Below are 57,671 nucleotides of genomic sequence, written 5' to 3'. Positions count from 1 at the left end.
GGGGAGAAAGACGCAACAGATCGATGTCATTAAAACGCATGCGATCGGCGGTCACCCGCCAGTTATCGGAGGTGACACCGCAGATAGCTTTGGCTATCAGGCTCTTCCCGGAGCCGGACTCACCGACCAGGCCGCGGATCTCGCCTTCTGTCAGGGTCAGATTAATACGGTCGACCGCTTTCACCGGGCCTTCGGACGAGAAGAACTCAATGGTCAGATTACGGATATCCAGTAATGGCATTATTTTACCCCAGCCTCAATGGCACGGCGGACGCCATCCCCGAATAAATTAATAATCAGCACCGCAAGCATCAGCATCAGCCCGGGCAGCATGACCGTCCAGGGAGCCACATAAATCAGCTCCAGCGAATCCCCCAGCATGGCTCCCCACTCCGGTGAGGGTAACTGTGCACCGAGGCCTAAAAAACCCAGAGCTGCAATATCAAGAATGGCCATCGACAGCGCCCGGGTCAGCTCACTGATCACGGAGGGCAGTACATTCGGAAAAATGGTATCACGCAGCAGAATAAAAGGGCTGGCACCATCCAGTCTGGCCGCGATGACATATTCCTTATCCATCTGTTCGTGGATGGCGATATAAATAGCGCGGATAAGCCGCGGCATCAACGCCAGCCAGACCGCTACCAGGGCATGGAACAGGCCGGGACCGGCGAAGGCTACCACAATAATCGCCAGCAGCATGGAAGGGATCGACAATAAGGTATCGAGAATATGGTTCAGTAAGGCGGAGCGAAGACCGTGGGTCAGCCCGGCAAGAATACCGGGCAGCAGCGCGCAGACCCCGGAAAACAGGGTGACCAGCAGCGCACTGCCGACGGTGGGCGTGATACCGCTCAGTAAACGGCTCAGTACATCCCGGCCAAGATCATCGGTACCGAGGAAGAAAGAGACGTCGCCGTACCGCGACCAGGAAGGCGGCAGTAACTGGTATCCCATAAATTGCTGATCGACACCGTAAGGGGCCAGCAGGCCGCCAAACAGGCAAAGAAAGATCAATGCGGCAAAGCCATACAGCCCGACCATGGCCGACGTGTCATGGTAAAACTTCCCCCAGGCTTGACGGAAGGCGCCAGGCAGTCGTTTTTCCTGATAGACATTATCAATGGGCATAAATACCTGCTTTGCTTCTTCTTAACATATGTAATATCGCTTTAAATTATCAGCGCGTTACGCTGGCTCATAGCTTAATAACTTTTTATTTTGATTCAATACTGCCGGCAGCGGATCTGCCGGCCCGGGGCGTTAGCCTCCGCCGGCCTGCAATGCGTGACAGTGACCGGTGAGCTGCCGGTCAGTGCCGTGCCGGGGAGGGCGGGATTATCCGTTGAATTCACAATATTATGCAAGGCCCGCCCGGGCGCTCATCATTGCATCCTGCGCATAACCGGTTTTTGTGCGCACCGTGTAAGCGATGTTGTGAAAACCCGTGTAATTGTAACAGGCTGCAGCGTTGTTCTTTTACTGCCTTTCATTTCCCATTAAGATTGAAAACACATTTGTCAGGGAGGCAGCACCATGAATAAGAAAGCAGGTCTGGTATTACTGGTCGGGGTACTCCTGTCCGGCTGCAGTATGTCCGGCCATCCTGAGTCTGCGGCAGTGACTGCCATCAAGGGCGTCTACACAGACAATAGCAATCAGTATGGATACATCAAATCTTTCCCCCTGTCGGCAGGCAGCCCTCTGAGCACGGAGAAACTCAGACAGTGTGTACTGGCCACCCACGCCGCACAGAGTCTCGTCCCGGCCGCTGACGGCTACAGCGGTCAGACAACGTACACCGTCAACCGGATGGGTTCACCGGTGCCGTTTGTGGTGAATTTTACCCTGCAGGTGTCAGAGACAGCGTCACAACGTCATTATGTTTTCAGCCGGATTACTCAGACCCCTGAAGATGATAAATCAGCCACATCCGGTGCCTGGGTAACGGCAAACCCGGCACAGGTCGTCGGGACATTCAATAATGTCAGTGCTGATCTCAATCGTTGTCTCAGCAACCCGGAATAACCCTGTGACGGGAACATTTTATTCCCTGACCGCCGGAAAGGCCGTGCCCGGGAAGAGTGACCGGGCATAGCCCGGTTTACTTTATCTTTTTATTAACTCTCTTTTTTATTCAGCGAATCGCCACCAGGTAGCCCGCCAGAGGACGATGCTGCATACAATAAGCAACGCATTATCCACAAAATCTCCCGCATCGCGTTCGCATGATAAACCCGCCGCTTTTTCCGGATATCGATCTGACCTTGAGTTGCAGGTTCAGATGGCCGTAGCAGAAGGAATGTCAGAGCAAAAATAGCAGAACCGGTAAAGATCGTAACCCTCCCGGGAGACGTCTTGCTGCCGGTCATAACCCCCTCAATTGTGCCGCAGGAGGTAAGACCACTCCGCCGTTTCACTTGTCGCATGGAGAGCAATACCTGACGCTTTTTCCCGTCATACGTCGTCCGCCACACTCCGTGTTAACGCAGTGCGTACCATTCCTTGTGTTTCAGCGGGTTCAGTGCCGCGCCGAGAATATCGGACAGCACATTGACCAGCATCACCATGGTGCCGATCACCATGACGCCGGCAGAAATCGCCGCATAATCCTGCTGACGAATTGCCCCGATCAGCCAGTGACCCAGACCCGGCCAGTTAAACACCACCTCAGTGATCATCGTCAGTGTCAGCATGGTAGAAAACTGCAGACCCAGGTGAGGGATCACCGGTGGCAACGCATTGTGCAGGACATGCCGGCGGATCACCGTCACCCGTGACAGACCGCGGGTCACTGCGGCTTTTACGTAGTTCTTATCCAGCACCTCCAGGGTACTGTTACGGATAAGCCGGATCACTTCTGTCATCGGCGCTACCGCCAGGGTCACTACCGGTAAAATCAGGTGGCAGAGAATATTCAGCAACATTTCATGCCGCCAGGGGGAATCCGACAGCCAGGCATCGATCAGCACAAAGCCGGTGACATGCTGCAGAGGATAGAGCAGATCCAGCCGTCCCGATACCGGCAGCCAGCCGAGGGTCAGTGAGAAGAACAGGGTCAGCAACAGGGCCAGCCAGAACACAGGCACAGAAAATCCCACTAAGGCGAGGGCACTGATCAGTTTATCCTGCCACTTATTACGCATTACCGCCGCGGTGATGCCGAGCGGGATCCCCAGCAGCAGTGCCAGCAGAAAAGCCAGTACGCAGAGTTCAAGGGTGGCCGGAACCACTTCTTTAAGCTGGTCAGTGATAGGCTGACTGTTGACGCTGGATACGCCAAAATCCAGTTGCAGCATGCTCCTGAACCAGAACCACCAGGCATCGCCCGGGGAAGCGCCTTCCAGAGGCGCGTGCGGGGTAAAATAACTCAGGCTGAAAGCGACCAGTGACAGCAGAAACAGCGTGATCACCAGCAGGACCAGGCGGCGCAGAATAAAAATAATCATGGAGCGTTATCCTCAGCGTCATCGCGATAGACGCCGGCGAAGGAGGTATTACCAAACGGACTGAGGACCAGCCCTTTAATATCATAACGGTAGGCCTGTAACCGCAGGGAAGAGGCCAGCGGCAGTACCGGGAGCTGTGCGGTCAGCATCTGTTGTGCCTGCGCATAACTGTCGATCCGCTCCGACAATTGCTGTGATGTTAATGCCTGATGGAGGAGCGTATCAAAGGCCGGGTCACACCAGTGGGCATAATTGGTGGCAGAGCTTATCGCCGCACAACTGAGTAGCGGGCGGAAAAAACTGTCCGGGTCATTACTGTCGGTGGACCAGCCTGCCAGTGTCAGATCGTGGTTAAGCGACATTAACTGCGCCTCCTGAAAGCGTCCCTCTACCGGAACGATGCTGACCGTCACTCCGATACGCCCCAAATCGGCCTGGATGAGTTCCGCTGTCTTCAGCGGGCTGGGGTTCCAGGGCTGGGAGGCGGTCGGCACCATTAATCTCAGGTGCAGATCGTGCACGTTCAGTTGCTTCAGGGCCTGCATCGCTTTAGCCGGATTATAATCGGAGACGACAGACTGGCTGTCATAAGCCCAGGAGGCCCGGGGAAGAATAGAGGCTGCGGTCTCTGCAGTACCGTAATAAACCGAAGACATCAGCCGGTCATTATTAATGGCCAGCGCCAGTGCCTTTCTGACGTCGGGATTATCCAGCGGCGGTTTACGGGTATTGAACGCCAGATAAGCGATATTCATCCCGGGACGTAGTGTCATCCGCAGGCGCGGGTCATCCCGCAGAATGGTCAGCTGACTGGCGGCAGGATAAGCCAGAACATCACATTCACCGGTCAGCAGTTTGGATAAACGCCCCGTACCCCCCGCACCGATATCGATCACCACCTGCTGCATGCGGGGAATGCCCTTCCAGTAATCCGGGTTACGGGCCAGGCGAATAAATTGTCCGGAATGATATTCACTCAGCTGGAAAGGCCCGGTGCCTACCGGCTGACGATCCATTTGTTCTTCGTGACCGCTGGCCGTGAGCTGGTCGGCATATTCTTTGGACAGTACCGGGGCGTAATGGGTGGCGATATGCCAGAGGAAAGACGCATCCGGCTGTGCCAGCTGTATTTCAACGGTATAATTATCCAGTTTTCTGATACTGCGGACGTTATCCGGAAACTTCAGGCTGTCAAAATAGGGATAACTGCCACCGCCAATATCATGCCAGGGGCTGCTGCGGTCAAACATCCGTGAGAAGCTGAACACAACATCATCCGCATCCATTGCCCGGTGGGGGGTGAACCAGGCCGTTTTCTGGAAGCTGACGTGGTGACGCAGATGGAAAATATAGGTCGCGCCGTTATCCTTTACTTCCCATCCGGAAGCCAGTTCCGGCGTCAGACGGTAGGTATAGGGATCCACCCCCAGCAAACTGTCATATAACTGGGCCGCCAGAGTATCGACGGTCAGCCCGCTACTGGCTAATTGCGGGTTAAAGGTATTCAGTACCCCGTTTACACAGTAAACGAAGCCATTCTGCCGGATATCAGATGCCACTGACGCAGAGGCAGTGTTACTGAACAGAGCAACGGCAAGACACAACGCGGAATATAATTTCAGCATAGTACTCAAAGATTATTTACAGATTATCTGAAGTGTACCGTAAACCCGGCAGGGACCCCAACTTTAGTGTTGACTGCAGGGGAGTCCTGCCGCCTGATACCGCGCAGTGATCACCCGGGAGCTGCCTCACAACGGTCTCGGGTGCCTGGCCGTTGACTGAGGCGTTCTCTGTCCCGGACGCGATAAACGCAGACAGTCTCCGGTGTCAGGCCGGGGCCGGTGACATCAGCGGAACGAGGTCGTGACCGGCAGGTCGCAGCGGTGTGGTATCAGCATCCGCAACGCAGGGGCGGAAGGAGCAGAGGTCAGACGTATCCTGCCGCGGTGGCGCTGACATTCCTGACGGCAACCGGCCTTCAGGCGGTGTGCTGCCCGGCGAAGTCTCAGGAAACCCGGAACCGGACGGGGAAAACGGGTCTTTCCCGCCTCAGCGACTGACCGCTATCTGATGTTTTTTTATCAAGGCGCGCAGCTGGTGGTACGTCAGGCCAAGGGCTTCGGCAGCTTTACGCTGATGAAAGTGATGTGTTCGCAGGCTGTATTCGACCAGCGCACATTCCTGTTGGTGCTGCCATCCCCTGAGATCAAGCGGCAATTCAGGTTCGGCGCTGAACGGCGGCGGGCTTTCCGGAACACTTTTCTGCTCATCGCCCGGAGAGAAGTCGGGGCGGAACGGATTGAAAATAATCCGGTCAAGCATCTCATCACTGGAATGGTGGCGGTAGACGGAGCGCTCAATCACATTTTTCAGTTCACGCACATTGCCCGGCCAGTGCCAGTCCAGCAACTGCTGACGGGCGTTCGCGGTAAACCCCGGGAACAGAGGCAACCCAAGCTCCCGACACATCTGGATAGCAAATTGCTCACCGAGCAGCAGAATATCGGACTGCCGCTGACGAAGCGGGGGAATATTCACCACATCGAAGGCCAGACGGTCCAGCAGATCGGCACGGAACTGACCGCGGGCGGCACGGGCCGGCAGATCCTCGTTGGTTGCGCAAATCAGTCTGACATTGACCTGTAATGGCTGACTGCCGCCGACGCGTTCCAGCTGGCCGTATTCAATCACCCTCAGCAATTTTTCCTGTACCAGCATCGGTGCGGTGGCGAGTTCATCCAGGAACAGGGTGCCCCCATCAGCCCGCTCAAACCGGCCCAGATGGCGGGTGCGGGCACCGGTAAAAGCCCCGGCCTCATGGCCAAACAGTTCCGAGTCCAGCAGGTTTTCGTTGAGTGCCGCGCAGTTAAGAGAAATAAAAGGGCCATCCCAGCGCGGAGACAGGTAATGAAGACGGCTGGCAATCAGCTCCTTCCCGGTCCCACGCTCGCCTATGACCAGCACCGGTTTATTCAATGCCGCCAGCGCAGAAACCTGCTCAAGCATAGCGAGAAAATTATTCGCTTCTCCCAGCAAAGGATCCCGTTGTTCCATGATGAATTTAACCAATTAGTGATGAATAACACCATTCTACAGGCCAGGACACGCAGGGCAATAAAAATAAAGTATTTAAAAACAACACATTAAAAACTGGCACGCCACTTGCTTTGTCTTTTTGTGTAAACCATTTGTGTAAACCATTTGTGTAAACCATTATCGCCGGGAACCCCGGCAGCTTCAGGAGGATCTTTATGGGTATTTTTTCACGCTTTACCGACATCGTGAATGCCAACATCAATTCGTTACTGGAACGGGCCGAAGACCCGCAGAAAATGGTACGTTTGATGATCCAGGAAATGGAAGACACTCTGATTGAGGTCCGTACCACCTCCGCGCGGTCGCTGGCAGAGAAAAAGCAGCTGAGTCGCCGCATTGAGCAGGCCACGCTTCAGTCACAGGAGTGGCAGGAAAAAGCAGAACTGGCTATCCGTAAAGACAAAGAAGAACTGGCCCGTGCCGCTCTGCAGGAAAAGCAAAAGCTCAGCGGCGTCATTGAGGCGTTGCAGCAGGAAATCGCACAGACGGAAGAAAGCCTGAGCCGGATGAAATCCGAGATCACCGAACTTGAGAATAAACTGACCGAAACCCGTGCCCGTCAGCAGGCGCTGACATTACGTCATCAGGCGGCTTCAGCCTCCCGGGATGTGCGTCGCCAGCTGGATAACGGTAAAATGGATCAGGCAATGGCACGCTTTGAATCGTTTGAGCGCAAAATTGACCATATGGAAGCCGAAGCCGAAAGTCAGCGTTTCGGAAAACCCCAATCGCTGGAAAGCCAGTTTGCCAGCCTGAAAACGGATGATGAGATAAGCCAACAACTCGCGGCACTGAAAGAAAAAATGCAGCGCACTGACGGGCAGTAATGCCAGGTCATGGTCTTCTGTCTTAATGCGACTCAGTAAGGAGAACTCATGAGCGCCGTCATTCTTTTTATGGTTCCACTCACCATCTTTGTACTTTTTGTGGCCCCGGTCTGGTTATGGCTGCATTACAACAACCGGGGCAATCAACTCTCCTCACAGGAGATGGATCGTTTGCAACAGGCTACGCAGGATGTCCGGCGTATGCGTGAGCGTATTGATGCGCTGGAAGCGATCCTGGATGCGGAAAATCCGCAGTGGAGGCAGCCGCGATGAACCCGAGTGTGTCAGCACGTAAATTATGGCGCGACCCGCAGCGGGGTAAACTGATGGGGGTCTGTGCCGGGCTGAGTGAATACCTGAATGTTCCGGTGACACTGATCCGCATCATGGTCATCATTTCTTTATTTATCGGCCTGTTCATGATCACGGTTGTGGTCTATTTTTCGCTGGGGTACTTCCTGGAAAAAAGGCCACCTTCGGCCGACGGGGAGAATGCCGCAGCAGCGGATGTTTCGGCTTTGCTGGAGGCGCTGGAAAGCGAAGCCGGCAGCAACGAACGGCGTTTACGTGATATAGAGCGTTATGTCACCTCGGAAACCTTTTCAGTGCGCAGCCGTTTCAGACAACTGTAAAAGGGACACCGTAAACAGTTAAGAGGTTAATGATGAAAGATAACGGACAGCGGAAAACATGGCACCGGAGGGTGCCTGTACTTAAGTCGGCTGTGAAATTTATCCTGATCACCGCTATCAGTCGTACCCCTGCCGGCCTCAGTGCCCGGGTGCTGAATCGCGTGGCCCGTAAGCCGGTACGTATCGTCCTGGCGATGGTGCTGGAACCGGCATTGTCTGCAATAATGAAGAAAATGTCGGCTCGTCTATTCAGGGAAAAGCATGAAGAGACTGCAAAATGAGATTGCATCACTGGTACAGCGCGGGGCGGATAAGCACCTGCGGCTGGCCGTTACCGGCCTGAGCCGTAGCGGAAAAACCGCCTTTATCACCTCTCTGGTGAATCAGTTAATTAATGTTCATAACGGTGCGGCATTGCCGCTTTTCTCCGTGGTCCGGGATGAACGGCTGCTGGGAGTCAGGCGTGTCCCTCAACGCGATATGGGAATTGCCCGTTTCAGTTATGACCGGGGGCTGGCACAGCTATTCGATTCCCCGCCGGCCTGGCCAACCCCGACCCGCGGGATCGGTGAAATGCGGCTTGCCCTGCGTTACCGCTCACAGGATTCGTTGCTGCGTTACCTGAAAGAGACCTCCACGCTGTATCTCGAAATTATCGACTACCCCGGTGAGTGGCTGCTGGATTTACCGATGCTGGCACAGGACTATTTTAGCTGGTCAGAACAGATGACCGGATTGCTGCACGGAGAACGCGCAGTGCTGGCGGCCAAATGGCGAGAACTGACGGCGTCGCTGGATCCTTTTGCCCCGGCCGATGAGAACCAGCTTGCGGATATTTCTCACGCCTGGACGTCGTATCTTCACGACTGCAAACACCACGGGTTACATTTTATTCAGCCGGGACGCTGTGTGATGCCGGGAGAGATGGCCGGCGCACCGGCACTACAGTTCTTTCCCTGGCCGGTCCGTGCGGAGGATGACAGGGCGGCCCTGAGCAGGGCCGATAAAAGCAGCAATTACGGCATGCTGCAGGCACGGTATCACTATTACTGTCAGCATGTGGTTAAACGGTTTTATAAAGAACATTTTGTCAGATTCGATCGTCAGATAGTGCTGGTGGATTGTCTGCAGCCGCTGAACAGCGGCCCCGAAGCCTTCAGTGATATGCGTCTGGCCCTGACACAACTGATGCAAAGTTTTCACTATGGTCAACGCACACTGCTGCGTCGTCTGTTTTCTCCCGTCATCGATAAACTGTTGTTTGCCGCCACCAAAGCGGATCATATCACCACCGATCAGCATGCCAGTCTGGTCTCCCTGCTACGGCAGATGGTGCAGGAGGCGTGGCAGCAGGCCGCCTTTGAAGGCATTAAAATGGACTGTGTGGCATTGTCGTCAGTAAGAGCCACCGGCGCGGGGACCATGATACATAACCAGCAGAACTATCCGGCGCTGCGGGGGCATCGTCTTTCTGATGGCAGCCCGCTGACATTCTATCCGGGTGATGTCCCGTCCCGTTTTCCGTCGGAGGCTTTCTGGCAGAAGGGCGGTTTCCGGTTTGAAGCCTTCCGGCCGCCGGTGATGGACAGTGACCGGCCCCTCCCGCACATCCGTATGGATAGTGCGCTGGAATTTTTACTCGGAGACAAATTACGATGAGTGGCGAAACTCCGCTTAAACCAAGGATCGATTTCCCTCCGGAGGATACCGGCACGGCGGAACCGCTGCGCGAGGCGCGGTATTTTGCCCCGGATGAGGGCGAATTTACGGCCTCACCGGAGCCGGCAGAAGAAGAGGCGGGGGTGAATGAAGAGGTTATCCTGAACGCTGCCTTACGCCCGCGCAGATCGTTACGCGGGCGGCTTTTAATGCTTGGCCTGCTGATCTTTTTTATTACGGTCATCGCCCGGACCGGACAATGGCTGATGACAGCCTGGCATCAGCATGACTGGATAGCACTCGGCGCAACCGTCTCGCTCGGGCTGGTACTGTTTGCCGGTGCAGCGAGTCTGGTCAGCGAGGGCTACCGCCTGTACCGGCTGAGACACCGTGCGCAGGAACGTGATGAGGCCTGCGAACTTCTTAACAGCCACGGGACCGGCAAGGCCAGACCTTTCTGCGAACAACTGGCGGCACGCAGCGGCATCGGTGAGACTCACCCGTCTTTTCGTCGCTGGCAGGATGCCCTGCAGGAGACGCACAGTGACCGGGAAATCCTGACGCTCTATGCCGCATGGGTACAGCCCATTGCCGATAAACAAGCCCGCGAAAAGATAGGTCGTTATGCGGCGGAATCTGCGGTGATCATCGCCGTCAGCCCGCTGGCGATGGCCGACATGTTTTTTATTGCCTGGCGTAACATCCGCATGATCAACCAGATAGCCCGCATCTACGGGATTGAACTGGGCTATTTCAGCCGGGTCCGTCTGTTTCGCGGGGTATTATTTAATATTGCCTTTGCCGGTGCCAGTGAACTGGTGCGTGAAGTGGGAGTGGACTGGATGTCGCAGGATCTTATGGGCAGGCTCTCGGCGAGGGCGGCTCAGGGGGTCGGTGCCGGTCTGCTGACGGCACGGCTGGGCATTAAAGCGATGGAGCTCTGCCGCCCGTTGCCCTGGCTGGAAGGGGATAAACCCGGGCTCGGGGATTTCAGGGCAGAACTGCTCAGTCAGCTTCGCGATACCCTGAAGAAGAAGTCTCCTGAGCCCTCCGGGAAGCGTACCGCCGGATAATCCTGTCCGCATCGTTTTCCGCCGGTTTGCCTGTTCTTTGCCGGGGCCGCCGTTACGGTCGCCCCGGACTGTCAACTTTTCCTGCCACAGCTCTTCAGCTCGCCTGGCTGACGCGGTATGATGCCTGATTATTATGATGGTCAGGAATATATTGATGCGCCTGGAAATTTTCTGTAAAGACAGACAGGGGCTGGTCCGCGAATTGCTGGATCTGCTGGTCGCGCGGAATATCGATTTACACGGTATTGAAATCGTCGCGCTGGAGCGTCTGTATCTGCGTTTCAGTGCAATAGCCTTCGAAGAATTCAGCTCGCTGATGGCCGAAATACGCCGGACGCCGGGCGTAACAGATGTACGTACCGTGACGGATATGCCTTCGGAGCGCGAACGCAGAGTTCTTACCTCTTTACTGGAAGCGATGCCTGAGCCGGTGCTTTCCATCGACCTGAAAGGACGTATTGAGCTGGCCAATCCGGCGGCGCAGACCTTGTTTGGTCTGGACGAACAGAGGATATACCATTCGCCGATAGGCTATCTGATTGAAGACAGAGAACTTTCCCACTGGGCTGAAAGTGACATTGTCACTTCTGTCGCCCGGCATGTGGTCATCCAGGGACGCGATTTCCTGATGGAAATCCTGCCTATCTACCTCCCTGGTGAACAGGAACAGCAGCTCCTGCCGGTCGGGGCCATGATCATGCTGAAATCGACGGCCAGAATGGGCCACCAGCTTCAGCGTATTAACACCACCGATAACTGCGGTTTTGAGCATATTGTGGCGGCCAGCCCGAAGATGCGTCAGTTGCTGAATCAGGCCAGAAAACTGGCGGTTCATGACGCGCCTTTACTGATCACCGGCGAGACCGGCACCGGTAAAGATATGCTCGCCAGAGCCTGTCATCAGCGAAGCCATCGCCATCTGCAGCCTTTCCTGGCACTGAATTGTGCCTCGCTGCCGGATGATGTGGCTGAGAGTGAATTATTTGGTCATGCGGCGGGGGCTTACCCGAATGCCCTGGAGAATAAAAAAGGATTTTTCGAACAGGCCAACGGCGGCTCGGTATTACTCGACGAAATCGGTGAGATGTCCCCGCGTATGCAAACCAAGCTGCTGCGGTTTCTGAATGACGGAACCTTCCGCCGGGTCGGTGAGGAGCACGAGGTACACGTGGATGTCAGGGTCATTTGCGCCACACAAAAAAACCTGCAGGAACTGGTCAGTCGTGGGGAATTTCGCGAGGATCTTTTCTACCGCCTGAATGTGCTGACACTCAGCATTCCGCCATTGCGCGAGCATTCCCGCGATATTCAGCCATTAACCGAAATGTTTGTCTCCCGGTATGCGGATGAGCGGGGGATCACCACGCCGGCGATTTCGCCGCAACTGGCCGCTTATCTGACCCGTTACAACTGGCCCGGCAATGTACGCCAACTGAAAAATACGCTCTACCGGGCCATGGCCCAGCTGGAGGGGGATGAACTCCGTCCGAAGGATATTATCCTGCCGGAGCAGGCGGAACATGAGTTACCGGTGGATGATAATCTGGAAGGGTCTCTGGACGATATCACCGGGCGTTATGAACGCGCGGTACTGGTCCGTTTATACAGCCATTATCCAAGCACCCGTAAGCTGGCGAAACGGCTGGGGGTGTCACATACGGCTATCGCCAATAAACTGCGGGAATACGGGCTGAATAAAAAAGGGGCCGGTGAAGACGAGGCCGGATAACCCCGTTTTACCGGTCATACCCCGGGACCGTCCGATCATGGCCGGGCCCGGGTCAGGAGCTTACTTCAGCACCGCCAGGGCGGCATCGTAGTCAGGTTCCTCGGCGATCTCACCCACCAGTTCCGCGTGAAGTACCGTATTATTTTCGTCAAGCACGACCACTGCCCGTGCACTCAGTGCCTTCAGCGGCCCTTCCAGGATCTCTACGCCGTAATCCTTTTTAAAATCACTGCCACGGAAAGCTGACAGTGTAACCACATTATCCAGCCCGTCTGCACCGCAGAAACGGCTCTGAGCAAACGGCAGGTCAGCAGAGATGCACAGCACGACAGTATTGGTAATATCAGAAGCCAGCTGATTGAATTTACGTACCGAGGTCGCACAGGTGCTGGTGTCGATACTCGGGAAAATGTTCAGTACCTTACGTTTCCCTGTATAGTCTCCCAGCGATACATCGCTCAGGTCTTTCGTCACCAGGGTGAAGTCAGGTGCGGCACTGCCTTTAGCAGGAAACTGACCGGCGATAGCAATTGGCTGCCCTTTGAAATTGATAGTCTGAGACATCAGCGATTCCTTATCATCATTTGTGAGTGACTGCGACGCAGTTCAACCGCGTACAGTGCAAGTGAACCTCTAATTTATCCCATATTTTGCACCCTTTTACGAGCAGGGACGGTATATTGCGGTAGAAATATCATCTCTGTCCGGCCGTATCAGGGGCTATCTCACTGACGGCAGGCCACAGTATCGCAAAGGAAGAGGGAGCACATATGGTTAACTGGTACAGGCTTTCCGCCCTGGCGCTGGCAATGATGCCCGCAGCCATGGGGCTGGCCGCGACACTGCCGCCGGGAGCGCATTTAGCCGCCCGGCAGGAAATCGTCCGGCAAATAAAAGATGAGCCAGCCTCACTCGACCCGGCTCAGGCGGTGGGATTGCCGGAAATGCAGGTGATCCGTGATCTGTTTGAGGGCCTGACGAATCAGGACAGTGTCGGGAACATTGTGCCGGGCGTCGCGGAACGCTGGCAGAGTAATGACAATAAAACCTGGATATTTACTCTGCGCCGCGATGCCCGCTGGTCGGACGGTAAACCCGTCACTGCCGACGATTTTGTTTATAGCTGGCAGCGGCTGGTGGACCCCGCCCAACGCTCACCTTTTGCCTGGTTTGCGGCGCTGGCGGGGATTGAAAATGCCGCCGCGATCACCCGGGGAGAAAAGCCACCGTCAGCGCTGGGGGTCACGGCGATTGATGCCTGGCATCTTAAAGTGACGCTGGACCATCCCGTCGCCTGGTTCCCGTCGCTGGTCGCCAATGTCTGCCTGTTTCCGGTGCCCCGCGACGTTATCCGCACGGCCCGGAATCAGTGGACACAGCCCGGACAGCTGGTGGGTAACGGGGCTTACCGGTTACAGCAGCGGGTGGTTAATGAAAAAATCGTGCTGGTCAGGGATCAGAACTACTGGGATAACGCCCATACGGTGCTGAATAAAGTGACCTTTGTTCCGGTAAATGAAGAATCGGCAGCCACCCAGCGCTACCGGGCGGGGAACATCGATATCACCGAATCCTTCCCGAAAAATATGTATCACCTGCTGAAGAAAGAATTACCGGGCCAGGTCTATACCCCGATGCAGCTCGGTACGTATTACTATGCGTTTAATACCCGGAAAGGCCCGACGGCCGATGTCCGGGTCAGACGGGCTCTGTCGTGGAGTATCGACCGGCAGGTGATCGCTGATAAGGTACTGGGGACCGGCGAAAAACCGGCCTGGGGTTTCACCCCTTACGGAACTCAGGGGTTTCATCCGCAACCGCTCTATATTCAGCAGCACACCCAGCAGGAACTGAATGCTCAGGCTAAATCACTGCTGGCCTCTGCCGGCTACGGGCCGGGGCGGCCGCTGCATCTGACGCTGTTATATAATACGGCCGAAGTTCATCAGAAAATTGCGATTGCCATCGCCTCGATGTGGAAGAAAAATCTGGGGGTGGATGTGACTCTGCAGAATCAGGAATGGAAAACCTATCTCGATAGCCGCAATCAGGGGAATTTTGATGTTATCCGCGCCTCGTGGGTGGCTGACTATAACGAGCCTTCTACTTTCCTGGCGCTGCTGACCCGGGGGAACAGCGGTAATATTTCAGGATTCAGCAATCCGCAATACGATGCGCTGCTGGCCCGCGCGGCCCGTGAACGCTCTGCCGCTGCCCGCAACAGCGACTATAACCAGGCCGAGCAGATGATTGCCGACGATGTGCCGATTGCTCCTATCTATCAGTACACCAATGCACGTCTGATCAGCCCGCGGGTCAAAGGTTATCCTATCAATAATCCTGAAGATGTGGCTTACAGTCGTGAAATGTGGATTGAACAGCTGCCGGAGAAATCCGGGCATTAACTTTCTATCAGACTGATTTTCCGGCTATTATTATCAAACGGGGCAGCCATTGTGTAATGCCCCTTTACGTTTTAAATGCAAAATATGGTAATCAATACACTACAATGCAGGTTTTGATTTACCGGAACAGGATTAAGGGGAATGTGTGAGCATCATTGACGGTAAAGAACTGCAGATATCCGATGCGATTATTTCATGTCAGTTAGACGGGCAGGGAGGAATGCTGCCTATCAGTGAGACTGACGTGGTGAATTGCGAGCGTCCCTGCTGGCTGCACCTGAATTATGCCCAGGAAAACAGCGCCGGATGGCTGCAGAAAACCCCGTTATTGCCGGATTCCGTAAGGGATGCTTTAGCCGGTGAGAGTATGCGTCCCAGAGTGAGCCGTCTGGCAGACGGTTTTTTTATCGTTCTGCGCAGTATCAATTTTAACCAGGACGCCCGTCCGGACGAACTGGTAGCGGTCAGGATTTTTATCAGTGATAAATTAATCATCTCTACCCGCAAACGAAAAGTGGCGGCGGTAGAAGATGTGTGGGCAGAACTTCAGCAGGGGAACGGGCCAGAAAGCGCCGGCGACTGGCTGGTGGAATTTTGTGACTTCCTGACGGATCATATCAGTGAATTTATCGAGGATTTGCACGATAAAATTATCGATATGGAAGACGGGTTGCTGGAAGGCCAGGCACCGGCGCGGGGCGAAATGGCGCTGCTGCGTAAGCAACTGATTGTCATGCGTCGATATATGGCACCTCAGCGGGATGTGCTGGCGCGGATTGCCAGTGAGAAATTCACCTGGATGGATGAGGCACAACGTCGTCTGATGCAGGATATTTCAGACCGGCTGGGCAGGGGACTGGAAGATCTGGATGCGGGTATCGCGCGGACCGCCGTACTGACCGATGAAATCGATGCCCTGCTGACCGAGTCCATGAACCGCAGAACCTATATTATGTCTCTGCTGGCGATGGTGTTTCTGCCGGCGACCTTCCTTACCGGACTGTTCGGCGTCAACCTCGGGGGGATCCCCGGTGGGCAGTGGCACTATGGCTTTGCGGTGTTCTGCGTGGTGCTGGTGCTGATTGCACTGGGGGTAACCTGGTTTCTTAAGCAACGTAAGTGGTTATAAATCATAGGATTGGATTAATAATCATAAATATGATCTGAATCAAAACATGCCGGGCGGAAATCGCAGATACTCTCTCCCGCAGGTGAATGCAACGTCAAGCGATGGGCGTTGTGCTCCACATTGTCTTACTTTTGAATTACTGCATAGCACATTTAATTCTTATGACCCCGGCGTTAGTGACGCCGGTTTTTTTTTGCCGCTTTTCGGCCGTAGTTCTCCGTTTCTGACCGTGTTCCCCCGCTGCTGCATCTTTGCTCTGTTCCGCGATATCTTTTGAAAGGTGATTTCCCCCCTGCGTAAAAGTCCGTATAATCCGCGCCCATGCATGCGGGCTTTTAACCAGGAAATCAACGACCGGACTCCCCGGTGGTGAAAAGAATTTATGAATCAGACCGATACCAGAAAAGACACACTCGAATTCAACAAACTCCAGAAACGTCTGCGGAGAAATGTTGGCAATGCGATCACCGATTACCAGATGATAGAAGACAACGATGTGGTAATGGCCTGCATGAGTGGTGGTAAGGACTCTTTTGCCATGCTGGATATCCTGCTGAGCCTGCAAAAAGTGGCTCCTGTCAGATTTGAAGTGATTGCGGTTAACCTCGACCAGAAACAGCCAGGCTTTCCGGAACATATCCTGCCTGACTATTTCGAGCAGCTGAATATCCCTTACTATATCGTCGATAAAGATACTTATTCGGTGGTAAGAGAGAAAATCCCGGAAGGGAAGACGACCTGCGGTCTGTGTTCGCGTCTGCGTCGCGGTACGCTCTACTCATTTGCCGAAAAAATCGGCGCCACCAAGATTGCGCTTGGCCACCACATGGATGATATTGTGGAGACACTGTTTCTGAATATGTTCCATGGGGCGCGAATGAAGGCCATGCCACCGAAATTGCGCTCAGACGATGGCCGTAATGTGGTGATCCGCCCGCTGACCTATTGTCGTGAAAAGGATCTTATCCGTTTTGCTGACCACAAAGCCTTCCCGATCATTCCCTGCAACCTCTGTGGTTCTCAGGAAAATCTGCAGCGGCAGGCGATTAAAGGGATGCTGAGCGAGTGGGATAAAAAGGATGCGGGCCGTGTGGAAAGCGTGTTTAAGTCCTTGCAGAACGTCAGCCCGAGTCAGTTAGCGGATCGCGAACTGTTCGATTTCGAAAACCTGCCGTTAGATCGTGAAGGCGAACGTGAAGCCTATGGTTTTACCGAGGCCACCGTATCTTCGACCAATATTGACCATTCACTGTATATTGATGTCACGAATCTCTGAGATCCGTGAGTATCAGACCGCTGCGAGCCGGTATCAGACCCGGCTTATTAATCCGCAGGTCTGATCCTTTGTCCGCCTGAACCAGAGCAGGGCGGACAAATGGCCGTTTCAGAACAGGCTGAGGGCGGTTCCGAGCAGCCAGAGTCCTGTCAGCACGCTGAGAGCTCTGATCCCACGTCTGAAGTAACGCCATTCCTGACGTTCTTTCGCGTCTGCCACTGCGATAGCCGGGCAGGCACTCTCCTTATTTCTGCGGAGCTTCAGATCCGGATAGAACGAAGCCACCGCAGCTATAACAGCAACACCTTTTAGTAAAAAATGACCATCCATTACGACGAATCCTTATTCCTGAAGAAAACACGGCGAGCCACGATCCGCCGCGTCTGGCTGATATCTGCGGCAGTTTTTCTGTCCGGCAGTCGTGGTGGTGACCTGATATTCAGGGACCGTACACGCCGGTAATTTAAACACCCTAAACGTTCGGGCTGTCCGGATAAATATATACACATCGCTGACTGTAAGGTTAACGAAAGAAATGTTTCAGGGTGTTTCTTCCTCCCGCCAGATCCCGGGACAGGGGCCGGGAGGGGCCGGGTTTCAGTCCGACGGACCCCCGGTATCAGCGACGACAGGACTCTTCCCGCAATAGCTTAAATTACCGGTGTGTCGTTTCTAAACCGGCGATAACAAAATTACCCGTGCGTTGGATCAGCTATGTTCGCTTTCATCAGGCATGTTAACGGTTTACTCCCGGTGTAGCGACGACAGGACTCTTCCCGCAATAGCTTAAATTACCGGTGGGTCGTTTCTAAACCGGCGATAACAAAATTACCCGTGCGTTGGATCAGCTATGTTCGCTTTCATCAGGCATGTTAACGGTTTACTCCCGGTGTAGCGACGACAGGACTCTTCCCGCAATAGCTTAAGTTACCGGTGGGTCGTTTCTAAACCGGCGATAACAAAATTACCCGTGCGTTGGATCAGCTATGTTCGCTTTCATCAGGCGTGTTAACGGTTTACTCACGGTGTGAAATGCAGAAAGCGCTACATTCCGCTGGCCGTATTCTCCTGACGACCGATCAGCGAATGGCGTCAGAAACCTCAGTGTGCCGCGCGACGGGATCCTGCGTAGTAACCAGCCCGTCAATTCCGGTCGGTTTAGTCGTCTCAGGGGGGGATATTCGCGGGGAGGCTATGAAGGCCATGTACATCGCGGGGATCAATCGAAGAAGCAGGCGGCCCGGATAACAGCCCCGTGACAAGGCTTATGTCACTCTGTATTACGGGGCTGAAAAGTGCCGGAGCGCTGTGGTGTCAGGCGGTATCCTGCCCGTGGAGAGACTGCCCCGGGGGAACCGCCAGCTTTCCGCTATTTATTCCACCGCAGTGAGGCATGGGCTACCCGCTCACCTAAAATTTTTGCAGTTTCTTTATCTGACTGAGTAATCCCTTCAATACCTTTATCGGCATCTGCCTGCGCCATCGCGCCTAAAAAAGAGCCGAGGCGGTTCAGATCATCTTCAGAACCTTTCGAATTGTTATTGCCGGGCATCAGTCCCAGGCTGACCCAGATCATCTGATGCTGCGCAGCAAAAATACTCAGTTGCTGCAGCGTTGCCAGTTTGTCACCACTGTGGGACGCGGAGCAGGTAAATCCGGCGGCCAGTTTATCGCGCCATTTTCCCCAGTATTTTGAACTGGCATCCATAAAGGCTTTGAACGGGGCAGAGGCGCTACCCATATAGGTAGGGGAGCCGAAGATGATCGCATCGGCTTCGTCTTCAAGATACTGCCAGTACGACCCGACATCGCCAGCCGGAATCAGTCGGGTGGTTACCCCGGCGACAGAGGCCGCCCCGGACTCCACCGATTTGGCGATTTCTTCGGTATGTCCGTAGCCGCTATGATAAATGATCGCAATATTAGTCATAAATACCTCAGAAATTATATTGTTTGCCGGTTAAAGGTTATTGCTGCCCCGATTATCCTAATGCGCCTCTGGTGGATATACAAAAAATTCCCCTGTCATCAGCACATTCCGGTAATTTGCACCCCCTGCAGGGCTGACAATGGCAGGATGCGTTACTGCCTGTGCCCGGCATTCAGTGGATCGCAGTCTGCGGGAGGGCCCGGAACTTACACGATGACGGCGGGGCATTGGGCCGGAGGCTACTGCGGAGTATTGCGGGAGGGAAGGTCATAAAATGCCCTGACGATCAGGCGACAGGAGGGGTGCCGGCCAGCGGAAACCCCCGGTGCTGGAACCTTGCCGTCCCCCCCGTCAGCCTCGTGTTTTTGCGGGGGTGGATAGCGAGGTTGCCACTTAGCCGGGAATTATTTGGTAAAAAAAAGTAACAGATATCGACCCGCCGCCGTCGCTGGCATATTCTGGACAACCCACAGTCATACGCCCGGAGCCTGATTAATGAAAATAGCCGCCCTAATGCTGGTGAGTGCCACCGTTTTACTCTCTGCCTGCAGTAGCCATAACGATGATAATGAACCCCCGCAGCAGGCAACGGCTGCGCACATCCAGCCCGTGGTGATGTCTTCTCTGGCAGAGTCTGACTGCGCCGGTGCAGGCGGTATTCTGGCCTATTCACGGCAGCTTGACGGTAGCCGGATCGGCATGTGTGAGTTAAGCAATGGCAAACGTTGCAGCGAAGTGGCGCTGATCAATGGTAACTGCGCCCGTTAACCACACGGCCCCCTGACCGGCAGGGGACCTTTTTTCTCTGCCACCGCGGACAGGTTTATTGTCCGGCACAGACCCGGTGAGTACAGGTCTGACCGAGAGACAGTTCCTGCAGATTACTCAGGGTGGTTTCGGCAATCGTGGCCAGCGCTTCATTGGTCAGGAAGGCCTGATGCCCGGTAAACAGGACATTATGGCAGGAGGAGAGTCTGCGGAAGATATCGTCCTGGATAACATCATTCGAGTTGTCTTCGAAGAAAAGATCCCGTTCATTTTCATACACGTCCATCCCCAGCGCGCCGATTTTTTGTTGTCTCAGCGCTTCCACGGCGGCCTGTGAATCAATCAGTCCGCCGCGGCTGGTATTGATGATCATCACTCCGTCTTTCATTTTGCTGAACGCTGCCGCATTCAGCAGGTGATGGTTTTGCGGTGTCATCGGGCAATACAGGGAGATGATATCGGACTCCCGTAACAGGGTGGTAAAGTCGGTATATTCTGCGCCCAGCGCCAGGGCCTCATCGGACGGATAAGGATCAAATGCCAGTAAACGCATCCCGAACCCTTTCAGAATACGCAGTGCCGCCAGACCAATCTTCCCTGTTCCGACGACACCGGCGGTTTTCCCCTGCATCGTAAAGCCGGTCAGCCCCTCCAGCGAAAAGTTAGCATCCCGGGTACGCAGCCAGGCGCGGTGAATATGGCGGTTAAGGGCCAGCATCAGCCCGACCGAGTGCTCTGCAACCGCTTCCGGGGAGTACGCCGGGACCCGGACCACCTGAATCCCCCGTTGATCTGCGGCCGCCAGGTCCACATTATCGAACCCGGCACACCGCAGGGCGATAAAACGTACCCCGCCGGCGGCCAGTTCTTCAATGACCTCAGCAGAACAGAGGTCATTGACAAAGAGACAGACGGCGTCAAAACCTTGTGCAGTTTTGGCGGTGTGCAGGTCGAGTTTGAAATCATAGAAAGTGAATGAAAAACCGAAGGCCTGATTGGCTTTTTCTAAAGAGAGCTGATCATAGTGTTTCGTACTATAGACGGCGATATTCATGACGGTTCTCCGGAGTAACTTTGCAGGGAATGCCGGTGTTATTAGCGTTTTGTTATAATCTTACATACTATAGATCGCATACGTGTAACACGCTGATTTTAGTATAGGCCGGAGCATGACGAAAACGGAATCATTACTGAGTTTCCTCGCTGAGGGTACCGGGAGAATACGGTGAATTATCTATGACAGACAAGCGGCGGGTAGCACTGGCGATCATCGTGCCGGGGCTGCTGATCACCGGTCTGGCAGTGTCTGCCATCGATGTCTGGCTGCCACCCCTGGTACAACACTGGTTGCCGGAAGGAACGCGGTTGTCGCTCAGCGGTCACATCCGTCCGCACGCCGGAAGACTCAGTCTGCCCGGCATCGCGTTACAGGCGGGGAACTGTCAGGCGCTCTCGGTAAGCGGTCTTTCTGTGGGGTATCGCGATCACCTGTGGCAATGGCATGCCTCCGATGTACAGCTTGATACCGACTGTCTGGCGACGATCCCTTCCTCATCCTCCACTACGCCGGAGAAAACACTGGCAGAATGGCAGGCACTGCTGCCGGCCGGTCACTGGCAAGCCGATAAGCTTGAAATTCTGCCCCGGGGGCAGTATGCAGGAAGTATGTCACTGACGAACCAGCATCAGCGGCAGTCACTGACCTATAACAGCCGTGATATTCAGCTGAGCGCAGTGCTCGATGGACGGACACTGAACCTTGAGCGGCTGCAATTCACACCGCCGGGTGGCGCGCCACCGCTCACGCTGCAGGGCAGCGTCGGGCTGGCGCCAGAGATCGGGCAATGGCCTGAACAGGGCCGGTTGCACGGACAACTGTCTCTGACCGGTATGCCGCTAACCTTGAATCTGCACTGGCAACAGCAGCAGGGGATGCTGACTGTCCTGACCCCGGAGAGTACGGCACCCTTGTTGCAGTTACCCTGGACCGCCACGCCGCAACAGCTTGAAATTCAGCAAGGGAAATGGCAGTGGCCTTTTGCCTCCCAGCCACTGCAGGGGGGGATTGCGCTGCAGGTTACTCACTGGCGGGAAGGGCCCGAGAAGAGCGTCATTTCCGGACGGCTTAATGCGTTAACCTCCGGACACGGCGGTAAAGGGAACGTGGTACTCAGCGTGGGGCCGGGCAAACTCAGTCTGACCGACAGCGCACTGCCATTACGTCTTACCGGTACGGCGAACAGCCCGGACCTGCAGTTTTTTGCCGGACTGCCGGCGCAGCTCACCGGGCCGCTGACCGGACCGGAAATCCGCTTTCTGAGCGGGTCGTTGCTCAGAATGCGCGGTCAGTTGCTGAATACCTTCCAGGTGGATGAAGCCCGCTGGCCGCTGGCCGGCGTCCGCTTGTCTGTTGCAGGGATCAACGGGCCATTACAGGCCATATTGCAGGTACACAACCGGAACTCCGGACGTTATCGTCTGCAACTGGCCGGTCAGGCGCGGGATTTCTGGCCGGACCAGGGGCAATGGCAGTGGCGTTACTGGGGGAGCGGAGATCTGTTCCCGCTGAAGGCCGCCTGGGATCTGCAGGGTACCGGTGACTGGCAGGGCCAGCAGATCACCCTGAAAACATTGTCGACCGGTTTTAATCAGCTCCGCTACGGCGGAGTGCGGGTCGTCTCTCCGCGTCTGAGACTGACCTCGCCACTGGTCTGGGCCCGGCAGGCCGACGCCCCGAAACTGACAGCGGCATTCGCCTTAACGGCCGGCAACACACTTTTCAGTTATGGCGGCAGGCTGCCGGCACTGCATCTGCCGTTTTCGGTTTCCGGCACCTCTCCCCGGGATTTCCTCTACCAGGCCCGCCTGAGTGCCGGAAAGCTGGGACCGCTGGCCCTGCGTGGCCGCTGGGATGGCGAGCGTTTACGGGGTGAGGCCTGGTGGGCGACTCAGCCACTGTCTGTGGTCGAACCATTACTGCCTCCGGACATGAAAATGAAAATTACCGGTGGGAACATGCGGGCGCAGGTGGCGTTTTCTGCCTCGGCGGCCAGTGGTTTCCGGGCGGGCGGTCACTGGGTGATCACCGACGGCAGCGCCTGGATGCCGGACAATCAGATTCAGGGAGCCGCCTTCTCTTTACCGTTCCGTTATCAGCAACAGCGCTGGCAGTTAGGTTATCGCCAGCCTGTCCGTCTGACCATCGGCCGCATTGTCAATCAAATCGGTCTGTCCGGGGTCACCGCCAGTCTGCAGGGGTTCTATCCCTGGAGCCAGAAAAAACCGTTGCGGTTATCCGATGTCAGTCTGTCAGTCTCGGGCGGCAGACTGAGCCTGGCGGAGTTGCGGCTTCCGCAGCGGCAGGCCGCACTGCTGAAAGCCGATAAAATTAACCTGAGCCGCTTAATTACCGCATTACACCCCGGCAAGATAGCGATGTCGGGGCTGGTCAGTGGTGAGCTGCCGTTATGGGTCAGTGATCCGCACTTTATCATCCGTGACGGTTGGGTCAGTAACGACGGGCCGCTGACCCTGCGGGTGGATAAAGATATGATTGACTCTATTACCAGTAATAATATGGCGGCCGGTGTGGCCATTGACTGGTTACGGTATATGGAGATTGGTCGCGCGCAGGCGACGTTACAGTTGAGCAGTGACGGTGAACTTATGATGAAATCGACCGTTCAGGGCACCAGCCGCTTCAGTAACCATGATCAGCGGGTGAATCTGAATTATACTCACCAGGAAAATATTTTCAGGCTCTGGGAGAGTCTGAATTTCGGCAGTAATCTGGAGTCGCTGTTATCGCAGCAACTGAAATATCCGCGAGCGGAGGGAAACAACAATGAAAAGCGGTAACCTGCTTATCTGCCTGATGTCAGGCCTGATCCTGAGCGGGTGTACACCGCGCATTGAGGTCGCAGCGCCAAAAGAACCGATTACGATCAATATGAATGTCAAAATTGATCATCAGATTACGGTTAAAGCAGATAAAGATATTAATACTCTGTTGAAAAACCCCCAATAGCTGCCCGTCATTCCGGCTCAGGCCGGAAGATCGCTGCGACCCGCTCATAATAACGCCGGCAGAGGTGATCAGCCCCGGGCGCGCAAACGGAACGATGAATCCTTCTTTATCCGTCGGCCTGCTACCTGCCGGTAACGGGCGCCTGACTGCGCAGAGAGCATCCGTCCGGTGGAATGAATTTCAGCGACTGATAAACGCAGATACAGAGATGCGCAGACAAAGGCAGATTTCCTGTGACAGAGCGACCCGTATCCGTCACCGGTTGCCGGGAAGGTGCTATGCGGATGTTGCAAGAGTCAGCGGGGGCGGGAGGGCTGTCAGCCCTGAGGCTTGCTGAATATTTTAGCTGGCAAAGAGCAGATGCAGGAGGTAAGGAAGGCAGATTTCCTGTGGCAGCACACCCCGTATCCGTCACCGCTTGCCGGGAAGGCGCTATGCGGATGTTGTTAGAGTCAGCGGGGGCGGCAGGTCTGTCAGCCCTGAGGCTATTGCAGCGCTGTGCCAGACAACCCACAGAGGCAGGACGCCAGCAAGACGTTGCCGGCCTGCAGAGACCGGCAGCAGAACATCAGGCAGCGATAACCGACTCGATAGCCGCTTTCGCATCGGTCGTGGCTTTGGCGCCCACTTCCGGGCCATAACCATAGCCTTCCGCGAACACAAAATTCACATCCGTGATGCCGATAAAGCCAAGGAATAATTTCAGGTAAGGGGTCAGCAGATCCGCCGGTGTATCTTTATGCACACCACCGCGGCTGGAAATGATCACCGCACGCTTACCGGTCACCAGTCCTTCCGGGCCGTTTTCCGTATAACGGAAGGTCACACCGGCGCGGGCGATGAGGTCGAAATAGGTTTTCAGCTGGGTCGGGATATTAAAGTTATACATCGGCGCGGCAATGACAATCACATCATGGGCCTGTAATTCGGCGATCAGTTCATCAGACAGTGCCAGCGCTTCCTGCTGACGTGGGTTCAGCGGGGTGTCTGACGGGCGCAGGGCGCCGACCAGTTCGCCATCCAGTACCGGCACCGGCTGTGCTGCCAGGTCACGAACAGTGACAGTGTCACCTTTGGCGGTAGCTTGTTCGGCATAAAAGTCGGCTAACTGCCCTGACTGTGAATAGCCGGCCAGAATACTGGATTTCAGAATGAGTACTTTGCTCATGGTTGTTTTTCCTGTCATTTAGGGCGGAATCTTCCGCGACGTGACCTCACTGTACGGGGATAAACCGGCAGATAAAAGTTGATAATTTCGAGGGCTATATTCGAAAAAATTGAATGAGTCAGCGGTTGCGAAAACCTGTCCGGCAATAACAGCGCGTCAGTGAGTATGTTACAATCAGGCGCAATCGCAGACAGACGGACATTTCCTGCCCGCTGATGCAGGGTGCCGGTCAAATTGTCATATAAAATCAAGGTAACACATTATTATGTCATCTCAGGATTTCTCACCGCTTTCATCGCTGTTCAGCAGAACGGAACCGCTTATGCTGCGGGACCGTCAGAAAATCAGGCGTCGTCTGACCGGTGCGGAAAAGGTGAAGAACCCGCAGGCGCGTGCTGAAATAACCAGTAAGATTGAACAGGATATTGCTGAAGCGGAAACGCGCCTGGCCCTGCGGCAGGCATCTGCCCCGAAGACCATCGAATTCCCGGATAACCTGCCGGTCAGCCAGAAGCAACAGGACATCGCTGCGGCGATCAGTCAGCATCAGGTGGTGATCATTGCCGGTGAAACCGGCTCCGGTAAAACCACTCAGATCCCGAAAATCTGTCTGGCGCTCGGCCGGGGTAACCGTGGCCTGATTGGTCATACCCAGCCACGCCGTCTGGCGGCGCGAACGGTCGCTGCCCGTATTGCTGAAGAGATGAAAAGTCCGCTGGGCGATGTGGTCGGTTATAAAGTCAGGTTTAATGACCAGGTCAGTGACAACAGCCGGATCAAACTGATGACCGACGGGATACTGCTGGCAGAGATCCAGCAGGACCGTCTGCTGATGCAATATGACACCCTGATCATCGACGAAGCCCATGAACGCAGCCTGAATATTGACTTCCTGCTCGGCTATCTCCGTGAGTTACTGCCCCGCAGGCCGGACCTGAAAGTGATCATCACCTCGGCGACCATCGATCCGCAGCGCTTCTCACGTCACTTTCATCATGCACCGGTAATTGAAGTTTCCGGGCGTACCTATCCGGTAGAAGTCCGTTACCGGCCGGTCAGTGAAGATAGCAGTGACGGTGATCGCGATCAGTTACAGGCTGTGTTTGACGCGGTCGACGAACTGATGCGCGAACCTGCCGGGGATATCCTGATTTTTATGAGCGGTGAACGGGAAATCCGCGATACAGCCGATGCCCTTAATCGCAGAGAATTACGTCATACGGAAGTGCTGCCGCTGTATGCCCGCTTGTCCAATACCGAACAGAACCGTGTGTTCCAGTCGCACAGCGGGCGCCGTATTGTGCTGGCGACTAACGTTGCAGAAACTTCACTCACGGTGCCCGGCATTAAATACGTGATCGACCCCGGCACGGCCAGGATCAGCCGCTACAGCTACCGCACGAAAGTACAGCGCCTGCCGATTGAACCGATATCTCAGGCCTCTGCCAATCAGCGAAAAGGCCGTTGTGGCAGGGTCTCGGAGGGGATCTGTATCCGGCTCTATTCCGAAGACGATTTTCTGAATCGTCCGGAGTTTACGGACCCGGAAATCCTGCGTACCAATCTGGCATCGGTCATTCTGCAGATGACCGCGCTCGGCCTGGGGGATATTTCGGCGTTTCCTTTTGTGGAAGCCCCGGATAAGCGTCATATCCAGGACGGCGTTCGTTTACTGGAAGAGCTGGGCGGGATCCTGCCGGCTGAGGGCGGAAAGGTGAAACTGACGGATCTGGGCCGGGACCTGGCCCGGTTGCCGGTCGATCCACGGCTTGCCCGCATGGTGCTTGCCGCACAACAGTTTGGCTGTGTTCGTGAAGTGATGATTATCACTGCCGCCTTATCCATCCAGGACCCGCGGGAACGTCCGTCTGACAGGCAGCAGGCATCGGATGAAAAACACCGGCGCTTTGCGGATAAAGAATCCGACTTCCTGGTCTGGGTTAACCTGTGGAATTATCTACAGGAACAGCAGCAACAGCTCTCCGGCAATCAGTTCCGCCGTCAGTGTAAAACCGACTATCTGAATTATCTGCGGGTACGTGAATGGCAGGATATCTATACCCAGTTACGGCAGGTAGTGAAAGAGTTGCGCCTGCCGGTTAACAGTGAACCGGCGCCGTACCGGGAAGTTCACAGTGCACTGTTGTGCGGGTTACTTTCCCATATCGGCCAGAAAGATGTGGAAAAACAGGAATTCACCGGCGCCCGCAATGCGCGGTTCTCCCTGTTCCCGGGCTCCGGTTTATTTAAAAAGCCGCCGAAGTGGGTGATCGTCGCCGAACTGGTGGAAACCAGCCGGCTCTGGGGGCGGGTTGCGGCGAAAATTGATCCGGAATGGATCGAACCGCTGGCAAAACATCTGCTGAAATATCATTACAGTGAACCGCACTGGGAGAAGTCTCAGGGGGCGGTGATGGCAACGGAAAAAGTCACGCTCTACGGACTGCCGGTAATTGCCGGACGTAAAGTCAATTACGGTAAGATAGACCCGCAGGTCTCTCGTGAACTCTTTATCCGGCATGCGCTGGTGGAAGGCGACTGGCAGAGCCGGCATGCGTTTTTACGTAATAACCGCAAGCTGCTGAATGAAGTGGAAGATCTGGAGCATAAATCACGTCGCCGGGACATTCTGGTCGATGATGAGACCCTGTTCGCCTTCTATGATCAGCGTATCGGTCATGATGTTGTTTCGGCACGCCATTTTGATCAGTGGTGGAAGCAGGCCGGCCGCGAGCAGCCGGAGCTGCTCAGCTTTGATAAGCAGATGCTGATCAGGGAAGGAGCAGGCCAGGTCAGTCAGCTGGATTACCCGAATTTCTGGCATCAGGATAACCTGAAACTGCGTCTCAGTTACCAGTTTGAACCCGGGGCAGATGCCGACGGGGTCACGGTGTATGTTCCTTTACCGTTACTGAATCAGGTCAGTGACCGCGGCTTTGAGTGGCAGATCCCGGGCATTCGTCGTGAGCTGGTGATCGCATTAATCAAATCGCTGGCCAAGCCGTTACGCCGTAACTTTGTCCCTGCGCCGAATTATGCGGATGCGTTCCTGCAGCGGGTCACCGACAGCGGACAACCGCTGACAGATGCACTGGAACGCGAGTTCAGACGAATGACCGGGGTCACGGTCAGCCGCGAAGACTGGCAATGGGATGCGGTGCCCGATCATCTGAAAATCACGTTCCGTATTGTGGATGAACACAATAAGAAACTGGCGGAAGGAAAAGATCTGACCGCCCTGAAGGCCTCGCTGAAGGAGAAAGTGCAGGAAACGCTCTCGGACGTGGCTGATGACGGGGTGGAACAGCAGGGACTGCATGTGTGGAGCTTCGGCGACCTGCCGCAAAGCTATCAGCAAAAGCGGGGAACTTATCAGTTACAGGCCTGGCCGGCGCTGGTGGATGAAAAAGACAGTGTGGCGATACGGCTGTTTGACAGCCAGGCTGAACAGCAGAAAAGCATGTGGCGGGGTCAGCGTCGTCTGTTGTGGCTGAATATTCCGTCACCGGTCAAATACCTGCATGAGAAGTTACCGAATAAATCGAAGCTGGGACTCTATTTTAATCCCTATGGGAAAGTGCCGGAACTGATCGATGACTGCATCTCCTGCGGTATCGATAAGCTGATGGCTGAACATGGTGGCCCGGCCTGGACTGAGCAGGACTTTTTCCGTCTGAAAGAGATTATCCGTGCCGGACTGAATGAGACCGTGGTAGCCATCGCGATTCAGGTTGAACAGATACTGACCGCGGTGTTCCGGATCAATAAACGGCTGAAAGGCAAGGTGGATATGAGCCAGGCGCTGGCACTGTCTGATATCAAAGCGCAGATGAGTGGTCTGATCTACCGTGGCTTCGTAACCGGCAATGGCTGGCAGCGGCTGGCGGATACGCTGCGCTATCTGCAGGCCATCGAGCGGCGGCTGGACAAGTTGCCGGTCGACCCGCACAGTGACCGGGCGCGGATGCTGAAGGTTCAGAACATCGGACAGAGCTGGGAGCAATGGCGCGCTAAGCTGCCGCCGAAACACCGTGACGATGAAGATGTGATGGCGATACGCTGGATGCTGGAAGAACTCAGAGTCAGTCTGTTTGCCCAGCAGCTGGGTACCCCGTATCCGGTTTCGGAAAAACGCATACAGCAGGCGATGGAACAGAAAGAACTCTGAAGGCCAGAGGGCAGCGGTAACCTTTACCGCTGCCCTGCGGTATTTACGGGATTTGAGGGCTAATCGTGTAAAAAAACCACGATAATTATATAACATCCTGTTTTATATGTTAAAAACCACCTACATAATGGTTTTAATGATCCAACTTTGCCCGGGGGTTTTGTGTATACTTGCTGCTGAGAGATAAATAGGTGTTATGGTAAATCAGGTCACCGTCATTAATACGGGACGGGATACTCAGGATGAGTAAGCGATCAGAAATTATTGATGGTGCTCAGGCACCTTATGGAAACAGAGGTATTGTTTATACGGAAGTTTTGGGATGGGTGGATTTGGGGCATGCTCAGGGCCCGGATATCCGGGAGCTTTTGAGATTAATAGCTCAAGGTGAATCATCAGGGAAGGAATTTTATGATGTCAGGTATGCACAGGGAATGACTGGTCTAAGGGGCAACTTCGGTCAGGAAAAGTGATGACCTGGCGGATACGGCACGGCAGACCTCACTGGGAACAGAAGAGCATTGCCCTGGCGATGATGATGACGATGGCCCGCAAATTTGAAGCGTTTCAGGGATCGTTTCCCCATAATTTAGTGACGGACAGCGGTTTCAGCGGTGAGGATTTGGTCTCCGATTTGCCGGGCTTTTATCGGGTAGTATCGATTCAGAATCCTTTTCCTCAGCTCCTGCCTGTTAGCAAGGATGAAGCCCTAAAAAGCCGGGACTACTACGGCAAAATCGGTAGCTGGAAGAATGAAACATTTCAGCCGCTACTGTTCCCCGATCCTGAAAAATTCCCGTATTCCCGCCCTCGTAAAGGGATGCTGCCGCCTTTTATGCGAACGGTCGTTCCCTATAACGATTTTCTGTCTGGAAACGTCATTCTGCCTCAGCACGATAAGACTTTTTTGGTCTCAGGCTCTGGTAACAACAGGATGAGGTTATGAGACGAAATATAATTATTCTGCTCAGTGTTGCTGTCATTAGTGTTTTTGCACTGGCCGTCGTATGGCCGCATATACAGATGGGGTTTGCCAGTACAGTGTTGCTGCCATTAGTATTTTTGCACTGGCTGTCGTATGGCCGCATATACAGATGGGGTTTGCCAGTAGCGCCCATTATACCCGGATGGATACCCGGGAGTACGAGTATTACACGCCTGATTTATTGAAAAGAATGCCTCGTATCTCTGACAATTACGAGTTCAGTTATAGCAATATCAGTGGACCACAAGCTTTTGTCTATGGCATTCAGTTCAATGGCACGACCGATACCAGTAAAATTCGTGAATACCTGATAGCCGAAGGATATAAACAGCAAAAACAATGTCAAACAGAAGCTGAATGTTGGCGATCTCCACGGAGTAAAGATGTTGTGTCGTTTTACCGATTGTCTGAATTAGATTTGGTGAGTGTTGAAATTTATCGACGTGAGCATGCTGATTAAATTGATATATCTCCGGGATAGAAAGGATCTTACTGAGATCTTTTTTTGTGCGCGTAATCTTTTGCCCTGTAAACAAAAAAACACCGCTACCAACGGTGGTTCGTTTGCCGGGTTTAAGAGCGACTCACTCTGAAATTTTCTTAACGTGGTTTTTTACACGATTGGACCTCAAACCCCGTTTAAAACTCAGGTTCACGCGTCGATGACGCGCAACAGTTTTAACGCTGCACCCGCCTGAGTTCTTAACCCCTGTTCCCACGACTGAACGAGAGAAGAGCGAACCCCGGTCAGAGGGGGCGAGGGCCAACCGTACAGGTTTCTGTATATCAACCAGTGAGTTCACAAACGTGGTTTTTTACATCATTGACCCTCAAACCCTTTTACTGACTCAATGCCTGAATCTTGTCATAGAATGAAGTGACGGCGATAGCCCGGTTGTCGGCGCGATAACGATCTCTGGCCGCCGGAGCTGAGCTCTGTACCGCGATAATCTGCCAGCCATTATCGGTCTTCAGCAGTAGCGGGGATCCACTGTCGCCCGGCAGTGTATCGCAACGATGGGACAGTACGGCTTTCTGCGACCAGCCGGTGACCTGACAATCCTGATGCGCATAGAGATTGTCCAGATGATCTGCCGGGTATCCTGCCTGCGTTACCTGATTACCGGTGGTCTTTAATGCGGCAATCAGGTCTGAACGGCTTCCGGAAAACAGCGGGATCGGGGTAATGACCGACGGCGGATTACGGATAATGATAATGCCGTAATCGTAAGGCGCGGCAGAGGGTGGCACAATCCAGCCATCACCATCCGCCTTCAGTTTTCCGGCCAGCGAGGGTTCCACACGAGCATCGATATCATGAATTTCATAGCGCCAGCCGCCGGAAAACGCCATAAAACGGATAGCGACCGGCGGGTCGAACTTACCTGGCGGTGTCAGCAGGCAGTGGCCGGCGGTCAGGGCGATGTGCGGTGAAATCAGGGTGGCCGTACATAAATTACCGCTGTCGGTTTCTACCTGGCCAATGGCATCCCACGGGGCAGCAGTGACATCGGTGATCTCTTTACGGTGATCTTTACCAAAAAATAAGGTTTTTATTTCGCTGGCAGTGGGGGTGTCATCATCATCGTCAGCGTGAACCTGCACACTGAAACAAAAAGTACTTAAAATTATTACAGTCAGCAGGCGCATAATTCTCTCAATGGCAGGAGTCTGTAGAGTAAACGTTGGGGTACAGAATGAGTAATATAGTCGGTACAGCAGAAAAAAGGGAGAGATATTGAGTATTTACCGGAAGATACTAGATAAAAAAGCTGGCAGCGATAATGCCGCAAATGATTACGCTGATCAGAATGATTTCGAAGCGATAACGACGTACCATGCGGGTTACTCCGGTAAAAAACACCCGGATAACCGGGTGTTTTAATCACTTTGACGCGTGTTCAGGAGAGTCCTGACGTGTCAGGTACTGATTGTCAATTAGTGAGCAGCTTTCTTAGCTACTTTTTTGTGATGATGCTTTTTAGCAGCCTGTGCTTTCTGAGCAACAGCTTTTTTAGCTACTTTTTTGTGGTGATGTTTTTTAGCAGCCTGAGCTTTCTGTGCAGCAGCTTTCTTAGCTACTTTTTTGTGGTGGTGCTTTTTAGCAGCCTGAGCTTTCTGCTCTGCAGCTTTTTTAGCAGCAGATTTTTTGTGGTGCTTACGATGTTTATGTTTGTGAGCAACATGCTTAGCAGGAGCTTCAGTTTTTGCCGGAGCAGCAGTGGTTGCAGCTGCAGGTGCAGGAGCAGTCGTGGTGTCTGCAGCGAAAGCTACTGAAGACAGACCCATAGCAGCGGCAACTACCAGTGCAAATAATTTTTTCATTGCAAATTCCTCGAATTCATTTTCATTTATTAGCCCACTGCGGGGCCGGTGAAATCACTATATGAGAATAAATCGGGGCCGTCCGTTGGTGAATGGTATCGTTGTGTAACCGATTGTACAGTCGCGCTAAGCACGCGGAAGAAAACGCCGGCGGCCGGAAAAAACAACCGCCGGACAGGGGGTTAGCGGTAGTAGCGTTGTTCGAGGTGCTGACGGAAAAAGGCCGGATTCAGGGGCTCACCGGTCGCTTTTATCAGCAGTTCGTCTGTTGTCAGTACACTTCCGTGCTGCCAGATATTGTCGTTCAGCCAGCCGGAAATAGTTTGCAGATTTCCGTGGGCGATATCCCCGGACATGCCCGGCAGTTGTTGTTGCGCCGCCGCAAATAACTGAGCTGCATACAGGGCGCCCAGAGTATAGGTCGGGAAATACCCGAAGGCACCGTCCGTCCAGTGAATATCCTGCATACACCCTTGACGGTAATTACCGCGGGTATCGAGCCCCAGGTAGTGGTGCATCTTTTCATCCCACAGGGCCGGGATATCTTCCACCTCGATCTCACCTTCAATCAGCGCTTTTTCGATATCGTATCGCAGCATAACGTGTGCAGGGTAACTCACCTCATCGGCATCAACACGGATAAAGCCAGGTTTTACCTGTTGTGCCAATGCCACAAAGTTGTCTTTTTCCAGCGCTGGTTGAGGCCCGAAGATGGCCGCCGCCTGAGGCTGAATAAACTGCAGGAATTCGCGGCTGCGGCCCAGCTGCATTTCCATAAACAGACTCTGTGACTCATGGATAGCGGTGGAGCGGGCAAGGCCGGCAGGTTGTCCGGCCCACTGTGCCGGCAGATTCTGCTCATAACGCGCATGTCCGGTTTCATGGATCACCCCCATCAGAGCACTCAGCATGTGTTGCTCATCATAACGCGTGGTGATCCTGACATCTTCAGGTACGCCGCCGCAGAAAGGATGGGCACTGATATCCAGCCTGCCATGGTTAAAGTCGAAGCCCAGCGTCTGCATCACCTGCAGGCCGAGCTGCTTCTGCAGAGGAACCGGGAAGGGGCCGCTCGGAGGCAGTGGTGGATTGGCGGACTGTTTTTCCACCACGCGGGCTAATAATTCCGGTAGCCACTGTTTCAGGTAATCAAAGACAGAGTCCAGCTGCTGGCAATCCATCCCGGGCTCGTAAAGATCCAGCAGGGCATCATAACGCGATGTGCCATTGGCTGTTGCACGGATATCGGCTTCCTGACGCGACAGACGCACGACCTCACGCAGGTTTTGTGAAAATCCCTGCCAGTCATTGGCCTGACGCTGGGTTCGCCAGGCATGCTCACAACGCATTCCGGCGATCGATTTAGCTTCCACCAGTTCTGCCGGCAGCAGTGCGGCCTGTTGCCACTGACGGGTCATCTCCCGCAGGTTGGCACGCTCATCCGGTGTCAGGGAAAGATCGGCGGCAGCCTGTAACAGTTCGGCGGTTTCTTTACCGGTCAGTATCTGATGCTGTAATAAGCTCAGTTCCGCCAGGGCTTCGCCACGGGCTTCACTTCCGCCCGCAGGCATCATGGTCTGCATATCCCAGCCAGCGATCGCCGACAGGTGACTGAAACGGGAGAGGCGGCGAAAGCGCTGACACAATCGGGTATAGGCGTTATTCATTTGAGCTTCCTTTTAAAAGTGCCGGGGGGAACGTCCGGGGGGCTTGTGTGACCGGCCAGCAGAAGCGTACCGACGCGCCACCCAGCGGGCTGCTGTCGATGGTTACCGTTCCGCGGAATGCCTGGGCAATCGAATAAACAATGGCCAGGCCCAGTCCGCATCCGCCGGTGGCCCTGTCTCTGCTCGGATCCAGCCGGACAAAAGGTTCAAATACATGTTCACGTTCTTCCGGCGGAATACCCGGACCATCATCTTCGACCTGCATCATCCCCATCGAGCCATCAAACCACAGGCTGATACGCAGCCTGCGCACCGAATACCGTAGCCCGTTGTTAACCAGATTATCCAGCACCCGCTCCATCAGGCGTAAATCGGCGTATCCCTGATTCTCCTGTTGCGGTATATCGAGCTCGATGCTGTGTTCCGGGTGCAGAGAGCGGACATCATCGATGCGCCCGGTCAGCCAATGGGCCAGGTCGATATGTTGTATCTTCAGATCGACTTTAGGGCGATCCAGCCGGGCGTAGGTCAGCAGTTCTTCTATTAATCCTTCCAGCTGGCTGATATCCCGGTTCAGTGCGGCTGCTTCGTTTTCTGTCAGGTTATCACTCATCTCCAGCCGGTAGCGCAGGCGTACCAGCGGGGTTCTTAATTCATGAGCGATACCGTCAATCAGCTGTTTTTTGCTGGCGACCAGCAGCTTGATATTCTCAGCCATCTGGTTAAAGGCAATCCCTAACCGGTAAAGACTGGAGGTGTTATCGAAGTGAGTACGTGAGTCGAGATCCCCCTGACCAAAACGCTGTGCTGCACGTTCCAGTTTCTGCATCTCTTTCCAGTGTGGCCGCATCCAGATAAACACCGGCAGTGCCAGCGACATGCCGATAAACGCCAGCAACGCAATATCCAGCAACCGCATCTGGTGCAGATAGAAAAGATAAGGGATCGGGCCGACAGACAGCACATAATGGCTGCGCGGAATATGCTGCAGGAAGGTGTACTGGTCATCCAGCGCCACAATCTCTCCGGCACGAAGCCTGCGCATATTCTCCGGCGTCAGGGTGTAGCGGCTCATCGGCTCAATATGCAGCTTAAACGACAGGTTAAGATCCAGATTATCAATGGTCTTATTCCAGTCATGGGGCGGGATTTCCCGCAGCTCAGTACGCATTAAATAAAGAGAGCTGGCCATCAGGTCATTCATCGACTGGCGACCGGCCCGCTCTGCGGTCATTTTATAGACCAGCCCGACCAGCAATGTCATGACAAGAAAGCAGGCAAACAACAGAAGATAAAACTGGATAAACAATTTCTTCATTCTGAGTGGGTATCCCAGGCCTGAGGAGCGAACAGGTATCCTTTATTACGGATGGTCTTGATGCGGAAAGGCTCGGTCGCGTTATCATGCAGTTTTTTACGTAACCGCGAGATAGCGACATCGATACTGCGGTCCATTCCGTCATAACTGACACCGCGTAAGGTTTTCAGCAGTGCATCACGGTTAAGGATTTTACCGGCATGGCTGGCAAGTTCCCAGAGCAGATCAAAATCGGCCGTGGACAGGGGAATTTGTTCATCCGCCAGCGTCACTTCACGGTTCAGCATATCGATGGTTAGTGTCCCGAAACGGATAAGCCTGGCGGGGGCAGTTCCGCTGGAATGTTCCTCCACGGAATGATTCTGCTGGGACTGCCGTAAATGCAGACGCAACCTGGCCAGCAGCACGGCAGGCGGAGTGGTCTTCAGGATATAGTCATTGGCACCCATTTCCAGCGCAAGAATATGGTTCATATCGCTGTCCAGCGATGTCAGCAGCACAATCGGTCCGTTCCAGCTGGTACGGAGATCCCGGCATAAGGTCATACCGTCTTTTCCGGGCAGCATAATGTCCAGCATCACCAGGTCTGGTTGTTCTGAAATAATAGTTTGTTCGGCGCGGTCGCCGCGGGTCTCGACAACCACGTCAAAATCATGTTTTCCCAGGTAAGCGGCGATCAATTCGCCTACTTCCGGTTCATCTTCTACGTAAACTATTTTATTCATAATTAACAATAATTATTTATATTTAACACGTAAATAACCTGCCTCAATAATATCTGATACGTTAGCACGAAAAAGGTATCTGTTGCTGGTGCATTCCCTACATAATATGCCATTATTATTTTCGGATATGTGAGTCACCGAAGGAACGCTTCTACAAGGGGGTTGAGTGTCTGATGATAAATTAGCCTCGGGCATACATAATCAATGCATCTGTTTTAATTACAGCGATTATCTCTCTTCATCCTGTAAAAAACAGTGGAGCTTTGTTGATGCAATCTATGGCGTGTTACCGGTTTTCGGAATAGTGACACGCAAAACATTGCGTAACGATCCTCAGGTTACGGATGCCGAGCTCTTTAAAGAGATGGCCCTGCAGATTATTTCAACTCAGGTCAGTGATGAAATCAATATCGCACGGCTGATTGCGCTCGCGGAACAACAGAAAATTGTGAGTTTTGATATTCAGCTGCCTTACCCGCTCTCTGAAGGGCAATTAGCCGGGATTTATGAAGAGTATCGCAAACCGCTGATACTCAGACAAGCCGGAGATTGTCTGAGTATCGTGCTTACCTGAGCCTTAACGGTTGCCGGCCTTTCAGGCCCGCAGTTGCAGGATGCCGGTGCCCAGGGCAGCAAGCAGCAGCAGGGTGATCAGCAACTTATCCCTGCGCGTCAGCGCAATGCTCTGCGGGGCGGTATAACGGGCATAGATAAACAGAAACAGTCCCGGCGCGTACAGCATCAGCGACATCACCAGGTTGACCGGCCCGGAAGCATACAGCAGCCAGAATCCATAGACCGACGCGCCGATGCCGGTCAGTAGTGCCGCGGACATTCTGCGCCCGGCGGTCTTAATCAGAAACAGCCCCACCAGCAGATACGGAACCAGCACCATCTCAGAGGCAATATTCAGCAGGTTATTATAATCCGCATGGGTCAGCCCGATAATCAGCAGACAGACCTGAACGCTGCCGTTAGTCAGCCAGAGAGAGGCGGACGGGGCATCATGCCGGTTCTGACGGGAGATAATACGCGGGAAGGAATCTGTGCGTGCTGCCAGGAAAGGGATCTCTGCGGCCATAATGGTCCAGCTCAGATAGGCCCCCGACACAGAGAGTACCAGTCCGGTCACAATAATGACCGTGCCCCAGTGGCCGATCATCGCGGACAGCAGCCCGGCCATCGACGGGTTATGCATCTCAGCCAGCTGCGTACGCGGCACAATTCCCAGCGATAATAATGTTACCAGCAGATACACCAGCAGAGCCGCCAGCACAGCCCACAGCGTTGCCCGGCCGACATCACGCCGGTGACTGGCGCGGGCTGAGATCACCACCGCACCTTCCACCCCGATAAATACCCACAGGGTGATCAGCATCGTCTGTTTGATTTGCGACCAGAGGGGGACGCCCAGGCTCAGTCCGCGGAAATCATGGACAAAGTTGTTAAAGCGGAACGCAAATATCGCCAGTACGACAAACAGAAACAGCGGGATCAGTTTCCCGAGGGTAGCCAGCAGGTTGATACTGGCGGCGGTCTGAACGCCCCGCAGCACCAGGAAATGGACCAGCCACAGCAATAATGAGGCACCCGTAATGGCAGGCCAGGTATTTCCCTCACCGAAGATAATGTGTCCCGGACTGTCGGTAAAGAAACTGAGGGCCGAAAAGACGATCACCAGGTAAGACACATTGGCGATGACGGCACACAGCCAGTAGCCCCATGCCGAACAGAAACCGACGACCTCGCCAAAACCAGCCCGCGCATAGGTATAGATGCCGCCATCCAGGTCGGGGCGCATCCGGCTGAGTAACAGCATCGCCAGTGCAAGAAAGATGATACCGGCTCCGGTGATCAGCCACCCGCAGAGTAACGCGGCGGGGCCGGCGACGGCGGCCATATTTTGTGGCAGGCTGAAGACACCGGCCCCCAGCATCGAACTCAGTACCAGGGCTGTTAATGCGCCAAACCCTAATTTTTTCTCTGACATGACATTCCTGATTAAAATAGTACCTGTTACGCCGTTTCACGCGATAAGCAGAAGAAGCTGCTGGCGAATGAAATTCAGATGAAATTTATCACCGGATACGGCCGGGCGGTGATTCTACGGAGTGGGGCAAGGGAACGCAATGCGAAAAAGGATCAAAGCGGGGGAACAGCGGCCTCCGCGGGTAAATAATATTCCCCGCGGAGGCGGATAAGGCATTATTTAAACAGTTCTGCCGTCACGGTCAGGTTACCACCGCTCTGGTTCTGCCACTGACGGGTGATGTGGTAGAACTTAGCGCCTGTCTCTGCGGCGCGACGCCCGATGGCATCCGAGACTTCTGTCGGTGTTCCGAAGTGTCCGGTGATGGTCACCGTATCAAACGGTGTCATCTGTGCCGCCGTCAGCGCGCTGAGATCCTGGACGGTACGGCCATCCGGGAGCGTGACAGTGTAACGTTTACCGGTCGAGGACTGGGTCTCAAAGAAGCGGCCGATACTTCTGTCCGGGGTATCGGAAGAGGCAACCCCCGGGATTTCGACATTCTTCGCAGCACTGCCACCTGCCGCTAATGCGGCTTTACCGGCTTCAGAATTTGCAGGAATGGCATCCGGGCTCTGAACCTGGCGGGTTTTGGCATCGGCTTTATAGATATAGGCGGTGATATACTGGTTGCCGCCATTGTTGGCATCTATCTGGCGTACGATAAAAAACGAGGCTGCGCCCTTCGCTTTAGCGGCACGGGTAATGGCATCGACCACATCCGGCTGACTCGGGAAATAGCCGCTGACCGTCACGGTATCAAAAGGCACCAGCCGGTAAGCCTCCATTTTAGGTAACTGCTGAACACCGTTAATGGTACGGAAACCGGTTTTTTTAGGGGCCGGAGCCGCATTGCTGTGATACAGCGCGGCAGTCACACGCCAGTTACCACTGTTGCCGGTGGCATCATTCACACCTTCCACATAGAATGCCGCCGCACCTAATTCATCCGCCCGTCGGGAAACCGCATCACTGGCATCTCCCAGTGAATTAAAGTGACCGGTGATAGTGATGCGGGTGAAAGGTTCCAGCTGAGCGGCTTTTTCCGGGGTCAGTACCTGAGCTGCGAAAGCATTTACCGTGGTTACGGAGAAAAGCGCCGCAACTAAAAAAGTTTTCTTTAGATTCATAAACAAATAATCCTTTCCCTTACGCCTGAATGAGTCGAAACGATGCCGGATATTAATAAATAGCCTGTTTGCCGACGATTATTGCATGTAATAAATGTGCTGTCTCAGTCAATTTAATCATTACGCCGGGCAGAGATGAAAATGTCCCTGCCCCAGGGCCAGCACAGCTGACAATGATGGCTGAACAGAATACTACGGCAGGATGATCATCTGATGAACGGCTTCCCTGCGGGCGCAGGGAAGCCGGGAGGGGAATTATTGATTTTCTGGCTGAGGGTCGTTTTTCGTTTCAGGGGCGACGAAGTCATCAGGTTTAATGACCAGCAGGTCACAGCGCAGATGATCGATCACCTGTTCGGCGGTATTTCCCAGGAAGGCCGCGGAGAGTCCGGTACGGCCAAGGGAACCGAGAACCACGACCCCGGCATCCAGTTGCGTCGCGGTCGCCGTAATCACTTCTTCAGGATCGCCTTTTTCCACATGGGTGAATTCATCACTTACAGAAAACAGCTGACGCAGGGCCTTCATCGCAATCAGGTGCTGACCCCGGATGGCTTCATTGTAGGTTTCAGGATCAAAGTCAGGCAGTTCAATCGCAATATTGACCGGTGTCAGCGGATAAGCCCCGACCAGATGTACTTCGGTGTGGTTGACCATCTCCGCCAGTCGCTGACTTTCCCGGACCAGTTTCTGGTTCAGAGCATCGTGGTGGGGTTCATCGCTGGAAAGGTTCACCGCCACCAGAGCTTTACCGCCCTCCGGCCACGGCTGATCTTTGACCATCCAGACCGGGCTTGGGCACTTGCGCAGTAAATGCCAGTCTGTGGGGGTGAAGATCACCGATTCCAGCCGATCATGCTGATGCGCCATCTTCAGAACCAGATCATGCCGGTATTCCACCACTTCATCGATGATGGCTTCATGAGGGCGGTTGTGCCAGACCACTTTGATTTCGATGTTGACCCCGGCATCGAGATAAGCTTTCGCCTGCTGCCGGATCCATTCACTCCGCTGATTAATGACTCCCTGCCGCATACTGGTGCGCTCATCCGGCGAGAGCAGGGTGGTCATTTCATAGGAAAAGTCATAGATAGGCAGAAAGGCTTTAATTGTTCCGCCGATACGCTGATTAAGATAGACCGCACGCCGTAACGCCGGTTGATCGTCCTGCTCCGGGTCAATAGCGACCAGCACATTCTGATAGATGGACATCTCTGACATCTCCACGGAAAACCTCTGATTGACTAAAGATAGCCTAAGTTATTCGCAGGGAGAAGAAAAGTTATTACAGGGCATGGCCATTCCGGGCCACGCCTGTCATCCGGAAGGAACGCGCCTGCAGCGGTTAGCTGCAGGGGGCAGTCTGACCCGCCAGCTCGGTCAGCATGGCATGGTTCTCAATCGTGATATATTTTCCTTTCACGGCGAGCATACCGCTCTTCTGGAAACGTCCCAGCAAACGGCTGATGGTCTCAACGGTCAGCCCGAGGTAATTACCGATATCTCCACGAGTCATCGTTAAACGAAACTCACGCTGAGAGAAACCGCGCTGGGCAAACCGGCGGGAAAGATTCCAGATAAAAGCGGCCAGACGTTCTTCGGCACTTTTTTTCGACAGCAGCAGGATCATGTCCTGATCGCTTTTGATTTCCCCGCTCATCAGGCGCATCATCTGCTGGCGCAGGGCCGGCATTTTGCCTGACAGGTCATCAAGGGTTTCGAACGGGATTTCGCAGACCATTGAGGTTTCCAGGGCCTGAGCGAAGCTGGGATGATGGCTGGTAATAATGGCATCGAAACCGACTAAATCGCCGGCCAGATGAAAACCGGTGATCTGTTCATCACCCTGTTCGGTAATGGTATAACTTTTCAGCGTGCCGGAACGAATGGCATAAAGTGATTTTAATTCGTCACCCGCTTTGAAAAGTGACTGGCCTTTCTGAATGGGTTTTTTACGCTCAATGATGTTATCCAGCTGGTCAAGCTCATGTTCATTCAGGGTAAAAGGGATGCATAACTGATTGATACTGCAATCCTGACAATGGATTGCGCAACCGCCAGATTGAACCCGACGAATAATCCTTTTTTCTGGAATCATAATTCAGTTCCGGTAGTGATTAACTGACAAAGATTTTAACATTTTTCGCGAAGAAAAACAGGTTTATAGGCGTCTGTTACTAAATTATTTTAAATTTTAAAAAATATTTTTAAAATATTTCGTGAATTCATCAGGTTATTCACCGGTGGCAGTATAAACTAAATTATCTCCACAGGTTAAGCAGGGGTATAGATTACCTTAAAGTGATCACAGATTCAGAATTTACTCAGGGTTATCTGCGATAAAAGCCCGGCCCGGCAATAGCGGCGTCGGGGGTCCGCGGTAACCGGTTCCGGGCTGGCGAGGGGGAATAATGACTCTTCACGATGATCATGAAGCGTTTATAAACGCAATGTCGGACGTTAATCCGCTTAAAAACAATGACAAACGGTATTTGTCGCGTCCGGTAAGCCAGGCGCCGTCGCACGGGGCTGAAGGCAGTACGGCAGAGAGTCTGCCGCTGTCCCCCCTGACACTGTTACCATTAACCGCAGAGCCGGAATATCGTTGTCGCGGATCCCAGCCGGGTGTGATGGATAAATTACGGCGGGGGCATTACCGGCCGGAAGGATCACTTTCGCTGTTACGGGTGCGGCCGGAAGATGCCCGTCTGCAATTATTGCGGTTTATCGCCGAGGTCAGACGGCGCGGTGGCCGTAATATTCTTATTATCCATGGCAAATCCCGTGAGATGAGAGGACCGGCAAATGTATTACGCAGTTATCTGATGATGTGGTTGCCTGAATTAGCGGAGGTCCAGGCCTGTTGTATGGCTGCACCGCGTGATGGCGGAAGCGGGGCGATGTATGTTTCTCTTAGAAAAACAGAAGCCTGCCGGAACGACAACAGAGAGCGGTTCTCCGGAAAAGCCCCCGGCTAATGCTGTCCTGGCGGGAGGGGTGGCGATAAAAGCACCATCTATGTTAATTATGTTATGTTATTAACTATTGTGATAACGCACTGTGGTAATAACGATCACGGATGATACTGTGCTTAGTGCTTAGTGCTTAGTGCTTAGTGCTTAGTGCTTAGTGCTTAGTCAGGTGCAGTGATACCGGCCCGGGTGTCGGGGAATAACGCCGCCATTACCCGCAGGGGCGCAGACGGTGGTGCAGACGGTGATTAAGCCGACACAGCGCTTCGCTGAGCGGTGATAACCTTTCTAACCTTTCTGCTTTTTCTTTGTTGATTTTTTGGTCAATCGGGCAAACACTTAAAACGGTTAACCCGATAAAGGAGCGAACATGAGTGGAAAGTATGAGGTCTTCCAGGGGAAAGATCAGCAATATTATTTCCGTCTGAAAGCCGCCAATGGTGAGATTATCCTCAGCAGCGAGGGATATACGACAAAGAGTGCGTGTCACAACGGGATTGCTTCGGTTCAGAAACACAGTGCCGATGATCAGTATTATCAGCATCTGACGGCCAAAAATGGCGAACCTTATTTTACGCTGCGTTCGGCCAATCATCAGGTGATTGGGAAAAGTGAGCTCTACAGCTCGACTGCCGCACGGGACAAAGGCATTGAGTCGGTGAAAAAAAACGGGCCGGAAAGTCAGATCACTGAGCTTCCGGCCCGCTGAACGAGTGACTCTCCCCGGAATGCCGGGGAGATTTTCAGAAGTTAGAGCGGAGTTGCGGGTATTTACGCAGGCTGTACAGACACCATAACAGGCTCACGGCACCAAAAGCTGCACCGACATAACCCACCGCGGCCATTCCGATATGACCACTGACCTGATTACCGATCAACGCGCCGGCACCGATACCGATATTATAAATACCGGACATCAAAGACATCGCCACATCTGTCGCATCCGGGGCCAGGGACAATACCCGGACCTGCATCGCCAGGTTGATCGACATCATCGCGATCCCCCAGACAATACACAACAGGCTGATCTCACCCGGGTGGGCGGCGGTCAGCCACAACAGACCCATACAGAGGGTAATCGCCGCGATGGCCCCGGCCAGTAATGCAGAAGGCAGACGTTTCCCCAGGGCGCTGAACAGCACACTACCGAAGATCCCCGCGCCGCCGAACAGTAATAACAGCAGGGTGGTAAAGTTTTCATCCTGGTGCGCGATCTGCTGCATAAACGGCTCAATATAACTATAGGCCGTGTAATGCGCCGTCACGACCAGGGTGACCAGCAGATACATACTCATCAGGGCAGGACGGCGGCACAGTTCCGGCAGACTTTTCAGGGAGCCGGTGTGTTCGCTGGTCATTTTTGGCAGCAGCCGTGCCAGCATAATCATCAGTACGAACGAGGCGACGCCGATCAGACCGAAGGTGGTACGCCAGCCCATGGTCTGGCCGATAATCCGTCCCAGCGGCACCCCTAGTACCATCGCCAGAGCGGTCCCGGTCGCTATCATACTCAGCGCCTGGGTCTTTTTACCCGGTGGTGCAATACGGATAGCCAGAGAGGCATTGATCGACCAGAACACCGCATGGGTGATGGCGATACCGATCCTGGAAATCAGCAGGGTATTGAAGCTCCAGGCGAAGGCGGACAGAATATGACTGGCAATGAAAATGACCAGTAAACCGACCAGCAGGATCCTGCGTTCAATATTGCGGGTAACCAGCATCAGAGGCAACGACAGCAGGGCGACACACCATGCGTAAATTGTCAGCATGATGCCGACATCCGCCGTTTTCATATTGAAACTGGCAGCAATATCGGACAACAGCCCGACAGGGACAAATTCTGTGGTATTGAAAATGAAGGCTGCAATAGCCATCAGTAGCACCCGTAACCAGGCAACTTTCCTGGAGGTGTGGCCCGGGGTTTCATGCATTGTTTGCGGATCTGCTGTCATAAAAAATGCTTTTTACCTTAGCTGTTGAGTGATCTAAATCACACTATAGAACAATTGTGACGACTTTACCGGGCAGAGGGAACCATTAATTGTCCTGTCTGTTGAAGAAATGAACGATTATTTTACTGTCCGCCACCGCCGTGGGAGCATATTTTGCAGGGCATTATCTTCACGCAGGAAATGGTGAGCCAGAGCGGCCATCGCGTGTAAGCCAATCAGCCAGTATCCGGACAGTGCCAGGATCTCATGCCAGCGGATAATCTGATGGCTCAGTACAACATCGGGGTGCGGCGACTGTGGCATCGGAATACCAAATAATTGCCAGGGGATCCCATGCAAATAACGTGAGGTTATTCCCATCACCGGCAGACCGATAAACAGCAGATAGAGCGCGCATTGCCCCAGCCAGGAAACCAGTTTATTCAGCCAGTGTAAGCGGGGCGTAATCTGCGGCGATTTAAAGACGAACCGTAAGGCCAGGCGTACGATCATCGCGGTTAAAATCAGCACACCGCAACTCATATGGGTGCCGGTCAGGATCCTGCCCTCTAAAGACCCGCGGGTGGCCATGGTCCGCAACTCGATGGTCGCGTATACAATTACCAGCAATATCAATGTTAACCAGTGCAAACGGATTTGCCAGCGGTGGTAACCCCCCTGATAGTTTTCGGACATCATCTTCTCCGCAGATTTAATATACCCGGGTCCGCGATATGGGTGTCAGGCCGGACCGAAAAAGAGCAGACAGTATAAGATAAAACGTGGCGGAAGTAGTCATTAAACAGGACGGGAAACAGCGGCGGGCAGGCACAGGAAGGGTTCAGCGCCCGTGACAGGGCGCTGAGGTCGTGTCGTCAGGTCACAGGTTGCAGGCGACGCATCAGTTTATAGCCAACAAACAGCGCCAGACATAAGAGCACGGCGATAAATGCGGCCACACCCGGCCAGCCGTAAAGTTTCCAGAAGATCCCGCCGGAGGTCCCGGCAATGCTCGAACCACCGTAATAGCAGAACAGATACATCGAGGAGGCCTGGCCTTTGGCGCGACGGGCACGGATGCCTATCCAGCTGCTGGCAATAGAGTGTGCCGCAAAGAAGCCGCCGGTGAACATCAGCAGACCCGGCAGGATCAGCCACACAGTGGGGAACAGTGTCAGCAATACACCTGTCAGCATCAGGCCTGCGCAAAAGAGGAACACCGGGCCACGGCCGAAGCGTGCACTCAGGGCTCCGGCCTTGGGTGAACTCCAGGAACCGGCCAGATAAACAATGGAGATCAACCCGACGGTGGCCTGACTCATAGAATACGGGGCATTTAACAACCGGTACCCGATATAGTTGAACAGGGTGACAAACGCCCCCATCACCAGGAAGCCGATGATAAACAGCAGCGGCAGGCCTTTATCACGGAAATGCAGACGGAAATTAATGAACAGCGCTTTTGGCTTCAGGGCGACCGGGCGGAAGTGGCGTGAAGCCGGCAGAATTTTGGCAAACATTACTGCGGAGGCCAGGGCACAGCAACCAATGCTCAGAATGGCTATCCGCCAGCTGGCGATGTCGGTGATCACCCCGGTCAGTAACCGGCCGCTCATTCCACCTATCGAGTTGCCGCTGATATAAAGTCCCATGGAAAATGCCAGTACCCCGGGGTGCATCTCTTCGCTCAGGTAGGTCATTGCTACGGCTGCCACACCACTCAGTGATAATCCGAGCAGGGCACGCATCATCAGCATTCCGGTCCAGCTTGTCATCAGCGAAGAGGCGATAGTGAAGCAACCCGCCAGGATCAGCGCGCCGACCATCATTTTCTTCCTGCCTACCGCATCCGAAATCGGCCCGGTGATCAGCAGACCGATCGCCATACAGGCGGTAGAGACAGAGAGCGATACGCTGCTCATCGCAGGAGTGATATCAAACTGATGGGAAAGCACCGGAAGTATCGGCTGAACACAATAGAGTTGGGCAAAAGTGGCAAGGCCGGCAGAAAACAGGGCGAGGGTGACCTGCAGGAAAGCCCGGGTGCCGCGAGTAATATAGGGGGATTTACTTCGCGGTTGGGCAGGGCTCTCTTCTTCCGTTAACGGAAGCGTCGTCGCCCGGGACGTACTGTTCATGAAAGATCCTCTGTTGTTCGGGTGCAGATACTCTAGGAAACCGTAAATAAGTTGTCTAATATATTAATAATCTCAAATAAGATGATTTACATATGAATATCGAGTTAAGGCATCTGCGCTACTTTATTGCGGTGGCGGAAGAACTGCATTTCGGACGCGCGGCACGGCGGCTGAATATCTCTCAGCCGCCGCTCAGTCAGCAGATCCGTCAGCTGGAAGACGCGGTGGATGCCTGTCTGTTCGTCCGAAATAACCGGCGGGTAGAGCTGACAACCGCCGGTCAGCAGTTTCTGACCGATGCCAGGGCTATCCTGCTGCAGGTGGATCAGGCCAGCGAACGGGCTTCCCGTCTGCATTATGGCGACAGCGGTGAATTACGTATCGGCTTTACCTCCTCAGCACCGCTTATCAAACAAATTCCTGACGTGGTCTACCAGTTTCGCCGACGCTATCCGGATGTCCATTTGCACCTGCAGGACAGAAACAGCCGGCAGTTGCTGACTCCGCTCCAGGAAGGGCGGATTGATCTGGCGATCATGCGTAATACGCCGCTGCCGGATGATCTCCAGTACCGCTTACTCCAGACCGAAACCATGTGTGCGGTGGTCCATAAGGACCATCCCCTGGCCGGTGAACGAAAAATTTCTCTGCAGCAGTTACGGGATGAGTCGTTTATCTTCTTTGATCATCAGGGGGGGACGGCGCTGTACAGTGAAATCCTCGGCCTGCTGCAACGCTATGAGGTGACGCCGAACATCACGCTGGAGGTCGGGGATGCCATGGCCATTCTCGGGCTGGTGGCAACCGGCCTCGGAGTGTCTATCTTACCGAGGTCATTCCGCCGGGCACGGCTCAGTGAAGTTGTCTGGCTGGAGCTGACCGAAACCGATGCCCGTTCTGAATTATGGATGGTCTGGTCAGCGCACCGGCAGGTAACGGCCCCGTTACGTCATATGCTGGAGTTACTGGCTACGTTATCCTGAGATAATCTTGTGTGAAGTCAATCACATTTCCTTATTTGTTGCCGTCCGCCCCTCGGTAAATCCCCCATAATCATTCTGATTCAGGGGGTAACGAAAATACAGGGAGGCGGCGAGTGTACGCAAATCAGCCAGGACATATCGACCTGATCCGGCAGGTGAACGCCGGGATAGTCTATCGCCTGATTGACTGTTACGGGCCGGTGTCCAGAATCGAGCTGTCACGCCTTTCTCTGCTGGCGCCGGCCAGTATCACCAAAATTATCCGGGATATGCTCGAGGCGCGGCTGGTCCGGGAGTGTGCGCTGACCGATGCGGGCCTGCGGGGGCGCCCGGCAACCGGTCTGGTACTGGACTGTGATAGCTGGCAGTTTCTGGTGCTGCGGATGACAGGACGGTTCCTGCAGATGACGCTGCGGGATCTCAGTGGCCGGGAAGTGGTCAGTGCCCGGCAGTCTTTGCCCGACGATCCCGCGACCTCTCTTCCCGACTATTTCTCTGAGGTGATCGGGGACTTTTTTTCCCGCAATCACGCACTGACCGAACGCCTGACAGCGATCACCCTCCTGTTGCCGGGCATCATCCATGCCGCCAGCGGAACCGTACACCGTATACCTTATTATGATGCGAAAGACATTCCACTGGGGCAGATCCTGCATCAGCGGATTGGGCTTACAATTTATGTGCAGCAGAATGTCAAAGCCAGCCTGCTGGCTGAGCATTACTTCGGTGCAGCCCGCGGCTCGGGGGATATTATCCAGCTGGTGGCGGGCCGGCAGATTGAGGCCGCGGTGATAAGCTCAGGCAGACTCCTGCACAAGGACAGCACCACGCAGGCAGAGATTGGTCATACGGTAATGGCGGCGGGAGGCCATCGTTGTGAGTGCGGGCATTATGGCTGTCTGAATACGCTGGCGGGAAGTGGTCCGCTGACAGAGCGCTGGCAGCAGGCATGGATGGCCTCCGGGCATACTGCGTTGCCGGAAGCTGATGTTCCGGGGTTATGTCATGCAGCACTTTCCGGCCATCTGCCGTCACAGGCGATCATCCGTGATTGCGGCCAACAGATGGGTCGTGCTCTGGCCATGCTGGTCAATCTGTTCAATCCTGAATATATATTGATAGATTCTGCCTTGAATAGTGCAGCGGAAATTCTTTATCCCGCGCTGTATTCCGCGATAAAAAATGAATCTGTGGCCAGCCGCAGAGACCTGCTTATCATCAGACCTGCCAGTTTTAGCCCGGCAGACACCCGCCCGGGAACCGCGTTGATTAAAGATGCTTTATACAGCGGGGAACTGTTGCTTCAGCTTTTACAAGGTTAAGTTACCCTAAACTTGCGTTAACGCAATTCCTCACCCCCGGCGATCCCCTAAAATGTGATTTACATTCAATTAACTGATATATCCGTAATGGTTCATCCAGGGAGCTTACGTGAAAAAAGTGTTTATTACAGGCACCGACACAGCTGTAGGTAAAACAGTCGTCTCACTGGCGTTGTTGCAGGCAGCCACCCAACAGGGAAAAAGTTGTGTGGGATATAAGCCGGTCGCGAAGAATGCCCGGCCGACGGAGGAGGGGATGCGTAACAACGACGCACTGCTATTACAAAAGGCGAGCAGCGTCGGGCTTCCCTATGACGTCATTAATCCGTTTCCGCTTTCCGGCGATGAGATCAGCACAAGCCCGGGGTGCCGGGTGGATTATGAGGTTCTGACCGCGGGACTGAATAACATCAGTGCACAGTCTGACTGTGTGGTGGTGGAAGGTACCGGCGGATGGCACTGCCTGATGAATAACGAAAGACCGCTGTCAGACTGGGTCGTCAGTCAGCAATTACCGGTGATCCTGGTGGTCGGGATCAAACTGGGGTGTATTAATCATGCACTGCTCAGCGCCGAAGCGATCCTCAGTGATGGTGTACCGCTTTACGGGTGGATAGCCAACCGTATCAATCCGGGGCTGGCAGAATATGCCAGTATTATTGACGTACTGAAAAAACAGATCGGAGCCCCTTTACTGGGCGAAATTCCGTACCTGCCCAGAGCAGAACAACGGGATTTGACACGATATCTGGATTTGTCACGGGCGGAAGAGGCGGTAATTTAGGCTTACAGGCTTACAGGCTTACAGGCTTACAGGCTTACAGGCTTACAAGCTTACAGGCTTAGATGAGATGAGACAGGAGCAGGGGACCTGCTCCTGTAACGGATTAGCCGGCGGAAGACGGGCTGTTGCTGTCGTTCAGACGCTTATAGACCAGCTTCTGGCTGTCGTTCTGGCAATGTCCGACAACCACACCGCCTTGCTGATCGGCCTGGTCGCTTGGCACGATATCCAGGCTGAAGCCGGATTCAGGCACACCGTTAGCAATGATCTTTTTGCTGATATCGGCTTTGACCGACTCACAGGAGGCCTGAGCCAGTAAAGGGCAGGTAATCAACAGGGCACCGGCCCACAGAATTTTACGTTTCATAGGTAGTTCCTTTTCTTTGTAAAGACGCAATTGTTATTATCATCAGGGAGTGACAGGACGTCCGGTACGCCTGTCTAAACAGCGCAGAGTGTTTGGCTCCCAGTAAGCATTGAGATTTGCACTCTGCTCACATTTATCACGGGTATCGAAAGCGTTATCTGCTTTATCAAACTCTTTCTCAACCCTGCGATTCACTTTATGCCGCAGTGAGCGGGTCTCGTCCCACTGCTGCTGGCGCTCACGCGCTTCTTCTTTTGTCAGCGCATTATCGCCGTTATCAATAACAATGTGCTGAGTCGCCGCCCGGGCGGCAGGTATTGCTGCCAGCGTTCCGCAACCCATCACCGCACACAGAAGCACCGGTAAAATTCCAGAAGTCTTTTTCATATTGAGTTCCTTTACTCTCAATCACGGACAGCCGGCCTTAGCTGTACCTGCTTCCGTCAGTATAACATTTGAACGGCCTGACCTGCCAGCCTCTGTCCGGAGCGGTGAGCGGGGACACGGGTCACTCAGCCATTCTTTATCACTTTCAGTCCACCATAGGCCTGGCAGACCGGCATCATTTCCAGGGTATTAATGTTGACATGGGCCGGCAGGGTAGACACCCAGTAAACAGATTCGGTCACATCTTCGGCTGTCAGCGGCTGTGTCCCGTCATAGACAGAACTGGCTTTGCTGTCATCTCCTTTAAAGCGGACATTTGAAAACTCAGTACCGCCGACCAGCCCTGGTTCGATATTGGTGACCCGTACCGCCGTGCCCTGCAGGTCGGTACGCAGATTGAGACTGAACTGACGGACAAAGGCCTTCGTGGCGCCGTAGACGTTGCCGCCCATATAAGGCCAGTTACCGGCTGTAGACCCGATATTAATCACGTGACCTTTATTACGGGCTACCATACCCGGTAATACGGCCCGGGTCATAAATACCAGACCTTTGGCATTGGTATCTATCATGGTTTCCCAGTCGTCAGTACTGGCATTCTGTGCCGGTTCTATGCCCAGCGCCAGCCCGGCATTATTGACCAGAATATCGATAGCCTGCCATGCCTCGGGTAATTCGCTCAGGGCGTTATCGATAGCGTCTTTGTCGCGGACATCCAGCCGGAGGGGATACAGACTATCGCCGTGAGTGTCTTTCAGTTGCTGCAGGCGGTCGGCCCGACGTCCGGTGGCAATCACTTTATGTCCGTTTTCGATAAAACGACGGGTAATAGCTTCACCAAATCCTGCTGTCGCGCCTGTCACCAAAATAATCATGTTTTATTCCTTTTATTTTCCTGAGATGTCCCCTAAACATAGCATTGAAAACTGACACATGCCTATCGCTTATCAATGGCAGCGGGTGGCGGTTATCTGCGCATCAGCCATGCGCTCTTTCGTTGTGCACCGGCAACCCCGCTGCACTCTGACAGTGCAGCGGGGTTGCCGGTAACCGTGCTTCACCGGGAATGATTATCAACGCAACCGGTTGCCGGATAAATGCAACCGGTTGCTTTTATTTCAACCCGTAAAACGGCATGCTCCGGAAACCATTCGGGCATAAACAGGTTAACTTGTTGAAAATGAATAACTTTTCAATAAAAAATACTCTGGCATGTTACTTGCAATAGTATCCTGATAACGGATGGGTTATCAGCCGATTTCGGGAAAGAGACCGGAAAGGAGACGGGAAACTATGATGTCAAAAAAACGCCTGCAGGGATTCCGTGCCGCATTTATCCATTATGCGGGAGTGGCTCACCACAGTGATGAAATTGCAGGGCAATTACGTTATCTGCCCGATGGCTTGCTATTAATTGCCGACGGGAAGGTCGTTTCGCTGGCTCCCTGGACCGGCAGGGAGGATGTGCCGGAAGGCTGCGTGTTTACCGACTATCAGGGTCGGCTGATTATGCCCGGCTTTATCGATACCCATATTCACTATCCACAGACAGAGATGATTGCCGCGTACGGGGAACAACTGCTGGAGTGGCTGGAACAGTATACCTTTCCGGTGGAAAGCAAGTACGGAGACAGTGAGTATGCCAGTGCGATGGCGGCCTTTTTTATCCGTCAGCTTTTCAGTCATGGCACGACCACTGCGCTGGTCTTTGCCTCTGTGCATCCGGAATCTGTAGATGCGCTCTTCCGGGAAGCTCAGAAGTACGCCATGCGTATTATTGCCGGTAAAGTCATGATGGACAGGCATGTGCCCGCGGCTTTACAGGAAGATCCGGCCGAAAGCGCCCGGCAGACCCGTGAACTGATCGAACGCTGGCATGGAAAAGGGCGGCTGGGTTACGCCATCACCCCGAGATTTGTTCCTACCTCCTCACCGGCACTGATGGAACAGGCGGGCGACCTGCGCCGTGAATATCCGGATGTCTGGATGCAGACCCATCTGAGTGAAAATTTACGGGAGATTGAGTGGGTCAGTGAGCTTTACCCGGAACATGACAGTTACCTCGGCGTCTATGACCATTACCGGCTGACAGGGAAACGCAGCGTCTTTGCACACTGTATTCATCTGCAGGATCAGGAATGGACGTGTCTGGAACAGACCGGCTCTTCCGTAGCTTTCTGTCCGTCTTCTAATCTGTTCCTCGGCAGCGGTCTGTTTAAGTTGTCTGCAGCGAAGGCGAGGAAAATTCCGGTCGGGATCGGTACCGATGTCGGTGCCGGAACCAGTTTTAGTCTGCTGCGTACACTGGGGGATGCCTATAAGGTGCAGCAATTACAGAGCTATAAACTGAATGCCTGCGAAGCTTTTTATCATGCCACGCTCGGCGGCGCTCATGCGCTGGACCTGGATAATGTTATCGGTAACTTCGCACCGGGGAAAGAAGCTGACTTTATTGTGGTTGACCTGAAGGCCACACCGCTGCAGAAACTGCGCTGTGCCGGAAGTCAGGATATTACGGATCAGCTTTTTGTCCTGATGACACTGGGGGACGAACGTAATATCACCCATACCTGGGTTAACGGCGAATGTGTCTGGGCGCAGGGTGAGACACAGGAGAATGACCATGCAATTTTTGCTTAATCAGCAGCTGATTACGGTCAGTCATCTGGACCCGAATATGACGGTGCTGAATTATCTGCGGGAAGAGAAACAGCGGTGCGGTACCAAAGAGGGCTGTGCCTCGGGCGACTGTGGTGCCTGTACGGTGGTGGTGGCTTCACTGGAAGAGGATGAACTGAAGTATCAGACGGTGAACAGTTGCCTGACACTGGTCAGTGCCTTACACGGCAAACAACTGATCACCGTGGAAGACCTGCAGGAGGGACAGCAGCTTCACCCCGTACAGCAGGCCATGGTCGATAACCATGCCTCTCAGTGCGGTTTCTGTACCCCGGGCTTTGTGATGTCCCTGTTTGCCCTGATGAAACACAAGGGTCCCGGCGGACATACAGAGACAGAACAGGCGCTGGCCGGTAACCTCTGCCGCTGTACCGGCTATCGCCCAATCCTGCAGGCCGCCAGTGATATTATGCGTCAGGGGACGGGGCAGGATCAGTTTCTGCGTCAGCAGGCGCTGACGAAAAAACAGCTCAATGCGATACAGACACCGGAAATACAGGTCCTTCAACAAGAGGCGCGGGTCTGTTATCTGCCGCAGAATGTGACACAGCTTGCGGGACTTTGTCAGCAGCATCCCGATGCCGTGCTGGTGGCCGGGGGGACCGATCTGTCGCTGGCCATTACCCAGTCTCATCAGCGGTTCCCGGTGCTGGTGGCGCTGAGCCATGTACCGGAGCTGAAACAGTGTTACCGTCAGGGAGAGAGGCTTGTCATCGGTGCGGCCGCCAGCCTGACCACGGTTGCCACATTTCTGGAACAACATATTCCGGCGACGAAGGCGCTGTTCAGCCGGTTTGCATCCTTACAAATCCGTAATCAGGGCACGGTCGGCGGTAATCTGGCTAACGCGTCACCGATTGGTGATTGTGCGCCTGTGCTTCTGGCAATGGATGCACAGCTGATACTGCAATGCGGGGAGCAGCAACGTCAGCTGCCTCTGGAAGAATTTTTTACCGGTTACCGGCAAACGCGCCTTCAGCCGGGAGAGTTTATACACTCGGTGATCATTCCATCCGTGACACTGTCACAAAAAATCAGCCTGCATAAGGTTTCAAAACGGATGGATGATGATATTTCAGCTGTCTTCGCCGCAATGACGATTTCTGCAGACCCTCAGGGGCGTGTGGAGTTTGTGCGGATCGCCTACGGCGGAATGGCCGCGACGCCCTGCAGGGCACGTCACTGTGAAGCCGCACTCTCCGGGCAGGTTATTACCGTGGCACTGATCGAGCAGGCCTGTGCCGCACTGTCTGAAGATTTTCAGCCATTGAGTGATTTCCGGGCCAGTGCCGGATACCGACGTAATGTGGCGGCAAATCTGTTACGTCGCTGGTATTTCCGCTATAGCGATCCTTCTGACCTGACGGAGATCTCCGACTATGTCTCATAATTCTGTCGCGCTCTCCCGGGAAGCCCTGAAAGCACTGTTTGACGCTGAAAGTCCGGCCACGGTCGGCAGTCCGCTAATCCATGAGAGTGCTAAAAAGCATGTCTGCGGTGATGCGTTGTACATCGATGATAAAACCTGTCTGGCCGGGACGTTGCATCTGGCTCCGCGGCTCAGTGAACATGCCCGTGCACGGATTATGACGTTGGATGTCAGCCGCTGTTATGACGTGGAGGGGGTGGTCCGGGTGATCACTTGCCAGGATGTGCCGGGGGTCAATGATATTGGTCCGTTAGAAGCCGGTGATCCGTTACTGGCCGATGGCGAAGTGTTCTACCACGGGCAGATCGTGCTGGTGGTCGCGGCCGAAACCCGTGAAGCGGCCTTTGAGGCGGCGGCACGGGCGGTAATTGAATACGAACCGATGGAGGCTGTGCTGGATGTGCGTCAGGCACTGGCTCAGGAGTTCTATGTGCAGGAGCCGCATCGTCACCAGCGCGGAGATGTCGCGGCGGCCCTGGGCCTCGCAAAACACCGGTTGCAGGGAGAGTTTTCCATCGGGGGGCAGGAACACTTTTATCTGGAAACCCAGACGGCACTGGTTCTGCCGGCCGAGGACGACTGTGTCACCGTTTACTCTTCGACCCAGAACCCGACCGAAGTACAGAAGCTGGTGGCTTCCGTACTGGATATCCCGATGAGTCATGTGGTGATCGATATGCGCCGGATGGGGGGCGGATTCGGGGGGAAAGAAACCCAGGCCGCCGGGGTAGCTTGTCTCTGTGCGGTGGTTGCCCGCCTGACAGGACGGCCGGCAAAAATGCGCTTATCCCGCAGTGACGATATGCAGATCACCGGTAAACGCCACCCGTTCTATGTCCGTTATGACGTGGGTATCGACGAACAGGGCCGTTTCAGCGGTGTGAACATCGACCTGGCGGCAGACTGTGGTTATTCGCTGGATTTAAGTGGTTCGATTGTGGACCGAGCGATGTTTCATGCGGATAACGCCTATTACCTCGGGGATGCCTGTGTCACCGGTTACCGCTGCCGGACCCATACCGCGTCTAATACCGCCTACCGGGGGTTTGGTGGCCCGCAGGGGATGCTGGCCATTGAGCATATTATGGGGCATATCGCCACATTTCTGGGGTGTGACCCGTTGGCTATCCGTCAGCTTAATTACTATGGCGGCGAAGGACGTAACACCACCCATTATTATCAGCAGATTAAGCATGACCGGATGCCGGAAATCACCCGGCAGCTGATCAGCGACAGCGATTATCACCGGCGACGTGAAGACATCCGTGCATTTAATGCAAGCCATACCCGGCTGAAGCGCGGACTGGCCCTGACCCCGGTGAAATTCGGTATTTCTTTTACTTCCGGGTTTCTCAACCAGGCGGGGGCACTGATACTGATTTATACCGACGGTACGGTGCAGCTGAATCACGGTGGCACAGAGATGGGACAGGGGCTGAACACCAAAGTGATTCAGGTGGTGGCGCAGGTACTGCAAATCAACCCGTCGAAGATCCGTATTATGGCCACCGATACCAGTAAAGTCCCGAATACCTCACCGACGGCAGCCTCCAGCGGGGCCGATCTTAACGGTAAAGCGGCACAAATTGCGGCCACCACCTTACGTACACGTCTGACAGAGATGCTGGCAGAGAAACATCAATGCCGTGACGAAGAGATCGTGTTCCGTAATGGCGTGATACGTGCCGCTGATCACTATTACAGCTTTGCGGATGTTGCGCAGATGGCCTGGCTGAGTCAGGTGCCATTATCCGCCACCGGGTATTATAAAGTCCCTGAAATTCACTACGATCGTGCCGCGGGGCGCGGACAACCTTTCTACTATTTTGCCTATGGTGCCGCCTGCTGTGAGGTGATCATCGACACTCTGACCGGAGAATATCGCCTGCTGCGGACAGACATTCTGCATGATGTCGGTACATCACTGAATCCTGCCCTGGATATTGGCCAGATTGAAGGGGGATTTGTGCAGGGCCAGGGATGGCTGACCTGCGAAGAGTTGTTCCGGGACAACAGCGGTAAACTGATGACCCGTGGGCCGGCCAGCTATAAGATCCCGGCCGTCAGCGATATGCCGATCGATTTCCGGGTCAAATTGCTGGAAGAGAGAGAGAATAGTCAGCCGACGGTCTACCATTCCAAGGCCGTCGGGGAGCCGCCTTTTATGCTGGCAATCGCGGTGTTCTGTGCCCTGCAGGATGCGATTTCAGCGACGGCGGACTACCGCCATTATCCACTGACCGACAGCCCGGCGACCCCGGAGCGCGTGCTGGCAGGGATACAAAAACTGCGGGAGGCCGGGAATGGACAATGACGACTGGATCACCCGGCTTGCGGAGTTGCGCGAGGCGGGGATGTCGTGTGTGCTGGTGACCGTGATGGGGGAACGTGGTTCGGTTCCCCGTGGCGGCGGCAGTAAGATGATCATTACCGGAGAGCAAAGCTGGCTGACCATCGGCGGAGGACAGCTGGAATTCCGCTGTATGGAAATTGCCCGTGAAATGCTGCAACAGGGGGAATGCCAGCCACGTTATGAGCAGTTTTCGCTGGGAGCCAGATTTGCGCAATGCTGTGGCGGGGCGGTTTCCGTCTTTTTTGAACCGCTGTGGAATTCACGTCCGCAGGTTGTGGTTTTGGGGGCCGGTCATGTCGGACAGGCACTGATTGCCTTACTGGCGACCTTACCCTGCCAGCTGGTCTGGGCGGACAGCCGGGCAGAATATTTACAGCATGCCCCTCAGGGGGTGCGCTGTTATTGTGAAACAGAATTAGTCGATGTGGTAACGGCGGCCGTGCCCGGCAGCTACTTTGTGGTGATGACCCATAACCATGACCTGGATTTACAGCTGGCAGAGAAGGTGCTGCGCCGGGGGGATTGCCGGTATCTGGGGGTGATTGGGTCACAGACTAAGCGGCAGCGATTTCGCTACCGGCTGGAAGGCAAGGGGATGACTGCCGGAGAACTGGAGACGATGCGTTGTCCGGCCGGGATCGCCGAAGTGAGTGGTAAACTGCCGGCGGAGATCGCCGTATCCATTGCCGGAGAAATTATCGCTGAATACCAGAAGGACCGCGGCTAAGCCACTTTGGTCGCTGATAGCCCGGAATACCGGGCCGCAGAGAGTCGCCAGGCGTAGCCCGGTTTGGTGCACATTGCT

The 57,671-nt window shown here is 54.2% G+C and carries 52 protein-coding genes and 1 pseudogene (1 of these 53 running past the window's edge); 27 read left to right on the top strand and 26 right to left on the bottom strand.

The window, feature by feature from the left end; translation table 11 throughout:
- Window positions 1-241: the 5' end (the start) of a putrescine export ABC transporter ATP-binding protein SapD gene (gene sapD, locus ABD035_RS16985; RefSeq protein WP_212712934.1), read on the bottom strand. 752 nt of this gene lie to the left of the window's left edge; only the first 241 of its 993 coding nucleotides appear in the window; it begins with the start codon at window positions 239-241; the stop codon falls past the left edge of the window.
- Window positions 241-1,131, bottom strand: coding sequence for a putrescine export ABC transporter permease SapC (gene sapC / locus ABD035_RS16980; protein WP_212712933.1), 891 nt, complete (start codon window positions 1,129-1,131; stop codon window positions 241-243). The genes sapD and sapC overlap by 1 nt, the downstream gene beginning before the upstream one ends.
- A gap of 405 nt (window positions 1,132-1,536) precedes the next feature.
- Here sapC and ABD035_RS16975 point away from each other — a divergent pair, with 405 nt between their 5' ends.
- On the top strand, window positions 1,537-2,028 hold the full coding sequence (locus ABD035_RS16975; RefSeq protein ID WP_343871303.1) for a hypothetical protein: 492 nt from the start codon (window positions 1,537-1,539) through the stop codon (window positions 2,026-2,028).
- Between the two features lie 455 nt (window positions 2,029-2,483).
- On the opposite strand, the gene sapB is transcribed toward ABD035_RS16975, so the two are convergent.
- The 3 genes from sapB to pspF all read right to left on the bottom strand — a co-directional run bounded on the left by sapB (window position 2,484) and on the right by pspF (window position 6,506).
- Window positions 2,484-3,449, bottom strand: coding sequence for a putrescine export ABC transporter permease SapB (gene sapB / locus ABD035_RS16970; RefSeq protein ID WP_212712931.1), 966 nt, complete (start codon window positions 3,447-3,449; stop codon window positions 2,484-2,486).
- On the bottom strand, window positions 3,446-5,074 hold the full coding sequence (gene sapA / locus ABD035_RS16965; RefSeq protein WP_343871302.1) for an ABC transporter substrate-binding protein SapA: 1,629 nt from the start codon (window positions 5,072-5,074) through the stop codon (window positions 3,446-3,448). The genes sapB and sapA overlap by 4 nt, the downstream gene beginning before the upstream one ends.
- Window positions 5,075-5,501: 427 nt before the next feature.
- The gene (gene pspF / locus ABD035_RS16960) at window positions 5,502-6,506 is read right to left on the bottom strand and encodes a phage shock protein operon transcriptional activator (protein ID WP_425579736.1); all 1,005 of its coding nucleotides are present in this window, start codon (window positions 6,504-6,506) and stop codon (window positions 5,502-5,504) included.
- A gap of 197 nt (window positions 6,507-6,703) precedes the next feature.
- Between pspF and pspA the strand changes: the two genes are divergently transcribed.
- The 7 genes from pspA to tyrR all read left to right on the top strand — a co-directional run bounded on the left by pspA (window position 6,704) and on the right by tyrR (window position 12,468).
- On the top strand, window positions 6,704-7,375 hold the full coding sequence (pspA, locus tag ABD035_RS16955) for a phage shock protein PspA (protein ID WP_212712929.1): 672 nt from the start codon (window positions 6,704-6,706) through the stop codon (window positions 7,373-7,375).
- 48 nt (window positions 7,376-7,423) lie between these two features.
- Window positions 7,424-7,648, top strand: coding sequence for an envelope stress response membrane protein PspB (gene pspB / locus ABD035_RS16950; RefSeq protein WP_212712928.1), 225 nt, complete (start codon window positions 7,424-7,426; stop codon window positions 7,646-7,648).
- A complete protein-coding gene (pspC, locus tag ABD035_RS16945; RefSeq protein ID WP_343871301.1) occupies window positions 7,645-8,007 on the top strand; it encodes an envelope stress response membrane protein PspC in 363 nt (120 codons plus the stop codon). The genes pspB and pspC overlap by 4 nt, the downstream gene beginning before the upstream one ends.
- Before the next feature lie 29 nt (window positions 8,008-8,036).
- A complete protein-coding gene (locus ABD035_RS16940; RefSeq protein ID WP_343871300.1) occupies window positions 8,037-8,288 on the top strand; it encodes a phage shock protein PspD in 252 nt (83 codons plus the stop codon).
- Window positions 8,269-9,666, top strand: a complete 1,398-nt coding sequence (locus tag ABD035_RS16935; RefSeq protein ID WP_343871299.1) for a YcjX family GTP-binding protein — start codon at window positions 8,269-8,271, stop codon at window positions 9,664-9,666. Before ABD035_RS16940 ends, ABD035_RS16935 begins: the two co-directional genes overlap by 20 nt.
- Complete coding sequence (locus tag ABD035_RS16930; protein WP_343871298.1) at window positions 9,663-10,739, top strand: YcjF family protein; 1,077 nt, start codon at window positions 9,663-9,665, stop codon at window positions 10,737-10,739. Before ABD035_RS16935 ends, ABD035_RS16930 begins: the two co-directional genes overlap by 4 nt.
- A gap of 154 nt (window positions 10,740-10,893) precedes the next feature.
- Window positions 10,894-12,468, top strand: a complete 1,575-nt coding sequence (gene tyrR / locus ABD035_RS16925) for a transcriptional regulator TyrR (protein ID WP_343871297.1) — start codon at window positions 10,894-10,896, stop codon at window positions 12,466-12,468.
- A 60-nt stretch (window positions 12,469-12,528) separates the two neighbouring features.
- Here the strand turns inward: tyrR and tpx are convergent, their stop codons facing one another.
- Window positions 12,529-13,032, bottom strand: coding sequence for a thiol peroxidase (gene tpx / locus ABD035_RS16920; RefSeq protein WP_343871296.1), 504 nt, complete (start codon window positions 13,030-13,032; stop codon window positions 12,529-12,531).
- A 245-nt stretch (window positions 13,033-13,277) separates the two neighbouring features.
- Here tpx and ABD035_RS16915 point away from each other — a divergent pair, with 245 nt between their 5' ends.
- From ABD035_RS16915 to ttcA, 3 genes are all read left to right on the top strand, one after another.
- A complete protein-coding gene (locus tag ABD035_RS16915; RefSeq protein WP_385953824.1) occupies window positions 13,278-14,873 on the top strand; it encodes a peptide ABC transporter substrate-binding protein in 1,596 nt (531 codons plus the stop codon).
- Window positions 14,874-15,018: 145 nt separating this feature from the next.
- Window positions 15,019-16,002, top strand: coding sequence for a zinc transporter ZntB (zntB, locus tag ABD035_RS16910; RefSeq protein WP_212712921.1), 984 nt, complete (start codon window positions 15,019-15,021; stop codon window positions 16,000-16,002).
- Between the two features lie 382 nt (window positions 16,003-16,384).
- Window positions 16,385-17,278 (top strand): tRNA 2-thiocytidine(32) synthetase TtcA, encoded by an 894-nt coding sequence (gene ttcA / locus ABD035_RS16905; protein WP_212712920.1) that lies wholly within the window; start codon window positions 16,385-16,387, stop codon window positions 17,276-17,278.
- 108 nt (window positions 17,279-17,386) lie between these two features.
- On the opposite strand, the gene ABD035_RS16900 is transcribed toward ttcA, so the two are convergent.
- The gene (locus tag ABD035_RS16900) at window positions 17,387-17,608 is read right to left on the bottom strand and encodes a hypothetical protein (RefSeq protein ID WP_212712919.1); all 222 of its coding nucleotides are present in this window, start codon (window positions 17,606-17,608) and stop codon (window positions 17,387-17,389) included.
- 1,039 nt (window positions 17,609-18,647) lie between these two features.
- The gene (locus ABD035_RS16895) at window positions 18,648-19,208 is read right to left on the bottom strand and encodes a flavodoxin family protein (protein ID WP_343871294.1); all 561 of its coding nucleotides are present in this window, start codon (window positions 19,206-19,208) and stop codon (window positions 18,648-18,650) included.
- 495 nt (window positions 19,209-19,703) lie between these two features.
- Between ABD035_RS16895 and ABD035_RS16890 the strand changes: the two genes are divergently transcribed.
- A complete protein-coding gene (locus ABD035_RS16890; RefSeq protein WP_212712917.1) occupies window positions 19,704-19,976 on the top strand; it encodes a putative hemolysin in 273 nt (90 codons plus the stop codon).
- 55 nt (window positions 19,977-20,031) lie between these two features.
- On the opposite strand, the gene ABD035_RS16885 is transcribed toward ABD035_RS16890, so the two are convergent.
- Window positions 20,032-21,030 carry a 2-hydroxyacid dehydrogenase gene (locus tag ABD035_RS16885; protein ID WP_343871293.1) on the bottom strand — a complete coding sequence of 333 codons (999 nt, stop codon included), beginning with the start codon at window positions 21,028-21,030 and terminating at the stop codon, window positions 20,032-20,034.
- Window positions 21,031-21,212: 182 nt separating this feature from the next.
- Between ABD035_RS16885 and ABD035_RS16880 the strand changes: the two genes are divergently transcribed.
- Entirely contained in the window at window positions 21,213-23,834 is a 2,622-nt protein-coding gene (locus tag ABD035_RS16880; RefSeq protein WP_343871292.1) for a YdbH family protein, read from the top strand.
- Complete coding sequence (locus ABD035_RS16875; protein WP_343871291.1) at window positions 23,821-24,003, top strand: YnbE family lipoprotein; 183 nt, start codon at window positions 23,821-23,823, stop codon at window positions 24,001-24,003. The genes ABD035_RS16880 and ABD035_RS16875 overlap by 14 nt, the downstream gene beginning before the upstream one ends.
- A gap of 568 nt (window positions 24,004-24,571) precedes the next feature.
- Here the strand turns inward: ABD035_RS16875 and azoR are convergent.
- Window positions 24,572-25,171, bottom strand: coding sequence for an FMN-dependent NADH-azoreductase (gene azoR, locus ABD035_RS16870; RefSeq protein WP_343871289.1), 600 nt, complete (start codon window positions 25,169-25,171; stop codon window positions 24,572-24,574).
- 265 nt (window positions 25,172-25,436) lie between these two features.
- On the opposite strand from azoR, the gene hrpA reads away from it, so the two are divergent.
- The 3 genes and pseudogenes from hrpA (at window position 25,437) to ABD035_RS16855 (ending at window position 30,784) form a co-directional block, all read left to right on the top strand.
- Window positions 25,437-29,339, top strand: a complete 3,903-nt coding sequence (gene hrpA / locus ABD035_RS16865) for an ATP-dependent RNA helicase HrpA (protein WP_343871288.1) — start codon at window positions 25,437-25,439, stop codon at window positions 29,337-29,339.
- Window positions 29,340-29,581: 242 nt separating this feature from the next.
- Window positions 29,582-30,285: pseudogene (locus ABD035_RS16860) on the top strand (hypothetical protein).
- A gap of 61 nt (window positions 30,286-30,346) precedes the next feature.
- Window positions 30,347-30,784: a hypothetical protein gene (locus tag ABD035_RS16855; RefSeq protein ID WP_343871287.1), complete on the top strand. Its 438-nt coding sequence runs from the start codon at window positions 30,347-30,349 to the stop codon at window positions 30,782-30,784.
- 380 nt (window positions 30,785-31,164) lie between these two features.
- Here the strand turns inward: ABD035_RS16855 and ABD035_RS16850 are convergent, their stop codons facing one another.
- From ABD035_RS16850 to rstA, 6 genes are all read right to left on the bottom strand, one after another.
- Complete coding sequence (locus ABD035_RS16850; protein ID WP_212712910.1) at window positions 31,165-31,974, bottom strand: trypsin-like serine peptidase; 810 nt, start codon at window positions 31,972-31,974, stop codon at window positions 31,165-31,167.
- Window positions 31,975-32,083: 109 nt separating this feature from the next.
- The gene (gene ydgU / locus ABD035_RS17705) at window positions 32,084-32,164 is read right to left on the bottom strand and encodes a small membrane protein YdgU (protein ID WP_465315989.1); all 81 of its coding nucleotides are present in this window, start codon (window positions 32,162-32,164) and stop codon (window positions 32,084-32,086) included.
- A gap of 98 nt (window positions 32,165-32,262) precedes the next feature.
- Window positions 32,263-32,649 carry an acid resistance repetitive basic protein Asr gene (asr, locus tag ABD035_RS16845; RefSeq protein ID WP_212712909.1) on the bottom strand — a complete coding sequence of 129 codons (387 nt, stop codon included), beginning with the start codon at window positions 32,647-32,649 and terminating at the stop codon, window positions 32,263-32,265.
- 182 nt (window positions 32,650-32,831) lie between these two features.
- Window positions 32,832-34,316 carry a carboxypeptidase M32 gene (locus ABD035_RS16840; RefSeq protein ID WP_343871286.1) on the bottom strand — a complete coding sequence of 495 codons (1,485 nt, stop codon included), beginning with the start codon at window positions 34,314-34,316 and terminating at the stop codon, window positions 32,832-32,834.
- Window positions 34,309-35,634, bottom strand: a complete 1,326-nt coding sequence (rstB, locus tag ABD035_RS16835; protein WP_343871285.1) for a two-component system sensor histidine kinase RstB — start codon at window positions 35,632-35,634, stop codon at window positions 34,309-34,311. The genes ABD035_RS16840 and rstB overlap by 8 nt, the downstream gene beginning before the upstream one ends.
- Window positions 35,631-36,359, bottom strand: a complete 729-nt coding sequence (gene rstA / locus ABD035_RS16830) for a two-component system response regulator RstA (protein ID WP_212712906.1) — start codon at window positions 36,357-36,359, stop codon at window positions 35,631-35,633. Before rstA ends, rstB begins: the two co-directional genes overlap by 4 nt.
- A gap of 166 nt (window positions 36,360-36,525) precedes the next feature.
- Here rstA and ABD035_RS16825 point away from each other — a divergent pair, with 166 nt between their 5' ends.
- Window positions 36,526-36,933 carry a hypothetical protein gene (locus ABD035_RS16825; protein WP_212712905.1) on the top strand — a complete coding sequence of 136 codons (408 nt, stop codon included), beginning with the start codon at window positions 36,526-36,528 and terminating at the stop codon, window positions 36,931-36,933.
- A 21-nt stretch (window positions 36,934-36,954) separates the two neighbouring features.
- Here ABD035_RS16825 and ABD035_RS16820 read toward each other — a convergent pair whose 3' ends face one another.
- From ABD035_RS16820 to fnr, 4 genes are all read right to left on the bottom strand, one after another.
- Window positions 36,955-38,349, bottom strand: a complete 1,395-nt coding sequence (locus ABD035_RS16820; RefSeq protein ID WP_343871283.1) for a basic amino acid/polyamine antiporter — start codon at window positions 38,347-38,349, stop codon at window positions 36,955-36,957.
- A gap of 215 nt (window positions 38,350-38,564) precedes the next feature.
- Complete coding sequence (gene ydgH, locus ABD035_RS16815; protein WP_343871281.1) at window positions 38,565-39,518, bottom strand: DUF1471 family protein YdgH; 954 nt, start codon at window positions 39,516-39,518, stop codon at window positions 38,565-38,567.
- Between the two features lie 255 nt (window positions 39,519-39,773).
- Window positions 39,774-40,730 carry a universal stress protein UspE gene (uspE, locus tag ABD035_RS16810; RefSeq protein ID WP_343871280.1) on the bottom strand — a complete coding sequence of 319 codons (957 nt, stop codon included), beginning with the start codon at window positions 40,728-40,730 and terminating at the stop codon, window positions 39,774-39,776.
- A 133-nt stretch (window positions 40,731-40,863) separates the two neighbouring features.
- The gene (gene fnr, locus ABD035_RS16805) at window positions 40,864-41,616 is read right to left on the bottom strand and encodes a fumarate/nitrate reduction transcriptional regulator Fnr (RefSeq protein WP_212712901.1); all 753 of its coding nucleotides are present in this window, start codon (window positions 41,614-41,616) and stop codon (window positions 40,864-40,866) included.
- Between the two features lie 313 nt (window positions 41,617-41,929).
- Between fnr and ABD035_RS16800 the strand changes: the two genes are divergently transcribed.
- Window positions 41,930-42,496: a Smr/MutS family protein gene (locus ABD035_RS16800; RefSeq protein WP_343871278.1), complete on the top strand. Its 567-nt coding sequence runs from the start codon at window positions 41,930-41,932 to the stop codon at window positions 42,494-42,496.
- 364 nt (window positions 42,497-42,860) lie between these two features.
- Window positions 42,861-43,199, top strand: coding sequence for a YegP family protein (locus ABD035_RS16795; RefSeq protein WP_343871276.1), 339 nt, complete (start codon window positions 42,861-42,863; stop codon window positions 43,197-43,199).
- 34 nt (window positions 43,200-43,233) lie between these two features.
- Here the strand turns inward: ABD035_RS16795 and ABD035_RS16790 are convergent, their stop codons facing one another.
- The 3 genes from ABD035_RS16790 to ABD035_RS16780 form a co-directional block, all read right to left on the bottom strand.
- A complete protein-coding gene (locus ABD035_RS16790; RefSeq protein ID WP_425579737.1) occupies window positions 43,234-44,424 on the bottom strand; it encodes a sugar transporter in 1,191 nt (396 codons plus the stop codon).
- A 138-nt stretch (window positions 44,425-44,562) separates the two neighbouring features.
- Entirely contained in the window at window positions 44,563-45,120 is a 558-nt protein-coding gene (locus tag ABD035_RS16785) for a cytochrome b/b6 domain-containing protein (RefSeq protein WP_343871274.1), read from the bottom strand.
- A gap of 179 nt (window positions 45,121-45,299) precedes the next feature.
- On the bottom strand, window positions 45,300-46,562 hold the full coding sequence (locus ABD035_RS16780) for an MFS transporter (RefSeq protein WP_343871272.1): 1,263 nt from the start codon (window positions 46,560-46,562) through the stop codon (window positions 45,300-45,302).
- Between the two features lie 92 nt (window positions 46,563-46,654).
- Between ABD035_RS16780 and ABD035_RS16775 the strand changes: the two genes are divergently transcribed.
- The 3 genes from ABD035_RS16775 (at window position 46,655) to bioD (ending at window position 49,651) form a co-directional block, all read left to right on the top strand.
- A complete protein-coding gene (locus ABD035_RS16775) occupies window positions 46,655-47,545 on the top strand; it encodes a LysR family transcriptional regulator (RefSeq protein ID WP_343871270.1) in 891 nt (296 codons plus the stop codon).
- Window positions 47,546-47,658: 113 nt separating this feature from the next.
- Entirely contained in the window at window positions 47,659-48,867 is a 1,209-nt protein-coding gene (locus ABD035_RS16770) for an ROK family protein (RefSeq protein ID WP_343871269.1), read from the top strand.
- Window positions 48,868-48,976: 109 nt separating this feature from the next.
- Window positions 48,977-49,651 carry a dethiobiotin synthase gene (gene bioD, locus ABD035_RS16765; protein ID WP_212712894.1) on the top strand — a complete coding sequence of 225 codons (675 nt, stop codon included), beginning with the start codon at window positions 48,977-48,979 and terminating at the stop codon, window positions 49,649-49,651.
- A 103-nt stretch (window positions 49,652-49,754) separates the two neighbouring features.
- Here bioD and ABD035_RS16760 read toward each other — a convergent pair whose 3' ends face one another.
- The 3 genes from ABD035_RS16760 to ydfG all read right to left on the bottom strand — a co-directional run bounded on the left by ABD035_RS16760 (window position 49,755) and on the right by ydfG (window position 51,280).
- Entirely contained in the window at window positions 49,755-50,018 is a 264-nt protein-coding gene (locus ABD035_RS16760; protein WP_343871266.1) for a DUF1161 domain-containing protein, read from the bottom strand.
- Window positions 50,019-50,060: 42 nt separating this feature from the next.
- On the bottom strand, window positions 50,061-50,405 hold the full coding sequence (locus ABD035_RS16755) for a DUF1283 family protein (protein ID WP_343871265.1): 345 nt from the start codon (window positions 50,403-50,405) through the stop codon (window positions 50,061-50,063).
- Window positions 50,406-50,530: 125 nt separating this feature from the next.
- The gene (gene ydfG, locus ABD035_RS16750) at window positions 50,531-51,280 is read right to left on the bottom strand and encodes a bifunctional NADP-dependent 3-hydroxy acid dehydrogenase/3-hydroxypropionate dehydrogenase YdfG (protein WP_212712891.1); all 750 of its coding nucleotides are present in this window, start codon (window positions 51,278-51,280) and stop codon (window positions 50,531-50,533) included.
- Between the two features lie 421 nt (window positions 51,281-51,701).
- On the opposite strand from ydfG, the gene guaD reads away from it, so the two are divergent.
- The 4 genes from guaD to xdhC are packed head-to-tail and all read left to right on the top strand — an operon-like array spanning window position 51,702 to window position 57,593.
- The gene (gene guaD, locus ABD035_RS16745) at window positions 51,702-53,045 is read left to right on the top strand and encodes a guanine deaminase (protein ID WP_343871354.1); all 1,344 of its coding nucleotides are present in this window, start codon (window positions 51,702-51,704) and stop codon (window positions 53,043-53,045) included.
- Window positions 53,029-54,474 (top strand): xanthine dehydrogenase small subunit, encoded by a 1,446-nt coding sequence (gene xdhA / locus ABD035_RS16740; RefSeq protein ID WP_343871264.1) that lies wholly within the window; start codon window positions 53,029-53,031, stop codon window positions 54,472-54,474. Before guaD ends, xdhA begins: the two co-directional genes overlap by 17 nt.
- Entirely contained in the window at window positions 54,464-56,827 is a 2,364-nt protein-coding gene (gene xdhB, locus ABD035_RS16735; RefSeq protein WP_343871263.1) for a xanthine dehydrogenase molybdopterin binding subunit, read from the top strand. Before xdhA ends, xdhB begins: the two co-directional genes overlap by 11 nt.
- On the top strand, window positions 56,817-57,593 hold the full coding sequence (gene xdhC / locus ABD035_RS16730; protein ID WP_343871262.1) for a xanthine dehydrogenase accessory protein XdhC: 777 nt from the start codon (window positions 56,817-56,819) through the stop codon (window positions 57,591-57,593). The genes xdhB and xdhC overlap by 11 nt, the downstream gene beginning before the upstream one ends.
- Window positions 57,594-57,671 lie beyond the last annotated feature (78 nt).

This window comes from Tatumella terrea, from assembly GCF_039523755.1.
Taxonomy (GTDB): domain Bacteria; phylum Pseudomonadota; class Gammaproteobacteria; order Enterobacterales; family Enterobacteriaceae; genus Tatumella; species Tatumella terrea.
Note: the sequence above shows the minus strand (reverse complement) of the source record. Positions and strands in the feature narration are given on the sequence as shown.

Coding starts and splice junctions, on each gene's coding strand:
- sapC (WP_212712933.1), bottom strand. CDS start 1,131: ATGCCCATTGATAATGTCTATCAGGAAAAACGACTGCCTGGCGCCTTC.
- ABD035_RS16975 (WP_343871303.1), top strand. CDS start 1,537: ATGAATAAGAAAGCAGGTCTGGTATTACTGGTCGGGGTACTCCTGTCC.
- sapB (WP_212712931.1), bottom strand. CDS start 3,449: ATGATTATTTTTATTCTGCGCCGCCTGGTCCTGCTGGTGATCACGCTG.
- sapA (WP_343871302.1), bottom strand. CDS start 5,074: ATGCTGAAATTATATTCCGCGTTGTGTCTTGCCGTTGCTCTGTTCAGT.
- pspF (WP_425579736.1), bottom strand. CDS start 6,506: ATGGAACAACGGGATCCTTTGCTGGGAGAAGCGAATAATTTTCTCGCT.
- pspA (WP_212712929.1), top strand. CDS start 6,704: ATGGGTATTTTTTCACGCTTTACCGACATCGTGAATGCCAACATCAAT.
- pspB (WP_212712928.1), top strand. CDS start 7,424: ATGAGCGCCGTCATTCTTTTTATGGTTCCACTCACCATCTTTGTACTT.
- pspC (WP_343871301.1), top strand. CDS start 7,645: ATGAACCCGAGTGTGTCAGCACGTAAATTATGGCGCGACCCGCAGCGG.
- ABD035_RS16940 (WP_343871300.1), top strand. CDS start 8,037: ATGATGAAAGATAACGGACAGCGGAAAACATGGCACCGGAGGGTGCCT.
- ABD035_RS16935 (WP_343871299.1), top strand. CDS start 8,269: ATGAAGAGACTGCAAAATGAGATTGCATCACTGGTACAGCGCGGGGCG.
- ABD035_RS16930 (WP_343871298.1), top strand. CDS start 9,663: ATGAGTGGCGAAACTCCGCTTAAACCAAGGATCGATTTCCCTCCGGAG.
- tyrR (WP_343871297.1), top strand. CDS start 10,894: ATGCGCCTGGAAATTTTCTGTAAAGACAGACAGGGGCTGGTCCGCGAA.
- tpx (WP_343871296.1), bottom strand. CDS start 13,032: ATGTCTCAGACTATCAATTTCAAAGGGCAGCCAATTGCTATCGCCGGT.
- ABD035_RS16915 (WP_385953824.1), top strand. CDS start 13,278: ATGATGCCCGCAGCCATGGGGCTGGCCGCGACACTGCCGCCGGGAGCG.
- ttcA (WP_212712920.1), top strand. CDS start 16,385: ATGAATCAGACCGATACCAGAAAAGACACACTCGAATTCAACAAACTC.
- ABD035_RS16900 (WP_212712919.1), bottom strand. CDS start 17,608: ATGGATGGTCATTTTTTACTAAAAGGTGTTGCTGTTATAGCTGCGGTG.
- ABD035_RS16895 (WP_343871294.1), bottom strand. CDS start 19,208: ATGACTAATATTGCGATCATTTATCATAGCGGCTACGGACATACCGAA.
- ABD035_RS16890 (WP_212712917.1), top strand. CDS start 19,704: ATGAAAATAGCCGCCCTAATGCTGGTGAGTGCCACCGTTTTACTCTCT.
- ABD035_RS16885 (WP_343871293.1), bottom strand. CDS start 21,030: ATGAATATCGCCGTCTATAGTACGAAACACTATGATCAGCTCTCTTTA.
- ABD035_RS16880 (WP_343871292.1), top strand. CDS start 21,213: ATGACAGACAAGCGGCGGGTAGCACTGGCGATCATCGTGCCGGGGCTG.
- ABD035_RS16875 (WP_343871291.1), top strand. CDS start 23,821: ATGAAAAGCGGTAACCTGCTTATCTGCCTGATGTCAGGCCTGATCCTG.
- azoR (WP_343871289.1), bottom strand. CDS start 25,171: ATGAGCAAAGTACTCATTCTGAAATCCAGTATTCTGGCCGGCTATTCA.
- hrpA (WP_343871288.1), top strand. CDS start 25,437: ATGTCATCTCAGGATTTCTCACCGCTTTCATCGCTGTTCAGCAGAACG.
- ABD035_RS16855 (WP_343871287.1), top strand. CDS start 30,347: ATGGCCGCATATACAGATGGGGTTTGCCAGTACAGTGTTGCTGCCATT.
- ABD035_RS16850 (WP_212712910.1), bottom strand. CDS start 31,974: ATGCGCCTGCTGACTGTAATAATTTTAAGTACTTTTTGTTTCAGTGTG.
- ydgU (WP_465315989.1), bottom strand. CDS start 32,164: ATGGTACGTCGTTATCGCTTCGAAATCATTCTGATCAGCGTAATCATT.
- asr (WP_212712909.1), bottom strand. CDS start 32,649: ATGAAAAAATTATTTGCACTGGTAGTTGCCGCTGCTATGGGTCTGTCT.
- ABD035_RS16840 (WP_343871286.1), bottom strand. CDS start 34,316: ATGAATAACGCCTATACCCGATTGTGTCAGCGCTTTCGCCGCCTCTCC.
- rstB (WP_343871285.1), bottom strand. CDS start 35,634: ATGAAGAAATTGTTTATCCAGTTTTATCTTCTGTTGTTTGCCTGCTTT.
- rstA (WP_212712906.1), bottom strand. CDS start 36,359: ATGAATAAAATAGTTTACGTAGAAGATGAACCGGAAGTAGGCGAATTG.
- ABD035_RS16820 (WP_343871283.1), bottom strand. CDS start 38,349: ATGTCAGAGAAAAAATTAGGGTTTGGCGCATTAACAGCCCTGGTACTG.
- ydgH (WP_343871281.1), bottom strand. CDS start 39,518: ATGAATCTAAAGAAAACTTTTTTAGTTGCGGCGCTTTTCTCCGTAACC.
- uspE (WP_343871280.1), bottom strand. CDS start 40,730: ATGTCCATCTATCAGAATGTGCTGGTCGCTATTGACCCGGAGCAGGAC.
- fnr (WP_212712901.1), bottom strand. CDS start 41,616: ATGATTCCAGAAAAAAGGATTATTCGTCGGGTTCAATCTGGCGGTTGC.
- ABD035_RS16800 (WP_343871278.1), top strand. CDS start 41,930: ATGACTCTTCACGATGATCATGAAGCGTTTATAAACGCAATGTCGGAC.
- ABD035_RS16795 (WP_343871276.1), top strand. CDS start 42,861: ATGAGTGGAAAGTATGAGGTCTTCCAGGGGAAAGATCAGCAATATTAT.
- ABD035_RS16790 (WP_425579737.1), bottom strand. CDS start 44,424: ATGCATGAAACCCCGGGCCACACCTCCAGGAAAGTTGCCTGGTTACGG.
- ABD035_RS16785 (WP_343871274.1), bottom strand. CDS start 45,120: ATGTCCGAAAACTATCAGGGGGGTTACCACCGCTGGCAAATCCGTTTG.
- ABD035_RS16780 (WP_343871272.1), bottom strand. CDS start 46,562: ATGAACAGTACGTCCCGGGCGACGACGCTTCCGTTAACGGAAGAAGAG.
- ABD035_RS16775 (WP_343871270.1), top strand. CDS start 46,655: ATGAATATCGAGTTAAGGCATCTGCGCTACTTTATTGCGGTGGCGGAA.
- ABD035_RS16760 (WP_343871266.1), bottom strand. CDS start 50,018: ATGAAACGTAAAATTCTGTGGGCCGGTGCCCTGTTGATTACCTGCCCT.
- ABD035_RS16755 (WP_343871265.1), bottom strand. CDS start 50,405: ATGAAAAAGACTTCTGGAATTTTACCGGTGCTTCTGTGTGCGGTGATG.
- ydfG (WP_212712891.1), bottom strand. CDS start 51,280: ATGATTATTTTGGTGACAGGCGCGACAGCAGGATTTGGTGAAGCTATT.
- guaD (WP_343871354.1), top strand. CDS start 51,702: ATGTCAAAAAAACGCCTGCAGGGATTCCGTGCCGCATTTATCCATTAT.
- xdhA (WP_343871264.1), top strand. CDS start 53,029: ATGCAATTTTTGCTTAATCAGCAGCTGATTACGGTCAGTCATCTGGAC.
- xdhB (WP_343871263.1), top strand. CDS start 54,464: ATGTCTCATAATTCTGTCGCGCTCTCCCGGGAAGCCCTGAAAGCACTG.
- xdhC (WP_343871262.1), top strand. CDS start 56,817: ATGGACAATGACGACTGGATCACCCGGCTTGCGGAGTTGCGCGAGGCG.